55 protein-coding genes and 1 pseudogene (1 of these 56 running past the window's edge) are annotated in these 57,671 nt (G+C 47.8%); 28 read left to right on the top strand and 28 right to left on the bottom strand.

Features of this window, described 5'->3' with window-relative positions:
• The 14 genes and pseudogenes from MKX64_RS14265 to MKX64_RS14200 form a co-directional block, all read right to left on the bottom strand.
• Nucleotides 1–57 carry the beginning of a response regulator gene (locus MKX64_RS14265; RefSeq protein WP_095264616.1) on the bottom strand. 594 nt of this gene lie to the left of the window's left edge, so the window shows 57 of its 651 coding nt (coding positions 1–57); its start codon is at nt 55–57; its stop codon lies off the left edge, out of view.
• Entirely contained in the window at nt 35–1,114 is a 1,080-nt protein-coding gene (locus MKX64_RS14260) for a sensor histidine kinase (RefSeq protein WP_095264615.1), read from the bottom strand. The genes MKX64_RS14265 and MKX64_RS14260 overlap by 23 nt, the downstream gene beginning before the upstream one ends.
• A 43-nt stretch (nt 1,115–1,157) precedes the next feature.
• Entirely contained in the window at nt 1,158–1,802 is a 645-nt protein-coding gene (gene liaF, locus MKX64_RS14255; RefSeq protein WP_095398172.1) for a cell wall-active antibiotics response protein LiaF, read from the bottom strand.
• A gap of 170 nt (nt 1,803–1,972) precedes the next feature.
• Complete coding sequence (locus tag MKX64_RS14250) at nt 1,973–2,662, bottom strand: PspA/IM30 family protein (protein WP_095264613.1); 690 nt, start codon at nt 2,660–2,662, stop codon at nt 1,973–1,975.
• A 2-nt stretch (nt 2,663–2,664) separates the two neighbouring features.
• Nucleotides 2,665–3,174 carry a PspC domain-containing protein gene (locus MKX64_RS14245; RefSeq protein WP_095398173.1) on the bottom strand — a complete coding sequence of 170 codons (510 nt, stop codon included), beginning with the start codon at nt 3,172–3,174 and terminating at the stop codon, nt 2,665–2,667.
• Between the two features lie 2 nt (nt 3,175–3,176).
• The gene (locus MKX64_RS14240) at nt 3,177–3,854 is read right to left on the bottom strand and encodes a PspA/IM30 family protein (RefSeq protein ID WP_095264611.1); all 678 of its coding nucleotides are present in this window, start codon (nt 3,852–3,854) and stop codon (nt 3,177–3,179) included.
• Between the two features lie 73 nt (nt 3,855–3,927).
• Entirely contained in the window at nt 3,928–4,227 is a 300-nt protein-coding gene (locus tag MKX64_RS14235) for a LiaF transmembrane domain-containing protein (protein WP_095264610.1), read from the bottom strand.
• Between the two features lie 271 nt (nt 4,228–4,498).
• Nucleotides 4,499–5,788: an ABC transporter substrate-binding protein gene (locus MKX64_RS14230; protein ID WP_095398174.1), complete on the bottom strand. Its 1,290-nt coding sequence runs from the start codon at nt 5,786–5,788 to the stop codon at nt 4,499–4,501.
• A gap of 39 nt (nt 5,789–5,827) precedes the next feature.
• Nucleotides 5,828–6,994: an efflux RND transporter periplasmic adaptor subunit gene (locus tag MKX64_RS14225; protein ID WP_155618015.1), complete on the bottom strand. Its 1,167-nt coding sequence runs from the start codon at nt 6,992–6,994 to the stop codon at nt 5,828–5,830.
• 38 nt (nt 6,995–7,032) lie between these two features.
• The gene (locus tag MKX64_RS14220; RefSeq protein ID WP_095264754.1) at nt 7,033–7,863 is read right to left on the bottom strand and encodes a carbohydrate ABC transporter permease; all 831 of its coding nucleotides are present in this window, start codon (nt 7,861–7,863) and stop codon (nt 7,033–7,035) included.
• 59 nt (nt 7,864–7,922) lie between these two features.
• A complete protein-coding gene (locus tag MKX64_RS14215) occupies nt 7,923–8,831 on the bottom strand; it encodes a carbohydrate ABC transporter permease (RefSeq protein ID WP_155618014.1) in 909 nt (302 codons plus the stop codon).
• A gap of 101 nt (nt 8,832–8,932) precedes the next feature.
• On the bottom strand, nt 8,933–10,039 hold the full coding sequence (locus MKX64_RS14210; protein WP_095398176.1) for a sensor histidine kinase: 1,107 nt from the start codon (nt 10,037–10,039) through the stop codon (nt 8,933–8,935).
• Nucleotides 10,029–10,727, bottom strand: coding sequence for a response regulator transcription factor (locus tag MKX64_RS14205; RefSeq protein WP_155618073.1), 699 nt, complete (start codon nt 10,725–10,727; stop codon nt 10,029–10,031). The genes MKX64_RS14210 and MKX64_RS14205 overlap by 11 nt, the downstream gene beginning before the upstream one ends.
• A 238-nt stretch (nt 10,728–10,965) precedes the next feature.
• A pseudogene (locus MKX64_RS14200) lies at nt 10,966–11,838 on the bottom strand (M15 family metallopeptidase); the annotation flags it as partial.
• A 404-nt stretch (nt 11,839–12,242) separates the two neighbouring features.
• On the opposite strand from MKX64_RS14200, the gene MKX64_RS14195 reads away from it, so the two are divergent.
• The 8 genes from MKX64_RS14195 (at nt 12,243) to MKX64_RS14160 (ending at nt 19,950) form a co-directional block, all read left to right on the top strand.
• Complete coding sequence (locus tag MKX64_RS14195) at nt 12,243–12,980, top strand: HAD family hydrolase (protein ID WP_341036364.1); 738 nt, start codon at nt 12,243–12,245, stop codon at nt 12,978–12,980.
• Nucleotides 12,961–13,830 carry a MurR/RpiR family transcriptional regulator gene (locus MKX64_RS14190; RefSeq protein ID WP_095398178.1) on the top strand — a complete coding sequence of 290 codons (870 nt, stop codon included), beginning with the start codon at nt 12,961–12,963 and terminating at the stop codon, nt 13,828–13,830. The genes MKX64_RS14195 and MKX64_RS14190 overlap by 20 nt, the downstream gene beginning before the upstream one ends.
• Nucleotides 13,831–13,871: 41 nt before the next feature.
• Entirely contained in the window at nt 13,872–15,455 is a 1,584-nt protein-coding gene (locus tag MKX64_RS14185; RefSeq protein WP_095398179.1) for an ABC transporter substrate-binding protein, read from the top strand.
• Nucleotides 15,456–15,467: 12 nt separating this feature from the next.
• Complete coding sequence (locus MKX64_RS14180; protein ID WP_176475530.1) at nt 15,468–16,430, top strand: ABC transporter permease; 963 nt, start codon at nt 15,468–15,470, stop codon at nt 16,428–16,430.
• Complete coding sequence (locus MKX64_RS14175; RefSeq protein WP_095264602.1) at nt 16,427–17,224, top strand: ABC transporter permease; 798 nt, start codon at nt 16,427–16,429, stop codon at nt 17,222–17,224. The genes MKX64_RS14180 and MKX64_RS14175 overlap by 4 nt, the downstream gene beginning before the upstream one ends.
• Nucleotides 17,224–18,294 (top strand): ABC transporter ATP-binding protein, encoded by a 1,071-nt coding sequence (locus tag MKX64_RS14170; protein WP_095264601.1) that lies wholly within the window; start codon nt 17,224–17,226, stop codon nt 18,292–18,294. The genes MKX64_RS14175 and MKX64_RS14170 overlap by 1 nt, the downstream gene beginning before the upstream one ends.
• A complete protein-coding gene (locus tag MKX64_RS14165) occupies nt 18,269–19,060 on the top strand; it encodes an ABC transporter ATP-binding protein (RefSeq protein WP_095398180.1) in 792 nt (263 codons plus the stop codon). The genes MKX64_RS14170 and MKX64_RS14165 overlap by 26 nt, the downstream gene beginning before the upstream one ends.
• Nucleotides 19,061–19,215: 155 nt before the next feature.
• Nucleotides 19,216–19,950 carry an MBL fold metallo-hydrolase gene (locus MKX64_RS14160; RefSeq protein ID WP_095398181.1) on the top strand — a complete coding sequence of 245 codons (735 nt, stop codon included), beginning with the start codon at nt 19,216–19,218 and terminating at the stop codon, nt 19,948–19,950.
• Nucleotides 19,951–20,091: 141 nt separating this feature from the next.
• Here the strand turns inward: MKX64_RS14160 and MKX64_RS14155 are convergent, their stop codons facing one another.
• Entirely contained in the window at nt 20,092–20,892 is an 801-nt protein-coding gene (locus MKX64_RS14155) for an SDR family NAD(P)-dependent oxidoreductase (RefSeq protein WP_095398182.1), read from the bottom strand.
• Nucleotides 20,893–21,134: 242 nt separating this feature from the next.
• Here MKX64_RS14155 and MKX64_RS14150 point away from each other — a divergent pair, with 242 nt between their 5' ends.
• Both MKX64_RS14150 and MKX64_RS14145 read left to right on the top strand, forming a co-directional pair.
• The gene (locus tag MKX64_RS14150; RefSeq protein WP_341036357.1) at nt 21,135–21,986 is read left to right on the top strand and encodes a helix-turn-helix transcriptional regulator; all 852 of its coding nucleotides are present in this window, start codon (nt 21,135–21,137) and stop codon (nt 21,984–21,986) included.
• Nucleotides 21,987–22,082: 96 nt separating this feature from the next.
• Complete coding sequence (locus MKX64_RS14145) at nt 22,083–22,955, top strand: SDR family oxidoreductase (protein WP_095398184.1); 873 nt, start codon at nt 22,083–22,085, stop codon at nt 22,953–22,955.
• Nucleotides 22,956–23,195: 240 nt separating this feature from the next.
• On the opposite strand, the gene MKX64_RS14140 is transcribed toward MKX64_RS14145, so the two are convergent.
• From MKX64_RS14140 to MKX64_RS14130, 3 genes are all read right to left on the bottom strand, one after another.
• Nucleotides 23,196–24,119 carry an alpha/beta hydrolase gene (locus MKX64_RS14140; protein ID WP_095398185.1) on the bottom strand — a complete coding sequence of 308 codons (924 nt, stop codon included), beginning with the start codon at nt 24,117–24,119 and terminating at the stop codon, nt 23,196–23,198.
• Between the two features lie 578 nt (nt 24,120–24,697).
• Nucleotides 24,698–25,882, bottom strand: coding sequence for an MFS transporter (locus MKX64_RS14135; protein ID WP_095264582.1), 1,185 nt, complete (start codon nt 25,880–25,882; stop codon nt 24,698–24,700).
• A gap of 129 nt (nt 25,883–26,011) precedes the next feature.
• A complete protein-coding gene (locus MKX64_RS14130; RefSeq protein ID WP_095264581.1) occupies nt 26,012–26,314 on the bottom strand; it encodes an ArsR/SmtB family transcription factor in 303 nt (100 codons plus the stop codon).
• 587 nt (nt 26,315–26,901) lie between these two features.
• Here MKX64_RS14130 and MKX64_RS14125 point away from each other — a divergent pair.
• The 5 genes from MKX64_RS14125 to MKX64_RS14100 are packed head-to-tail and all read left to right on the top strand — an operon-like array spanning nt 26,902 to nt 35,770.
• Nucleotides 26,902–27,693: a ParA family protein gene (locus tag MKX64_RS14125; RefSeq protein ID WP_341036353.1), complete on the top strand. Its 792-nt coding sequence runs from the start codon at nt 26,902–26,904 to the stop codon at nt 27,691–27,693.
• Nucleotides 27,683–28,732: a ParB N-terminal domain-containing protein gene (locus MKX64_RS14120; protein ID WP_341036351.1), complete on the top strand. Its 1,050-nt coding sequence runs from the start codon at nt 27,683–27,685 to the stop codon at nt 28,730–28,732. Before MKX64_RS14125 ends, MKX64_RS14120 begins: the two co-directional genes overlap by 11 nt.
• Complete coding sequence (locus MKX64_RS14115) at nt 28,716–29,162, top strand: DUF6075 family protein (RefSeq protein WP_176475531.1); 447 nt, start codon at nt 28,716–28,718, stop codon at nt 29,160–29,162. Before MKX64_RS14120 ends, MKX64_RS14115 begins: the two co-directional genes overlap by 17 nt.
• Before the next feature lie 33 nt (nt 29,163–29,195).
• Nucleotides 29,196–33,689, top strand: coding sequence for a hypothetical protein (locus MKX64_RS14105; protein ID WP_445670837.1), 4,494 nt, complete (start codon nt 29,196–29,198; stop codon nt 33,687–33,689).
• Nucleotides 33,653–35,770, top strand: coding sequence for a helicase-related protein (locus MKX64_RS14100; protein WP_341036345.1), 2,118 nt, complete (start codon nt 33,653–33,655; stop codon nt 35,768–35,770). The genes MKX64_RS14105 and MKX64_RS14100 overlap by 37 nt, the downstream gene beginning before the upstream one ends.
• 54 nt (nt 35,771–35,824) lie before the next feature.
• Here the strand turns inward: MKX64_RS14100 and MKX64_RS14095 are convergent, their stop codons facing one another.
• Entirely contained in the window at nt 35,825–36,778 is a 954-nt protein-coding gene (locus MKX64_RS14095) for an Rpn family recombination-promoting nuclease/putative transposase (RefSeq protein WP_341036343.1), read from the bottom strand.
• Between the two features lie 188 nt (nt 36,779–36,966).
• Between MKX64_RS14095 and MKX64_RS14090 the strand changes: the two genes are divergently transcribed.
• Nucleotides 36,967–37,947: a DUF3991 and TOPRIM domain-containing protein gene (locus MKX64_RS14090; protein WP_176475532.1), complete on the top strand. Its 981-nt coding sequence runs from the start codon at nt 36,967–36,969 to the stop codon at nt 37,945–37,947.
• A gap of 97 nt (nt 37,948–38,044) precedes the next feature.
• Here MKX64_RS14090 and MKX64_RS14085 read toward each other — a convergent pair whose 3' ends face one another.
• On the bottom strand, nt 38,045–38,749 hold the full coding sequence (locus tag MKX64_RS14085) for a hypothetical protein (RefSeq protein WP_141235831.1): 705 nt from the start codon (nt 38,747–38,749) through the stop codon (nt 38,045–38,047).
• A gap of 276 nt (nt 38,750–39,025) precedes the next feature.
• On the opposite strand from MKX64_RS14085, the gene MKX64_RS14080 reads away from it, so the two are divergent.
• From MKX64_RS14080 to MKX64_RS14060, 5 genes are all read left to right on the top strand, one after another.
• The gene (locus MKX64_RS14080) at nt 39,026–39,706 is read left to right on the top strand and encodes a hypothetical protein (RefSeq protein WP_095398195.1); all 681 of its coding nucleotides are present in this window, start codon (nt 39,026–39,028) and stop codon (nt 39,704–39,706) included.
• 3 nt (nt 39,707–39,709) lie between these two features.
• Entirely contained in the window at nt 39,710–40,531 is an 822-nt protein-coding gene (locus MKX64_RS14075; protein WP_341036340.1) for a C39 family peptidase, read from the top strand.
• Nucleotides 40,532–40,549: 18 nt separating this feature from the next.
• Nucleotides 40,550–41,059, top strand: a complete 510-nt coding sequence (locus MKX64_RS14070) for a hypothetical protein (protein ID WP_341036338.1) — start codon at nt 40,550–40,552, stop codon at nt 41,057–41,059.
• A 47-nt stretch (nt 41,060–41,106) separates the two neighbouring features.
• Nucleotides 41,107–42,360, top strand: a complete 1,254-nt coding sequence (locus MKX64_RS14065) for a VirB4 family type IV secretion system protein (protein ID WP_341036336.1) — start codon at nt 41,107–41,109, stop codon at nt 42,358–42,360.
• 95 nt (nt 42,361–42,455) lie between these two features.
• Nucleotides 42,456–43,451, top strand: coding sequence for a hypothetical protein (locus MKX64_RS14060; RefSeq protein WP_255223019.1), 996 nt, complete (start codon nt 42,456–42,458; stop codon nt 43,449–43,451).
• A gap of 129 nt (nt 43,452–43,580) precedes the next feature.
• Here MKX64_RS14060 and MKX64_RS14055 read toward each other — a convergent pair whose 3' ends face one another.
• Both MKX64_RS14055 and MKX64_RS14050 read right to left on the bottom strand, forming a co-directional pair.
• The gene (locus MKX64_RS14055; RefSeq protein WP_095398197.1) at nt 43,581–44,498 is read right to left on the bottom strand and encodes a helix-turn-helix domain-containing protein; all 918 of its coding nucleotides are present in this window, start codon (nt 44,496–44,498) and stop codon (nt 43,581–43,583) included.
• 344 nt (nt 44,499–44,842) lie between these two features.
• Nucleotides 44,843–45,880, bottom strand: coding sequence for an alpha/beta hydrolase (locus tag MKX64_RS14050; protein WP_341036333.1), 1,038 nt, complete (start codon nt 45,878–45,880; stop codon nt 44,843–44,845).
• Nucleotides 45,881–46,011: 131 nt separating this feature from the next.
• On the opposite strand from MKX64_RS14050, the gene MKX64_RS14045 reads away from it, so the two are divergent.
• The 4 genes from MKX64_RS14045 to MKX64_RS14030 all read left to right on the top strand — a co-directional run bounded on the left by MKX64_RS14045 (nt 46,012) and on the right by MKX64_RS14030 (nt 48,323).
• The gene (locus MKX64_RS14045; RefSeq protein WP_341036331.1) at nt 46,012–46,563 is read left to right on the top strand and encodes a helix-turn-helix domain-containing protein; all 552 of its coding nucleotides are present in this window, start codon (nt 46,012–46,014) and stop codon (nt 46,561–46,563) included.
• Nucleotides 46,564–46,565: 2 nt separating this feature from the next.
• Nucleotides 46,566–46,922: a PH domain-containing protein gene (locus tag MKX64_RS14040; RefSeq protein WP_341036329.1), complete on the top strand. Its 357-nt coding sequence runs from the start codon at nt 46,566–46,568 to the stop codon at nt 46,920–46,922.
• Nucleotides 46,923–46,962: 40 nt separating this feature from the next.
• Nucleotides 46,963–47,490 (top strand): hypothetical protein, encoded by a 528-nt coding sequence (locus MKX64_RS14035; protein ID WP_155618010.1) that lies wholly within the window; start codon nt 46,963–46,965, stop codon nt 47,488–47,490.
• A gap of 122 nt (nt 47,491–47,612) precedes the next feature.
• A complete protein-coding gene (locus tag MKX64_RS14030; RefSeq protein ID WP_095398202.1) occupies nt 47,613–48,323 on the top strand; it encodes a DNA alkylation repair protein in 711 nt (236 codons plus the stop codon).
• 119 nt (nt 48,324–48,442) lie between these two features.
• On the opposite strand, the gene MKX64_RS14025 is transcribed toward MKX64_RS14030, so the two are convergent.
• The 5 genes from MKX64_RS14025 to MKX64_RS14005 all read right to left on the bottom strand — a co-directional run bounded on the left by MKX64_RS14025 (nt 48,443) and on the right by MKX64_RS14005 (nt 53,566).
• Nucleotides 48,443–49,588, bottom strand: a complete 1,146-nt coding sequence (locus tag MKX64_RS14025) for an ABC transporter permease (RefSeq protein ID WP_095398203.1) — start codon at nt 49,586–49,588, stop codon at nt 48,443–48,445.
• Nucleotide 49,589: 1 nt separating this feature from the next.
• A complete protein-coding gene (locus MKX64_RS14020) occupies nt 49,590–50,720 on the bottom strand; it encodes an ABC transporter permease (protein ID WP_244865018.1) in 1,131 nt (376 codons plus the stop codon).
• Between the two features lie 24 nt (nt 50,721–50,744).
• On the bottom strand, nt 50,745–51,680 hold the full coding sequence (locus tag MKX64_RS14015; protein WP_095398205.1) for an ABC transporter ATP-binding protein: 936 nt from the start codon (nt 51,678–51,680) through the stop codon (nt 50,745–50,747).
• A gap of 68 nt (nt 51,681–51,748) precedes the next feature.
• Nucleotides 51,749–52,891 (bottom strand): sensor histidine kinase, encoded by a 1,143-nt coding sequence (locus tag MKX64_RS14010; RefSeq protein WP_095398206.1) that lies wholly within the window; start codon nt 52,889–52,891, stop codon nt 51,749–51,751.
• Nucleotides 52,892–53,566 carry a response regulator transcription factor gene (locus MKX64_RS14005; protein WP_095398227.1) on the bottom strand — a complete coding sequence of 225 codons (675 nt, stop codon included), beginning with the start codon at nt 53,564–53,566 and terminating at the stop codon, nt 52,892–52,894. It abuts the gene before it with no gap.
• Between the two features lie 532 nt (nt 53,567–54,098).
• Between MKX64_RS14005 and MKX64_RS14000 the strand changes: the two genes are divergently transcribed.
• From MKX64_RS14000 to MKX64_RS13990, 3 genes are all read left to right on the top strand, one after another.
• Nucleotides 54,099–55,010: an SDR family oxidoreductase gene (locus MKX64_RS14000; RefSeq protein WP_341036322.1), complete on the top strand. Its 912-nt coding sequence runs from the start codon at nt 54,099–54,101 to the stop codon at nt 55,008–55,010.
• 266 nt (nt 55,011–55,276) lie between these two features.
• Complete coding sequence (gene serS / locus MKX64_RS13995) at nt 55,277–56,554, top strand: serine--tRNA ligase (RefSeq protein ID WP_341036320.1); 1,278 nt, start codon at nt 55,277–55,279, stop codon at nt 56,552–56,554.
• Between the two features lie 75 nt (nt 56,555–56,629).
• A complete protein-coding gene (locus tag MKX64_RS13990; protein WP_155618008.1) occupies nt 56,630–57,034 on the top strand; it encodes a DUF2268 domain-containing putative Zn-dependent protease in 405 nt (134 codons plus the stop codon).
• A gap of 275 nt (nt 57,035–57,309) precedes the next feature.
• Here MKX64_RS13990 and MKX64_RS13985 read toward each other — a convergent pair whose 3' ends face one another.
• Nucleotides 57,310–57,627 (bottom strand): Fur family transcriptional regulator, encoded by a 318-nt coding sequence (locus tag MKX64_RS13985; protein ID WP_095398209.1) that lies wholly within the window; start codon nt 57,625–57,627, stop codon nt 57,310–57,312.
• Between the last annotated feature and the right edge of the window lie 44 nt (nt 57,628–57,671).

The raw sequence follows: 57,671 nt of genomic DNA, 5'->3' as shown, positions 1-57,671 counted from the left end.
GCGAACCATCTCATGATCATCCACAAGGAGGACCTTAATCGGTGTCTCCACTTCCATTTGTTTCACCCCGTTTACGTTCTTCGTTCATTAGTGGTACTGTAATTTCAATTCGTGTCCCTTTGCCAGGCGCCGTGATGATCTGCATCGAGCCTCCCAGCTCCGCCACCCTTTCCTGCATCGTTGAAAGGCCGTAGGACGTTTGCTTCTTCTCATCCATTTCGAACCCGACTCCGTCATCCCGCAGCATGACACGAACCGTATTGTTCTTGCGGTGGATGCGAATGTCCATCTTCTCCGCTTTGGCATGCCGAAGCGTGTTGGACATCGCCTCCTGGACTATCCGGAACAGATGGTTCTCGATCCCTTTGACCAGCTGAATGCCTTCATCCATCTCAAATGTAATCTCCATCGGCACCTTGATCCGCAGCTCCTTGATCAGCTCCCGCAGCCCTTGTTCAAGCGCCTTGCCTTCCAGGTACACGGGACGCAGATGAAGCAGCAGCGCTCGCATCTCCGACTGGGCCACAGCGGCCATCTCCTCAATCAATGCCACCTGTCTCTGGGCTTTGTCAAAATCCTTCTCCAGCGTCCGTCCAACAGCCGTTGCGGTCATCGAAATCGCAAACAGCTGTTGAGACACCGCATCATGGAGCTCGCGCGCCAGCCGCTGACGCTCTTCCACGATAGCCGAAATCCGCGCCTGCTCGGCAAGCTGCGCATTGTTCGTGGACAGCCGCTGCAGCGTAGACACCTGATCCTCCCATCGCTTGCTGATCCGGACCAGCTGCTCCCCGAGGCGGCCGACCTCGTCTTCCCCAATATCAGGCATGACATCGGTCAGACTCCCCTTCTCCCAGCTTACCAGAGTTTCTCTCACGAGGTCGAGTCTTTGCTTCACCCGATAGCCTTGAAAAAAACCGTACACCGCTCCCAGCCCGAGCGGCAGCAGCACCAGCGTAATCACCGCTTCGATCCGTCTTCCCCACGATTCAAACGGCTGAAGATATCCATATGTATAGAGCAAATACAGCACCACCAGCATAACGCCAAGACCCAGAAGGGTTCCTTCTCGCATGCTTCGGGTAACCATATTTGCTTTTTTATCCGATTTCACCGGGCAACCCTCCTGATTCTCTCCGCTATGGCGCGCCTTCATTCTATACCTGGCGAATGGTCAAATCTCCGCCCAGGTACGACACCATAAATTTCACTTTATATTCGGACGCTTCATAATTAGGCGACTTCCAGCGTACCCGGTTCATCAGACCCGTTTCCTTCCGTCCGTCAAAATCAATCGAACCGAACAAAATAAAACCCTCGATCTCCACGCCATAATAGTCTGGGATGACAAGATCAATATCGCCAAGCATCCCGTAGAACATCATGACGGTGTGCCGCTCCTCGGGCAAGGCAAGCGTCAGATCAACGTCGGCTTCGCCGAGCACATGCCATATGCTATGGCTCCGCATCACCCACGGGGCCCGGTCCCAATCAAAATTGGACATGAAGTTCTGTTTCTGAATATAACCATCCGTCGTATGCGCCTTGCTGGACTTCCGATAAAATATCCCGAGCGATACAAGACCGATCCCAATGATAAGCATCAGGTGCTCAAGCATCACCATAATGGCCCCGACCGCAAGCAGAATATATCCCTTCTTCACCTGACCGTCCCGAATTTGCAGCACGCCAGCAAAGATTAATAAAAGGGCGACAATCGTAAAGAAACCAAACCATTGGCCAAACAGCATGATGAAGCCCAGGAAGATTAATCCAACGGCAATCCAGCGGTTTCTATCCATGTCGCACCTCCTCAAGGATCATGATGATAAGCTTGCAAAAGCCATAAAGCGGGCCTTGGGCCCACCGTATGGCTTTGCTTGGAACATCCTTAGCATATCCCATTGCTATAGCATATCACATGAATCTAGATTTTCGAATAAGATCGGCACTTGTAAGGGTGAAATAATGCTTACTCCGGTTTGGAGCTGTCATTCATTTTGTTCTTCAGTGCCTGAAGCTGTTCTTCAACTTTCAGCTGCTTTTCAGCATCTACAGGGCTAGTGTAGGAGGAAGCGCCTGTTGGGCGGTACGGAGCCCGAAGCACATCCGCCTCGGCTTCCATCTCCATAATCTTCTCTTCCATACGGTGGAAGCCCATCGAAGCGCTGCCGCTTTCGATTGTGTGCAGACTGCTGATCTGGGACATCTGCTTCTTCGCTTTGGCCATTTGGGCACGAGCGACAAGCTCATTGCGCTTGTTGCGCATTTTATAGAACTCATCCTTCATTTGATGCAGCTGGTCCACCAGCTCTTTGGCTTGGCTTTCGGCCTGCATGTGCAGCTCCACATACTCGGTTACTTTTTGATCGAAGTATATTTTCTCTTCCAGCAGCTTGCGCGCCACTTCCTCCTGACCGTTCTTCAGTGCCAGCTCAGCCTGGGCTTCGCGCTGCCCTGCCATTTTTACCGCTTCGTCCACACGATGCTTCATCCGGCGCTCATTCGCCATTTGCTTCGCAACCGTAACCTCAGCCTCGTGAATTTCTGCCTCCATGTCGCGCAGATACTGATTCAGCATTACAATCGGATCTTCTACTTTATCCAGCAGATCATTTACGGACGCCTTCGTCATGTCTTTAATTCTTTTAAATACTCCCATTGTTATTTATCTCCCTTCTCATAGTTCGAAAGTTTTTTCTTAAGTTCCTCAATTTCCTTCTGCAAAGCCTTCTTCTCGATATCTTTCATCATGGCGTCCAGATCGGAGTCATCCGACTGGGCTCTGCCGCCTCTCGCGTCGTAACTGTCATCGTAGCGGGCATCACGTTCAGGACGATCATATCTCGGACCGTATCCGCCGCGGTTGCCCCGAGGACGGTCGCGATCATAACTGTCACGATAGTCTCTGTAGCGGTCGCCGCGCGCCCCGTCATTATAGCGGTACCCGCCGTCATAACCGCCAGGACCACCATATGGGTCGCGGTAGTACGGTTCCTTCGGAACGACCAGCGATGCAATCAGGTAGATCAGTAACGTTGTACCGCCTGTGAAGAAGATACTGATGACGAATATGAAACGTAGTAGTGTTGATTCTACACCGAAGTAATCGGACAGCCCGCCGATCAACCCGGTGAACATTTTATCTCGGGTGGAACGGTACAATCTGCTCATGCTTACTCCTTTCCGCTGTTATCCAGCTTTTGCTTCAACCGGGCAAGCTCCTTCTCAAGCGTCGAGGAGACAGAGTGAGCTGCCTGATCCAAATATTCCGATCCCATCCGGCGCACATCCCGCAGGCTCTTGGCTTCAAGCTCCCAATCGGTAATGCGGTCCTCCAGCCGATTGAACATCTTCGGCACATCGTGCCCGCCGCCATACGCTCCAGTACGTTCGTTCATCTTCTGCTGGAGTCGAAGCGTCTCCATCCGGGCTACATAATATTGACGTTTGCTGTACACCGTCTGGTACTCCATCCGAAGCTCGCCGAGCTGTTCCTCAATCTCTCTCAAGGATTCCAGACTTGCGTCCAGGAGGCCCTGATACTGCTCGATTTTCTCTTCATAGATGAGCTTCTCTTGCAGCGCCAGCTTAGCCAGGTGCTCCTCGCCCGCCTTCAGTGCAAGCAGCGCTTGCTCCTCCCGCTTGTACTTCATCGTCTCCGCTTGATCCACCTGCTGCTTCAGCTGACGGGCATGTGTCTCGCACTGGCGAACCAGCTTTTCGGCTTCGGTAATGTCTTCTCTTGTCGTGTGCAGGAACTGGTCAATCAAGCGAACCGGGTCCTGACTCTGCTCTAGCTTTTCGTTCAATGTTGCTACCGTTATGTCTCGAATACGGCGAAAAACGCTCATATTGGATTGGCCCTCCTCTTCTTACAAATTACTCCGCGCTTTCGCAGCTGGAGGCTGTCGTTATGTCATGCGTTCAGTAACGCGTTCTTCCGTTTCTCAATCTCGAAATTCCGTAGAGGATCAAAAGTATACCGAATATCGGGCCGATCACCCAGGAAAGTTTACCCATCAGCCAGATCACACCGATGATCAGGATGATCCATCCAATAAAATTGTTGCCGCGGCGGATGCCGTAATACCCGAGTGCGATCATCATCACCGGTACCAGAAGACTGAACAGCCATCCAAGCAGCGGACCGAATACGCCGAGAAGAATCAACACTCCAATTCCTATCAAAAGTATGCTCAGCCCGTTCCCTTTCGTTTGCCTCATATGTTCACCACCTTCCGAATTCATTATCGTGTTTCACCTTATGACTCTATTTTAGGTAAATCCGCATTGAATCAAAACGGACCGGGGACGGTTTTTGATCCTAGACCTAAGGCGGGGATGGCTTTGGACCCCAGACCAAGCATTTAATTAGCCCTGTGACGTTACCCCCTGGAGCAACTGAACGAGTAACGACAACTAGCCTGCTGAATCATCAGCAAGCTAGTTGTCGTTCACAAGCACGCGATTATCTACGAAACAATCAAACGGCTTTTTACTCGTTTAAATAAATTGTCACTTTGTTCTGGATCAGCTTTGCTACTTCTTCAGCCGTTTTGTTTCCGCTAAAATAGGCCATCGATTCTTCTCCTACGATAGAAATCACCCGACCATCCGCTTCCGAGTAATTATCCGCTGCATCAATGAACTCCTTGAACCTTACAAATTCATCATCCGATACTTTAGGTGTTTTCCCGTCGGGTGTCTTATACGTTCCGCTTTTCACTTGTTCCTGAATGTCATTAAGCTGTTTCTCGTTCACGGATTTCAGCAGTGAAAACCCTTGCCGTTCTTGAAGAGACTGCCCTTCTTCGGATAGCATGAATGAAATAAACTTCCAGGCCTCTTCCTTCACTTGCGAGTTGGCTTGAATGGCGAACTGGGATGAGAGAACAATTCTTGTTCCGCCGGTTTGTTCCGGTTTTTGCAGTAACCTCGGATTGGGGAAGTATGCATGCAGATCATTGATAAAATCTGCTGGTGATCCCAAAACCGTCGAATAGAACATTTGCTTGCCTACATCCGCCGATTCGGAAGTCATGACCTTATGATCATACATCTCTTTAATTTGTTTCATCGCATCCAGGAATAACGGTGAGTCGAATATGGCCGTCTTCCCTTCGGTATCCACAAACTCGGCATACCTGTCCACCATCAATTCTTGCATGCGGAAATCAGGCGCTTCATTCGCCATGGCATACCGACGTTCTGCACCGTTCGCCCCCAGCTCCTTCGATATCTCCTCAAACTCCTTCCAAGTCCAATGCTTATCGTCGATACTTGTCATCTCAAGAATATCTCCATCACCTACAAACGCTCGCAGTCTAAATCCGAAAGGCATGGCGTACAGACCATCATCTGACTTAATGGCATCCATAATGTTTATTTGCCACTCGCTTTTGTTTAGCGTTTCGTCCTGCTCTATGAAACCATCCATATTCAGGAGAAGGTTCTTATTCACATAATCTTTAACAGGCAAACCGTTTGTTTCAAAAATATCCGGACCCTTGCCCGATAGTATTTCTGTACTTGTTGCCTTCTGGTATTGCTCATAATCTTCTATAACCTTAATTTGCAAATCGATGTCCGGATACTTCTCCTCGAACTTTTTTTCTGCTGTCTCGTATAGGGGGCTGGCCTGCTGCACAGATAAAGTAACGACGGTCTTTCCCTCCTGATTCACGGGGCGCTCCGGGCTTTCCGCTTGTTCGCCGCCTCCGGAACTGCATGCTGTCATCAGCACAATTAACATTATGGTAGTGATTATATATAGCCGCTTCTTCATCGAATGAATTCCTCCTGTCATTTTCGGATCGTTACTGCCTTATTGCAGGCGAACTCGGTTTCCATCCTGCAAAGGCTCACTGCTTTCCAGTATCACAAGATCGCCCTCATAGAGACGATCGGATTGAATCACCGTTAGATTGTCATTCCTTTCAGTAGACTGAACATGCACTTTGCGGGCAACAAACTCATTTCCCAATGGACCTCTCTGCTCGTCGATTGTATATATAAACAGCCCGTCACGATCCCGATGAATGGCCTCGCCCGAAACGACCAGTCCTTCCAGGCGGGAGCGTTTCTCGATGTTGATCCATGCTTGCTCACCCCCTTTCAGTTCAGGATCGATGACCTTGATCCGAAGCAGCGTCCGAGGAACCGTTCGGGTCAAGTCCGCTACTTCTCCGAACTCGGATGTGCTCTCTATTCTCGGCTCAGCGTCCTTCATCTCGGTAATCGTACCCTCGATGATGCGGCGCTGTTGTTCCTGAACGGTGTGTATTTCAACCTCTGCCTTCGCTCCGACCATGATTCCCAATTGATTCAACAGCGCGGAGTCGGCGGGAATATCCAACCTATAGCCCTGACTGTTATTAGTGATCACAACATCCGCTTCTCCCGATGATGCCATTCCTTCGATGGCATTCAATTGTGTTACGATGCCGTCGAACGGTGCGGTCAGTTCTTGTCCGCTTCTCAAATCGTCTCTCAGCTGGTTGATTTTTCGTTCCTGCATTTCCAGATCAAGCTTAAGCGATTCAATTGCCCGTTCTGTGCTGCGAATGCCAAGCTCATCCTCTTCCCATGTCGATTGAATGAACTGATCATGTAGATTTTCCAGCTCTATATTCATCTTCTTCAAGTTGACGATTTCATTATCTAATTCTCGTTGGGCGGCTTTGCTGTCGTACTCAATAAGCCTTTGTCCCTTCTTCACGAGGTCTCCTTCATTGACCACAATCTTTCGAACGCTCCAGCCGGCGGGATTCGTTAAACGCTCTTCGGTGATCGGCTGCAACATGCCACTGCCCTCGACCGTAAACATAAGACTCCCGTTTGCCAGCGCCTCCGTTCTCACTTTCGGCAAAGTCAAGGATTGGAGTGTGTTGCTGAAAAACGTAAGGAATACGAGCACTCCCATAAAGATCATGGACACGATTTGAATCATTCGTTTGCGATTTCGATCATCCTGCCTGTTTACGAACTCCATATCCGCTCGTTCTCCTCCTAATCACTTTCTCATTTAAATCAGCCCTTGATGCCGGACAATTGAACACCTTTAATGAAATAGGTTTCCGCATACAAAAATAACAGCACCATCGGAGTCATGTAGAGCACGGACGCGGCGAAGGCAATCCCCGGTTCATCATTGATTCTCGATAAATACACGGATAGCGGCTGTCTGAATGGATCGTCCAAAAAAATGAGAGGCTGCTCCACCATGTTCCAATAATCGACAAATAAGAGAACAACAAGCGAGGCCAAACCCGATTTCACCATGGGGACGATGATGGTGAAGAAAATCCGCAAATGGCCTGCTCCGTCAATCTTCGCCGCTTCGATGTAGGCATACGGAATATGCAGCATGAATTGCCGCAGCATAAATACACCGAAAGCTGAGAAAATGCCGGGCCATATAATGGCACTGGCACTATGCAACAATCCCAACTTGTCCGCCATAATGTAGTTCGGTACGAGTGTCACCTGAAACGGCATGAGCATCGTTATGACATAGACAAGAAACCACTGGTCCCGACCGGGGAACCTCAGTTTGGAGAATGCATAAGCGGCAAGCGCCGCTACCAGGATTTGTCCTGCAATGATCGGTACCACTAAAAATACCGAATTCCAGAACATCTTCAGATATCTCGGGCTGCCTATCAGGACTTTCCCATACTGCTCCATGGTTACTTGGTCCGGCAGCAATTTTAGATTCGCAAAAGCATTTTTATCCCTTGATGCCGGTTCATTCATCTGCCCGATGGGCCCATAATTTATTGCGATCTCCTGTGCTGTCATGAACGAATTGATGAACGTAATTACAATCGGAAATAAGAATAGAACCGCAACTGTGACCATGAGGACCGTAAGTCCGATTTTTTTGCAATACCTAAAAACAATGTTCAATGACTCCACCTCTATTCCATGAACTGCCGATATCGGCGTTCAAGCGCAAACAATCCCATGACGATCAGAAGAATACAACTGGCCATGATCGTCGCGGCGGCAGTCAGCTTCTGAATATCCAATGACGTGAACATGTTGTTCATATAATGCTGCATCATGTAGATACTGTCATGCGGATAATCACCCGCGATCAAATACGTTTCCCGAAATACTTTGAACGAGTTCATGATCGACAGGATAACAACAAAGAACATCGTCGGTGTGAGATAGACAAGGGTTATGCTGCGGAACTGTCGCAAACGCCCCGCTCCTTCCATTTGGGCGGTTTCATAGTAATCCTTCGGTATTAGCTGCAACCCTGCCAAAAATAAAATGACGTTATAGCCGATGTTCTTCCATAAATACACAACAATGATGACGTACCGGGCTGCCTCGGTCTTCATCCAGTCCACGCGGTGCATTCCGAAGCCACTCATCCATGCGTTCACAGATCCGTTCCAATCAAACAGCATCTGCCAGATGAACACAATCGAGGCGACGGGAACGACAAGCGGCAGAACATAGGCGGTCCGCAACCATTTTCGCAGATATAGGTTCGAATTCAGCATCCATGCCAGACCTAACGATAGTACGAGATTAAGCGGAACACTCACCGCGCTGAAATAAAGCGTATTGAATGCCGCCTTACGGAAGGAGCCGCTGGCAAACAATTCGCGGTAATTGTCCCATCCCGTAAAATGGCGATCTAACGAGCTGTCCGCAAAGGAATAGAACACTCCCATAACAAACGGAATCAGGTAGAACAGTGCGAATCCGACCGCGCTCGGTGCAAGAAATAACCATGCAACTGGTGCATCCTTGCGCATCCAGTTCATGATCTTCGTGACAGCGCCAACAAGCGCAAAAACCCACTTATTCATTCTCAGTTTCCTCCATCTATCCATATCTCTAGAATGGCGAAGACTGTTTAAAGAATAAGTGGGGTAAAAATAAAGTTTTTATTAAATGATGGATATTCTAGTTAACCAGATTCTGAAGGTAAGAATTGCGGGAGATGGACTTCAAAGAGCGTACGAATGGAGTCGCTTTGAGCCGAGATCGCGCCTTGATGCTGCTCTACAATATTCTTCACAATGAACAGGCCGATGCCTGAGCTGCCCTCCCGTTGCGTCCGCGCTTTATCGCCCGTGTAAAACATATCGAAGATATACGGAAGCTCTTCCGGGGGAATGCTGTGACCATAATTGATCACCTGGACTACTGCATTTTCCGAATCCGGACGGCATTGAATATCGATATATCGGCCGTCTTTGCCATAGCGGATCGCGTTCGTCAGAAGATTCTCAAATACGCGCGCCAACAACTCTCCGTCTCCCCAAATCATCACATGCGGAGCCACATGCAATCGGGTAGTCAAGCTGTTTTTTTCTAATGCAGGGTATAGCTCTTCATTTAATTGGATGAGCAGCTCGCTAAGATCGATGGGTTGTTTGTCCATCTTCAGCTTGCCGTAATTCATGCGGGCGATTTCAAACAGCTCGTCCACTAACTTCTCCAGCCGTTGCGACTTGGAAAAAGCAATGCCCGTATAGTGCTTGATTTGTTCCGGTGTCAGCTTTTCTCCCTGAAGAATGAAGTCCAGGTAGCCCAAAACGGAAGTAAGTGGCGTGCGCAAATCATGTGCCAAATTCAACACCAATTGTTCTTTGCTGTTCTCCGCAAAGTCCCCCCTCTCCAGCGCTTGCTGCAACTTTTCACTTGCCAGATTAATATCACGTGCAATGTCTTCGAACTCGTCATTAGAACGAATGTTTATTTTACTGTTGAAATCGCCGTTGGCCAACAGGTTGATCCCTCGTGATATCTCCTGAAAATAAAGCGAATACCGTTTCGTAAGGAGAAAGAAGAAATAAAATGAGAGGGGTATAAAAATAATCAAAAAAACGTTGAGGTCCCCGACTTCTCTCATGAAGTAACGGAATTTCGTCAACGGATCTTCAAACCTCGTTGTGTGATAATAGAACTGGAGAACCTTATAAATCAGAAAGGTGATCGTACCGGAGCAAAGTAAGCTTAAGACAAATAGCTGAATCATTTTAAACCGGAAACTTCGGATCTTATTCGCCATTGAACGTATATCCCACTCCCCAGACCGTCTTGATCCATTGGTTTTTATGCCTGTCTTCCTTGAGCTTCTTCCGCAATGTTCGTATATGCACCATAACTGTGTTACCGCCTTCGTAATAGGTCTCTCCCCATACATGTTCAAAAATATTTTCAGAGCTGAAGACCTTCTTGGGGTGGCTCGCCAACAGGTACAATATATCAAACTCTTTAGGGGTCAGTTCAATGGGAGTATTATACAGGAAAACCGTTCGTTGTTCGGGATTGATGACCAGGCCACGCGCTTCCAAAACGGATGTGTTGGATGAAGCCGATGGATTAAACTGCGTCGCGCGTCGCAATTGCGCATTTACGCGGGCGACCAGTTCCATCGGGTTGAACGGTTTGGTCACATAATCGTCCGCTCCTCTGACGAGTCCTGTAATTTTATCGAGATCGGTCGCTTTAGCGCTTAAAAAAATAATAGGCAAATGGTGGTGCTCCCGGATCAATTCCGTCGCTTCGTAGCCATCCAGATTGGGCATCATAATATCGAGAATCGCCAAATGGACCGACTGCGTCCGAATGACCTGAACAGCCTCTAGCCCGTCAGACACTTTGATGCAGCGATAGCCCTCTTTAATTAAATGCAGTTCAATCAAGTCCGCAATTTCCCGCTCGTCGTCCGCTATTAAAATGGTGCTCGGTTTCATCATCCACCTCAGGCAAATAAAGATAATAATTTCTATATTGTATCAGATTTCCCACGACACAGGCGTATCCGGTTTCTCACCCGTCCTCTGGAGCCGCACTCGACGGCTTCTGAACTTGCGGCTTCTCGTCCGCCGGAACCGTATCGGCCGGATTTTCAACCGCCGGAACGGTGTCCGCTGGAGATTCATCTGTGGAAGCATCCTTGTTCAGGTCCTCGTTTGTTGAGGCATCGTCCTCACCGGAATATACCGTCACAATTAATCCGTCTATATTGTTGCCTGAAATCTCATAGTGAAGATTCACCGGCACCCGGATCGTTGTATCCTCGATGATAGGATAGTAATCAATTGTATATTTTTGGCGGTTTACAGTGATCGTCATGGACTTCTGTTCTCTCAAATAATCCAAGTATTCCTCCAGCACAAAATGGTTCTCATACATAATAGCGCTGTGTGGCAAACCGACATAGCGAAAGTGCCACGGTTCAAACTGTATACCCGTGATGGCTGTTTTGTCCTCCGGGTAACGCAAAACAAAACCGTATCTCCAGGCGTTGTCCATCAACCACTTGCCTTCGGCGGCGTATTCCATCTTCCCTTCCGTTGACCCAATATCCAGCGCCAATCCGAGATTGTGCTCGCTGTAGCCTCCTGGCAGCGCGTAGTCAGGGCCCATTTCCTCGTATAGCTCGGTTTGTTTCTTCTTGTCCCGATAGCCGCTGGTAATCATAAACCGGTTAACGTCGTCTTTTTGTGCCGCCTTAGTCATTGTTGAAAATTTTTGTACCAAGAAGGGCGTCAACCGGATCGAATTATCCAGCAGTACGAAGCCGTTTATCAGCTCCGGATGTTTAGACAAATTCACTGCATCGGACGCTTCAGCCACCGGTGACACAGGATGATCCTTATTGACCAATACCAAATTTCCTTTGTAGACCTGATCCTTTGTTACCTGAATTGAATGCATGTTCGTTCTATCGTTCCCATCCTGCACTTGGTGGTTTTCTTCCGACAATTTCTCGTTATCGGTTTTCTCCTTATACTGAATAACGCCATAGCTTAGAATTAATAGTATTACAAGCGCAACAACCCCATACAGCCGTTTCTTCATACTCCGTTATCTCCTTACCCTTCATTCACTTTAGAATAAGGAACAATATTTAAAAAGAAATGGGGGTAAATATAAATTTTTTCTTAAAACGAGATGAGCAACCCACCGAGCCGCTCATATTCATCAGCACCGCCCTCGGGAATGACTCAGCTGGAATTTCGCTCACGAAGCTTCATAGATGAACTGTCGTACTTCGCTTGATAATCCGTCGTAAACAAGAAACCCGCCTCGACTGATTCTTTACAAAAGCTTATTCCCCTATTAACTCTCCCCTTACATATGGCCGGTACAATGGTTTTGTAATGAAATATTTCAAATGATCCATTTCTGAAATTCTCATTACAACAAGTTGTTTGATTAGAAAAAGCTTGGCCGAGCTTTCTATCCACCAAAGGAGTGAGCATGTGAATTGGAGCAACAAAACCATCATCGCTTTTGACCTGGGTTACACGTTGGTTACCAATGATCGAGTAAAGCATTATCACCAATATTTGAAGGAAAAGAACATCGATATGAACGTCAGTGAAGTGGAACAAGCTTTCCATCTCATTGACAAGAAGTTTATGCGAGAGTATCCGAAAGTGATCTCTACCGGCTGGAATGCGTATTTCCCTTGGTTCCTCGGGCTTGTCAATTTCCACTTAAAGCTGACTTTCGACCTGGTGGAGCAATGTGAATTCATCAAGCAAGCGGCGGTCAAGCAAGGCCCGCCATTCTGGAAGCCGTTCCCGTGGACGTTCGAGGTGTTGGCAGCATTGCAGGCAAGATCGTATCAGCTCGCTCTGCTGTCCAATTGGGATCACAGCGCGCGTCCCATCCTTGGGAATCTGGGGCTGACGGATTATTTTGAAACGATCATTATCTCTGACGAATTCGGCTGCGAGAAACCGGACGTGGAAATATTCCGCGAACTGCTGCGGCAGACCGGCAGTCCACCGGAGAACATCTTATATGTAGGCGACAATTATTACGATGACGCTGTCGGCGCGCTGCAGGCCGGGATTGATACGGTCATTCTGAACCCTTACGAGCGGATCGGGATCGAAGAAACAGATCATCCGCATGTGGTGAACAGCATCCGTGACCTGCTGACACTTTTGCCAGCCCGGGAGGAAGAAGGACATGTCCACCAGCATCGGTAATCTTTCTGCGGACAACCATGTCAAAGCCAGAATTGATCGGCAGTTTGAGAACATGAGCCCGGCTCTGCAAAAGGCGGCAGCGTGGCTGCGCAAAAACACGTACAAGGCCGTGTTCATGTCGATCAAGGACATCGCGCTTGCGGCGGAAGTGAGTGACGCGACAGTACACCGGCTCTGCTCGGTATTAGGCTACTCCGGCTTTAATGAACTGAAGAAGGACCTCAAGGCGGATGAACTCTCGCTTCGAACGCTCAGAAGATTGGAGAAGAATCTTGAGGCACCTCCCTCTTCCTTCATGCAAAAAGCCATCGAGATCGAGCTGCAGAACCTTCAGCAGACCTTCACACCCGAGCTGGAGTCATCGCTTCACGAAGCAGCCGATATGCTGATCAGCGCGCGCAGAGTCTATGTTGTCGGGTGGCGCATGACATTATCCGTCGCTCATTCACTGTACTACCAGCTCCATCTTGTGTTTGGCAATGCGGTGCTCATTCCATCGGCAACGGAGATCACCGAGCATCTGGCATTTATCGGGGAAGACGATGTGCTGCTGGCCATGCATTTCCCCCGCTATTCACGCATCATTACCCAAACTGTCGACGAAGCCAAGGAACTTGGAGCCCGCTGCATTATAATGACCGATTCGCCGCTGGCCCCCTCATTCTCCCGAAGCGATGCGGCCCTGGTCGCCGCAACCGACTCGCCCGGATTTCTGGATTCATATGTAACACCGCTGCTCATCAGCCAATTGCTCATTCAGCTTATCGCGTTGAAACAGCCGGACCAGATCAAGGCCCAGCTGCGCAAACAGGAGCAATTGTTCGAAGATTTCGGTATGTTCCGCCCATAAGGAAAAAGCCAAACGAACGTAATCACAAGGAGGATATGGACATGAAACGTAATCTGAGGATGATGCTGTTCATCACTTTGTTAACCTTGGCTGGATTGATTACAGCCTGCGGCACTGGCGACACCAACAACAACGCATCGGGTGGCAATAACCCCGTCACGAGCAACAATGGCGCTTCTTCCGATTCCTCGAACAATGATAACAGCAGCAGCGGAAGTCAAAGCGGAGGCAGTCTCGTCTATGCGATGGCCAACGATGTGGACGGGCTTGACCCGCAGCGCACCGTATCCGCCTCCACTTTCCTCGTCACGCATAATTTGTTCGAAACGCTGATCTCCGTCACGCCGGAAGGCGAACTCGTTCCCCAGCTCGCCACTTCCTGGGAGCCGTCCGAAGACGAGCTGGAATGGACGTTTCAGCTGCGGGACGACGCGCAGTTCCATAATGGACATGTCATGAACGCAGAAGACGTCATTCGCTCGTTTGAACGTCTGAGAGCGGCGGACAGCCCAAGAGCAGGCGAATATGCCAACATTGCGGACATTCGTGCCAATGGCGATCATGAACTTGTATTCACGCTGGCGAGCGCTGACGCCACGTTCCTGTCGCAATTAGCCAATCCTTGGTCTGCGATCGTGCTCGAGCAAGACGGCGATGTGATCGGAACCGGGCCGTTCAAGCTTGTACGTTACGAACCTCAGCAATATATTGATCTTGTCAAAAATGAATCCTATTACGAGGAAGGCAAACCGTACCTGGATGAAGCACGGCTCATGATCATCCCTAACGCAACAACGCTGCTCGCCAATTTACAGTCGGGCACAGTGCATATCGGCGGCATCACCGGAGCGCAGCTGCCACAGGTCGAACAGCTGAGCCATCTTAAAACCCAAGGCGCTGCAAACAACAGTGTACAGCTCATGGCGATGAACAATGACCGCGAGCCGCTGAATGATGTGCGCGTCCGGCAAGCGATTGCCCTCGCCGTGAACAAGCAGGATGTCATCGATGGGGCAACATGGGGCTTTGGCACACCGCTTGGCAGTCATCTGCCGCCGCTAAGCAGCTATTTCGTGGACACGCTGGATGTTCTTCCTTATAACGTGGATCAGGCCAAAGAACTGCTGGCCGAAGCCGGTTACGTTGATGGGCTCAAACTAACGCTTTCTCTGCCGGAAGGTTACGACACGCATATCAATGCCGGTCAGATTATCGCTGACCAATTGTCCCGCGTTGGCATCGAACTGGAGATTGAAATTGTGGAATGGGGAACGTGGCTTGAAGATATTTATGCAGGACGCAACTATGATCTGACCGTCATCAGTCATACGGGCCGCCTTGATCCGCATGCGTTCCTGAGCCGCTACCTGTCCGACTCGAGTGAGAACTACTTCAATTATGTGAACGAAGAAGTTGATCAGGCCCTTCTCGAAGCTGCTGTCACTTCCGATGTTCAGAAGCGTGAGGAGCTGTACTCGTTCATCCAACAAACGCTCGCGGAAGAAGTGCCCGCACTCTACCTGCAATCGATGGAAGGCATCACCGCTCTGCATGAATCGGTGCAGCAGTACGAATCCTTCCCGATCGGCATCATCAACTTAAAAGACGTATATCTTGACCAGTAAAGGATGTCATCCATGAGCTATCTAGCACAGCGTCTGTTAATTGCAATACTGCTTGTCTTTCTTGTATCATTCGCTTCCTTTGCTGTTCTGATGCTCTTGCCTGGTGATCCTGTACGGCTCATGCTCGGTACCGAAGCTCCTCCTCATCTTGTCGAGGAGCTTCGTGCCCAGTACGGGCTGGACCGCCCTTGGCTGCTCCAGTATGCCGATTGGCTTGCCGGCGCCGTAAGCGGCAATCTGGGCGAATCGTTCATCTATAAGATGCCTGTCACGCAAATTATCGTAGACCGGCTGCCTATGACCTTGTCCTTGACGATCTTCGCCTCACTCATGGCGCTTCTGATCGCCCTTCCGCTGGGCATATGGGCTGCCGTTAAACGCGGCAGCTGGGTAGACGGGTTCATCCAGGCAGTTGTACAGATATGGATCGCCATTCCTAACTTTTGGCTTGGCATCTTGTTATTGCTCGGTTTCACAGTCATGATTCCCTTGTTCCCGCCGGGCAACTTCGTTCCCATATCCGAAGGGCTTGGAGCGCATCTTCATTCGCTGTTCTTGCCCGCGCTAACACTGGCGATCGCAGAAGCAGCCGTATTGATCCGGATGTTCCGCGCTTCCCTCGTGGAGGTTCTCAATAAAGACTTCATGACCTTCGCTCACACCAAGGGGCTGCCGACCCGGAAGAAATATATCCGCTATGCGCTGCGCAATAGCTTGATCGGACCGATAACCGTCATCGGGCTGCAGGTGATGAGCCTCATCAGCGGTGTCATCATTATCGAACAAATATTCAATCTGCCCGGACTCGGACGTTTGCTGCTCATCGCGGTTCAGCAGCGCGACTTGTTTTTGTTGCAAGGATTGGTGATCTTCATTACCGTTACCGTCATTCTTGTCAACTTGTGCGTGGATCTTCTGTACACGAGGATCGACCCGCGCATTCAATTACACGCTACAAAAAGGAGAACAACATGAAAACACTCATTACAGGAACCGTGATGCTGAGTGTCATTGTCATCATGCTGCTCATCTCCTGGATTGACCTTCCGAGCGACCCGAATGCGATGAACATCGCGAACCGGTTCGCCCCGCCAAGCGGCGAGCATTGGCTCGGCACCGACCAATACGGACGAGACATCCTCAGCCGGCTTCTGCTGGCCTCGCAAAGCGCTTTGACAGTATCTCTCGGCGGAGTGGGCAGCGGAATGCTGATCGGCTGCATACTGGGAGCTGTTGCCGGCTACATGAAAGGGCTGATTGGCAGTGTCATCATGAGAGCGATGGATGTTCTGTTTGCCTTTCCGAACCTGCTGCTTGCCTTGATGCTGGTTACCGTGCTCGGCACGGGCCAAGTCAACGTCCTGCTCGCGATTGCCGTGTTCAGCGTCCCGTCCTTTGCCCGGCTCATGTACGGTTTTGTGCTTGAAGCCCAGTCGTACGGTTATATCAAAGCCGCGAGATCATACAATGCAGGCCATGCTGTAATTCTGTTCCGCCATCTGATTCCGGCAGCGCTCCCGCGAATTGGCGTTCAGATGTCCCTGGCACTTGGCTCTGGTATTTTGACCGAGACAGCTCTCTCCTTCCTCGGACTCGGTGTCCAGCCGCCGCATCCAAGCTGGGGAGGCATGCTGAATGAAGCGCAAAGCTTCATGTACCTGGCTCCTGCATATCCGCTTATTCCGGGCTTTGTCATCTTCCTGGCGGTCGCCGGATTTAACCTTCTCGGAGACGGAATTGCGGCACGCCATAAGGAGGCGGTATCATAATGTTGGAAATTCAAGATCTTAGTCTTGAGCTGTATGTCGATAAGACGTGGAAGCCGGCACTTCGTCCGTTAACCTTTCGCCTGGAGCCGGGAGAGATTACTGGCATTATCGGCGAATCGGGATCCGGCAAATCACTGCTTGCCAAAGCGCTGATGAACATCCTGCCAGCCAGAGCACGCGTCGCTTCAGGCTCTATCCGCCTACACGGCACAGAGCTGCTGTCGCTGCCCCGGCATCGCTTTCGCAGTGTATACGGGCGGCAATTGGCTTATATATTCCAGAATCCGGCCGGTGCGCTCAATCCGTTAATGCGCATCGGGGATCAGCTGCTGGATGCTCTGCTGGCGCATGAAGAGGTGCCCAGAAAAGAAGCGGTCCGGCGGGCATTGAAGGCGCTGGAAGAGGTAGGGATCAGCGACCCGGAACGGGTATTTCGAGCATATCCGCATGAGATCAGTGGCGGTATGAAGCAGCGGGCAGTTATTGCTTGCGCAGTCATCCATGAACCGGACCTGCTGATTGCCGACGAGGCAACCACCGCGCTGGACGCTACCATTCGTAAGCAAATACTGGATCTGTTCCTGGTGCTCAGCAAGAAAAAACGCATGTCGATTCTATACATCAGCCACGATATCGCCGCTGTACAATATGTAGCGGATAAGATCATGGTGCTGTACGGAGGCATGCTGCTTGAAACGGGCGCGCGCGGTGATGTGCTTGATCGTCCGCTCCATCCTTACACCGCCGATCTGCTCCAAGCCGTTCCTTATCATGTCAAGCCTGGCACGAAGCTGGCCGGCATACCCGGGAATGTGCCTCCCATTACCGCCAAACCGCCCGGATGCATATATGCTCCGCGCTGCGGTTATGCAACCGAGCGCTGCAAGGAGGATCTCCCGCCGATGGTGGTAGCCGAAGATCCAAGCACAGCAGCTGATAAGATTCCGCATACCCATGCATGCTTCCATCCGCTGCTCCGGGACAGTCTGGGCAAAGAAACTCATCTGAACACAAATCCATCTTCTCCGGAAGGGAGAGAACGCTATGTCCAGCAACCCGCCGCTCATTGAAGTAAAGGGGCTGAGTAAATCGTTCGCATTGCCAAGACCCGTATTGTGGAAGCCGGCGCAAGCACTGCAAGTGCTGCGGGATATCCATCTTACGATCCAGGAAGGCGAGATTGTTGGGCTCGTTGGTGAAAGCGGAAGCGGTAAATCGACGCTGGGAGAGTGTATCGGCGGTCTGCAAACTGCGCCGCCTGGCACGATCAAGTTCCGCGGGACATCGCTCGAACAGCTGCAAGGTGCTGGCCTCAAGGAATATCAGCGCAGCGTACAGTATGTGTTCCAGGATCCTGTTGAAACGCTCAATCCAAGGTATACCGTCGAGCAGATCATTGCCGAACCGATCCGCGCTGCCGGCTTGATCAAACAGCCGAAAGATATCCGCGAAGCCGTGGAGCAGCTATTGCAAGACGTGGGATTAGACGCCGCCTACATGAAGTCGCGCCCAGGCCAGCTTAGCGGCGGACAATGCCAGCGAGTCGCTATCGCCCGCGCGCTGTCCACAAAGCCTGCGCTGCTCATATGCGATGAAGCCGTATCCGCTTTGGATTTGTCCGTACAGGCCACCATTCTTAACCTGCTTGGTGAACTGCGGCGCAAGTATCGTATCAGCCAGCTGTTTATCTCTCATGATTTACATGTCGTCAAATATCTGGCGGACCGTGTCGCCGTCATCCATCAGGGCACCATCGTTGAGTCCGGCCATACCGAGCATGTCTTTAAACACCCGGAACATGCCTACACGCAATCATTGATCTCAAGCGCACTATAGTAAGGTGCAGCGGTTTGATAGCCTGAATATGATTCAATGGTCGATCGGCCGCCGTCCCGCAGCGAAACACCCATGCCGGGAACTGCGCGGTGCGATAAACCGTAGACGCATCGATGCAGGAGTGCAAATTTTATATTTTCTTGGAGGAACGAATAATGAAACTTACCGTTATTGGACACTGGGGCGCCTTTCCACCGGCGAACGGTGCAACCTCATCCTATCTGCTGGAAGAAGGAGACTTCTCTCTCCTTATCGACTGCGGAAGCGGCTGCTTATCCAGCCTGCAGAACTACATCCCGCTACAACGGTTGGACGCATTGATCGTTTCCCATTACCATCACGATCATAAAGCCGATATTGGCTGCTTACAATATGGCATGCTGATTCAGTCCCAACTGGGACATCGCACCGGTACTTTCCCCATCTATGGCCACAGCCAGGATGCTGATGAATTCTCGTCTCTCACCTTCCGGGGATATACGGAAGGCCATGCCATCAGTCCGGAACATCACACGGTTATCGGGCCTTGGGAGGTATCTTTCTGTCCGACTACGCATCCTGCCTATTGCTTGGCGATGCGTTTCACCATCGGGAATAAATCCCTGGTTTACACGGCGGATACCCACTGGACCGATGATCTTGTGGATTTTGCCCGCCATTGTGATCTTCTGCTATGTGAAGCCTCTGTACTGGATGACAATGTCGCTCAAAGCTCCGGCCATATGACTCCGGAAATGGCAGGTCAACTGGCCGCACAGTCCGGCGCTGCTTCGCTGGTCCTCACCCACCTGCCTCAGTACGCACCCGGTGAAGTGTTGGTAGAACGAGCTCGCCAAGTGTACTCCGGCAGCATTCAACTTGCCTCCAGCGGTCTTCAACTGGAGCTATAACCAAGCGTAATCAAGTCATAACGATGAATACTCCGCCCCTTCTCTTCCCTTGAGGAACTAAAGGGGCGTTTGTGCTTGAATAGAAAGTTCTTCGGGTTGTAAATGACACCTGATCTTCTGTCTGGTCAATCTCTTTACTCGCTATCCGTGCCTTTTGGGCCTTGACATGCGTTCCATGATCAAGGCTACCCTGCGCCTGCTCAAAAATCGAATCATTTGAGCCATAAAGTAATTGTTACGACCATCAATGATGTAACTTCGTCCCTGGTCAATCCCGCGAAATCCGGCCTGTACAACCTTCTCCGGGGTCGAGAGCTTTTGGCCCGCCCCCATTTCCTCACTGCCGACCGCATCGAAAAACCCCGTCTCGGTTGCACCTGGACACAGTGCGAGCACGCGAACGCCTCTCCCGCGCGTTTCCGCCCATAGTGCCTCAGAGAAGGACAATACAAATGCTTTGGTAGCCCCATAAACGGCCGAATAAGCACAAGGCATGAACGCCGCCATCGATGCCACGTTAACGATGACTCCGTCCTTTCGCCTCAGCATATCGGGCAGCAACCGATGCGTAAGATCGACTAACGCAGCCGTGTTCAGCATGATCTCCTCCTGCTCGCGCTCCGGGTCTATTTCTTCGAAACGGCCATAGGTGCCAACGCCTGCGTTGTTGATGAGAATATCCACGGACAAGCCCAGTTCGGAAATTTGTTCGGCCAGTTGGCGCGGGGCGTTCGCTTTGGACAAATCGCAAGCGAGTGCATAAGCCTGTACGCCATACTGGCGGTTGATTTCCCTAGCCATTAACTCCAGTTTGTCCTTGGAGCGCGCTACCAGAACGACATGACAGCCTTGTGCCGCCAGTTCGTTGGCATACGCTTTTCCAATTCCGGATGAAGCACCGGTGACTACTGCTAGCTTGTTTCGATAAGTATACCTGTTCAAGAAAAAAACCTCCTATTTAGCACGTCTCTGACATAAACTATCTTCATCGTACTGCGATAGGCATGGGTTAACCACATCATGTTTATACTATTAGCGGGATTAATAGCCTCAGTACTCGTTATGGTTCTCTTTTGTAGAAACGGCATTCAGCAGACTATAATATGTACAGAATGCTTATCGTCTATTGGGTTAATAGCGATATCTATCTTCCATATGATTAAATAGAGGTGACCCACTTGAAAATGAATAATTCCTCATCCGCATTAGGCGACTTCCTTAAATCTCGCAGAGAACGGTTGCAACCTTCAGAGGTCGGGATTCAGCCGCTGCCCGGACGAAGACGCACGCCGGGACTTCGAAGAGAAGAAGTCTCTTATCTTGCCAATATAAGCGTGACTTACTATGCCTGGCTGGAGCAAGGCAAGGAGGTTAATCCTTCGCCGGAAGTGCTGCTAAGTATCAGCAAAGCGCTTCAGCTTGACGAAGACGAGCAGAAGCATCTATTCGATCTGGGCAATGTAGATGTGGCGAGCGTCGGCGTCACAGTGCCAAATAACGGAGGGCCGGATACGGGAGTTCTGCAGAAAATCGTAAATCAACTGCATTATCCTTCTTTTATCACAGACGAAGGTACGGATGTTATCGTCTGGAATCGGGCGGCTGAACTGATCGTAGCCGATTTCGGCAGTCTGCCGGACAACGAACGGAATATGATGGACATTATGTTTTTAAAGCCTGATTACCGCAACAGACTGGTGAATTGGGAAGGCGCTGCCCGTTACGCTGTGGCCGTTCTGCGGGCAAGCTTCGATCTTTACAAGAACAACCCGTTATATATGGAAAGGTTTGAACGCTTGAAGCGGGAAAGCATGGAGTTCGTACATTTCTGGGAGCTATATGAAATCAAACAAAAACGCGTAGCCACTGCTTTATTCCGCGTTCCTGACGCGCAGGAGATGGAGTTCGAGCTCCATTCCGCGGCTGTAATCGATAATGACCCGGGACTGCACTGGTGTTTCTTTGTTCCGGTGCCCGGTTCAGGCACGGAGGAGAGATTATTGCGTTTACTCGAGCAGGGCAGGCAGCTACCGTAGACTGTTACTCCTATTAATAGAATAGACGTGCTGTGGCTAGCACCCTCCAGTTGTTTGTATGATTCAGTAGAAGACAACGATTGGAGGGTATTTATCATGCAAACATGGTTCATTACAGGAGCGTCAGGAGGCTTGGCTTCAAGTATAACTCGCCGGTTGCTGGATAGAGGGGACCGTGTAGCGGCAACGGTACGTAAGCCAGGGGTGCTGGATGATCTGCAGGCACAGTATGGCTCTAGGCTATGGCAGGCTAATTTAGATCTGACAAACTCTCAGCAAATTGCTGAAGTTGTGGAACGTGCATTTTCAGAACTGGGCACGATCGATGTGTTTGTCAATAATGCAGCCTATGGCTTGTATGGGGCAGTGGAAGAAGCAAGCGACAAGCAAATTGAACACCAGTTTATGACCAATGTGCTTGGCTCCCTGCGTGCAGCACGTGCAGCCCTGCCCTTTTTCCGCAAGCAGGGTGGCGGTCACATCGTACAGATTTCGAGTATGGCGGGGCATTATTCGATTCCGGGTATGGGACTGTATTGCTCTTCGAAATGGGCGGTCGAAGGAGCCTTTGAAGCGCTAGCTAAGGAAGTGGCTCCGTTCAATATTAAGACCACGATGGTGGAGCCCGGCGGAATCCGAACGAATTTCATTATAAGCAACGCCGTATTCGGCGAGCGGATGGACGAATACCGGGACACGGAGGCGGGCCAATTCGTTAGCCTGATGAAGGGAGAACTGCCTGGTATAGATATGAGCATGTTCAATCAAATGGTTGTCGGCGACCCGGATAAAATGGCGCAGCAGATTATCCGACGTGTCGACCAGGGAGAGGGTCCGATACGTATGGCGTTGGGCAGTGACGCCTATGAGAAGATCCGGGAAGCCCTGCTGGACAGACTGGCCGCTCTGGAAGCACAGAAAGAGCTGGCTTACTCCACTGATTCAGATGATGTGGTAAAACAAGTTTAAAGGACACCAAAGAATTCGACATCCACGGCAACTGATATATGCTCCTCTGAAGTAGCCGGTTTATTTATTTAACCTGCTTACTTCAAGGGGAGCATTTTTAAAACTTGCCGTTACTTATGATATAGTTCTCCGTTTCACCTATAGAACAAAATGAAAAGACATCCGCGCGGATGTTTTGATTCATGCTGAATGAGACTTCTGATTGCCCTCCTATACTAAAGGTTACAAAAGTTATTTACTTTAATTAAATTCCATTTTAACAAAGTCAATAAGCTTGGACTTTAAGGCATCACCGTGCTCTCCTCTATGGTACATATCTGTTCCGTGATAGCCACTCTCATCCACAATTAGTTCTTTATCCGTTGCTCCGGATGCTTGATATAATTTACGCACTTCTTGTTCAATTGAGCCTCCATAATCGCCAGGTGAAAAAACAAACATGGACGGTGCTTTAATCTTCTCAACGCTCGGAATGGAATCAAGGGGCCCGCATTGTGCAGGAGAAGAAAGAATAATCAGCCCCTCAATAGGCAACGCCTGACGAACGCCTGCAATGATTGCTGTACTACCGCCACATGATGCTCCCGCCAAAAACACTCTTTTTGCACCCAATCGTTCGAGTTCACTTAAGGCAGCATCTGCATCACGATCTATATTCTGATTATCCTCCGGAAAATTCTGTGAGGCACCATGATTACGATATTCAGGAATAACAACCAGATACCCACTGTCAGCCAGTTCAGTTCCCATGTCAAGAAAAGAGCAAATGTTATAACCTTGCTCGTGTGCAAGCAGGACTCCTTTATCTCCGCTGCCAAGCACAAGTGCAGACAGATACACCCCATCACTGGTTGTTAATGTAGTTGCTTTATTACGCAGCTCATCCGGAACACAACTATTCACAAGATGCCCGTTAGAAGACTTCACTGAACGATCCGGCCAGGCAGGATCATATTCAACCGGTGGGTTTGGGGGTATGTTCTTCTTTTCGGCAACTGGTGTTTCAGGTACAGCATTTTCTACAGGTTTCGTATGTTGAGGTTGATCAGATAGAGCTTGATTTTCATTTGAAGATATCGGCATTGATGTGGTGCATCCTGTAATCGTTACTAATAAAATGAGCAATACAAATACCATTTTTGTTCCTTTAGAAAATACGTTCATTGATTTTTTACACCTCCAACTATTACTGAAATTATAAGTGATTATTGAGCTCACCTACAAATCGGAAGACAGATGCACTAAGTAATATAAGGAGTGGCAGTTGATCTCGGAAGGAACCTCCTCCCAGGTCTGCCCCTATCTTTAAGAAGGACGAACGTCATATTGGATGTCATCCAGATTAGGCGGTATTTTCATTTCTGAGAAAGAAGGTACTTTACGCTCCGTTTCGTTCCGCAGCTGCAGACCGGCGATGCAGGGATAATGAAATAATAGCCGGCATGAGTCCAGTGGTAACAGAAGCTCCGCCAAGAGAACCAACGGATGCAAGCGAGATGCTTTCTATAACGATGCCTCCGATTACGGCCCCCCCCCATAGCCATGTCCAACTGCACAATGCCGTGAGCGTGAGGCAACTGAATCATATCGAGGGAGCTTAACAACCTGACTTGGTCTATGAATCGAATGTCCTCGTGTCGTTTAGTTGTCATGCATCATCTCCCGAAGCCAGGAGATGATGCATTTTAGTCATTTGCAGACAGGTGCAATTTCAATTCATTTAATGGACACCTGTTTGGACTTTATCTCAGGGCGTTTTCGACCTTGTCTGCCGGCACCATTCGCACCTTCAAGAACGATACCACCACGATCGCAATAGCGACTCCAACCATCCCGACCCATGTAATTGATGACAGAGACACCCGGCCGACCATGACGCCTCCGATTGCTGCTCCCGCAGCCATAGACAACTGCATCATGGATTGGTTCAGGCTCAGCATGATTCCAGAATAATTCGGTTCAATCCGAACCAGATTGACTTGTTGCGTTGGACCGGAGGTCCATGCCGCAAACGACCACAAGATCAGGAGGATGACAATCGGCAGCCACGAGTGCGTATAGGTAACGGCTAGAGAGAGAAGCAGCAGCGCTATGACGTGCAAGAGCATTCCCCCTGACAGTGTCGGGAATACCCCCCATTTATCCGTACTGAAACCGCCAAATTTGGATCCGAGCAGGCTGGCGATACCGAAAGCCAACAGCACTCCGCTCAGCATCCCTTCTTTCAATCCGGCAATGTCAAGTAGATACGGCGAAATGTACGTGTAGGCGATCGAGTATCCGCCGAGCCAGAAAAAAGTAATCGCAAGCCCTAGCGCTACGTTTCCGTTTTTCAAGAAGGCAAGTTGCTTGGATAACGGCATCGGTTTATCCCCTTGAACTCGAGGGATGATGGCGTACAGAACGAACATAGCCACCAGACCGGCCAGTGCCAATATACCAAAAACCGCTTTCCATCCGAGTTGTGCTGCAACGATACGACCAAGAGGCACGCCGATAATCAAGGAAGCCGTAAAGCCCATCACCACAGTAGCAATCGCGCTGGCTTGTTTGCCTGGTGCGGCAATTTTCGCGGCGATGTCCAAAGCGGTTACTACAACCATTCCCGCGCCTAAAGCCATGATGACGCGAGCTGCAAGAAACGATGCATAGCCCGGCAACACAAATGATAGTACATTCCCAATTACGAAGATACCTAGCGCCAAAACAAGCAGTTTATGTCTTTCCACTTTAGCAGTCAAAGCCATAAGGATCGGGGTGCCAATGGCGTATACAAAGGAAAAAATCGTGACTAACTGCCCCGCAGAAGTAACGGAAATCCCCATTGAATCCGAGATCTTATCCAAGATGCCGGAAATAACATACTCGGATGTACCCACCAAAAAAGTAACTAAAGCCAATAAATAGATCTTCCACGTGTTAAACAAAGCATTCACTTCTCCTTCTTTGTTGTTTTAATAGTTACCGATATGAGTTTTTATAATATATTTATATATCGCGATATGTAGATATGTTAGTCCAAAAAAACTGAATACGTTTGAGGTATTCAGTCATGATTAGAGTTTTTGATTCAAGAAAGCAGCCAACTCGCTTATCTTTTCTTCGTCTCGTTTGTAGTACGTATATTTACCAATTCGTTCGGTTCGAATCAGTCCGGCCCGTTGCAGTATGGACAAGTACTGCGAAGCGGTTGACTGTGTCATATTCAACTTATCCGTAACCTGACTAACGCACACCCCGATTGTCCTCATATCCACTCCTTCATGGGGCACAAAATGTTTTTCGGGCTCTTTGAGCCACTGTAAAATCTGCAGCCTCGATTCGTTGGACAACGCCTTGAACACTTCAATTGGATCCATATTTCATATTATATCGATACTTTCCGATATGTCAATATAATCGTTACTGATATTCCCGAACAACAAAGTCGAGCCGCTCCTTAACGTCTGCGTTCTTTTCTCGCCGAACGGCACGGTCGTTCAAAACATTGTAAGTGAGGTGCAAAAATAGCAAAAGCAACTCACTATACAAATCGTGAAAGGGCACTAAGATTGGGCTAGCTGTAATACTATGAACCAGGTCGTAAAAATATAAAAAAGCCCATTAGAATCATCTAATGAGCTTTCTTCTTGTTAGTAATACCGGTGAGAGGACTCGAACCTCCACGGGTCTCCCCACTCGATTTTGAGTCGCACATGCTATTCGGAATATAGCAGAACCTAAGTCAAAGAAGAGGAATCTAAAACCCGCGAAAATCCTTGTAGAATCAAGGTTTTTCGCGGGTTTTTTCGTTAAATTCAAGCGCCGCAAGGCCTCCCGACAACGTCCCAAAATGAAGCCATTTTGGGACGTTGGGGAGAACTCGGAGAGAACGACAACAGAACCAGCCCGCTCCCTACCATTGACAAATTAACATGAAGCAATTGCTTCAGGGAGGATAAATGAAATGACCAAAACAACGGTGATCACCATCGCCAATCAGAAAGGTGGTACAGGTAAAACCACTACCGCCTATAATCTGGCTTACGTCTTATCTAATGAAGGAAAAAAAGTGCTGCTGGTCGATTTTGACCCGCAAGGCAATCTGACCATGTGCTTTGGGATTGAGCAGCCAGATAAACTCCAGTTTTCGATGTTCAATGTGATGAATGCTATGATGACGGACGAGCCGCTGCCATCGCCCGAAGAGTACATTCATTCGCATGGCAACATCGACCTGATTCCTAGCAACATTGAATTATCCGTTGCTGAAATTAACCTGCGCGATGAGATGGGTGGCGAAAAAACACTAGCCTCTCTGCTGGAACCCATGAAACCCAAGTACGACTATATTATTATCGATACCAACCCCTCGCTTGGCTTGCTGACCATCAATGCACTTGCGGCAAGCGATAGCGTATTGATTCCAGTGAATCCACAGCTATGGTCTGCAACAGGTTTAACCCAATTGCTCAAGATCATCGTAAAGGTAAAGAAGCGAATCAATCCGCGAATCAGTATTGAAGGCATCTTGATGACCATGTGCGATACCCACACCAACCTGTATAAGGAAGCATTTCGTCTAGTGAAAGTGTATTATCGTGAAACCTTCCGTGTGTTCAATATCCAAATTCCTCATTCCGTCAAGGTCGGGGAAGCCAACTTTTACAGCCAGAGCATTATTGAATTTCATCCGAAATCGAAGGTCGCAGTAGCTTATCAGGATTTAGCCAAGGAGTTGATGGCGAGTGGCAACTAAACGCCCCGTTCCCAAGCTGGCCAGCATCGACGAATTGCTGCTTCTATCAGAACAACCACAGGAAACCTCCGACCCAAAAGGAGGTGTGCAAACTATTCCGATAAATAAAATAAGATTTTTCAAAGATCATCCGTTTCGCTTATATGAGGGCGAACGGCTGACGGATATGGCGAACAGCATTGAGAGCAACGGTATCCTCGTGCCGGTCATCATCCGCAGAATCGAGACGGATGAGAATAGCTGTGACTTCGAGATGCTTGCTGGACATAACCGGATGAATGCAGCACTGCTCGTCGGTCTGGAGCATTTGCCCGCCATCGTAAAGGAAAATCTCACAGATGAAGAAGCACTCATGTATGTAGTGGAGACGAACGTGCTTCAGCGCTCATTTAGCGAAATGCTTCCATCTGAAAAATCCAAGGTGCTGTCTCTTCGTTACTCCGATATGTTCTCCCAAGGGAAGCGCAACGACATTATCGACGAACTTAAAAAGCTGGAAAACCCGCAGTATGACAAGGAAAGCTCAACTTCTGCCCTAATAGGGCACAAGTTAAATAGTAGAGAAATTGTAGCCGCTGAATACGGATTATCTAAAAATACGGTTGCCCGATTATTGCGAATTGACCATTTAATAGTTGAGTTAAAAAGACGTGTTGATGATGGGGAAATTGGCATCTATCCGGCAGTCAGCCTCTCGTATATACCGGAGACCGAGCAAAGCTTCGTTGAAGAAGTTCTCACTCGAAACGAGTATAAAGTGGACATGAAGAAAGCCGATTTGTTGCGTTCTTATTCCGGCAAGCTTACCACCGAGCAAGCTGCAAAAATCTTATCCGGCGAAGCCACTCGCAAGCCGCGCAGCAAGTCCCCTACTCCCTTTAAGCTCAAGCATAAAGTCTATGCCAAATATTTTTCGCCTGGTGCCAAAGCATGCGAGGTAGAGGAGATTATCGACAAAGCGCTGGACATGTATTTCTCTCATCAACGTCAGCAACCCAATCAAGAACCGAAGGAGGATGACCATGATTACAAAGTTTAAAGACCTTGAACATCATCAATTTTATGAAGGCATGATTCGCATGACGCACAGCCATACCGACCCGTATCGCCAAGCGCTGTTTTATCTGCTGGGCCTGACGGAACAAACCCGTTCCCATGTTCGTGACCTGTACGATTTCGATGAAAACAGCATACGCCTGGAAGGCTTGAATAAAGGCTGGCAAACCAGTTCCAGCATCAAATTAACCCGCTTGGCGTTCAATTTGTACAACGGCTATGCCGGGGATGATGATCGAGACGCCGCCCGAAACTACAGCCCGTACTTTTTGTTCGATACCCATCTCTTACCATACTTCTTTGAAGCTGCCAAATTGCGCTATTCCGAATATGCCAACTTGCACGCCTATGATTATATGGAGGTTCCTACTGTCGTAGCGGACAACCGCGTGGATTACGACTTGGAGCATTAATCATGTTGCAATCCAATGGAAAGGAGGCCCATCATGCGTCGAGTCGAACGATTGCGGAATCTATACGAGTCGGCCATTGCAGAACTGACCCAAAGCGAAGAAGCCTGGAAAAGCTATTTGCGCTTTGCTTCTTCCATTTATAAATACTCCTTTGATAACACGTTGCTGATCTATAGCCAAAATCTTGAAGCCACCATGCTGGCTCCTTTGCCTGTCTGGAACCAAATCGGTCGTCGCGTGAAACACGGTGCAAAAAGCATCGCCGTCTGCGATTTCCGACAAGACCAACCTTCGCTCGTTCATTTATTTGATGTCACACAAACGACAGGCCGACAGCTTCACGCGCTTTGGAGTCTGGAGTCCATTGATCCAAATGAACTTGCCGGACGATTGACTTCTTATGATACGACCCATTTGAGCGAAGCCATCACCAGCTTGTCAAGGGAAGCTGCTATATCAACTATGGACGAGTTGTTCCAAGATATTGAACTGGATATTCAGGAACATTGGCTTGGTTCCATTCCTTGGCGCGGGCTGGAACAACACATGCAGGATTTGGTTCAAGACAGTATCCGTTTCCTCGTTCATTGCCGCTGCAAGCTGCCGGAACCGGAAGATGTGGACTTCTCCACCATTGTCCATTTCGATTCGCTGCCGCTTGCCGCCCGATTAGGGCATCAAGTGACGACAATAGCCCACGCCATGTTGAAAGACATCGCCCGTCACATCAAAATCCTCCATAACGAAAGGAGTTACTCTCATGAGCAACAGCAAGCCCAACTTGAATTATCGCCAGATCGACGGCCTGCTCTATCCCAATCTGCAAATCTCGAACGAACCGACAGCGGACGAGCAGCCGCTGGGCCGTTACGGACGGATGGCGCTGAATTACCTCCGCAACCATCACCCGCAGCGCTTTCTAATTCTTCAAATGCAAGGCGACCTGATGAAGAAAATGAGCGAAGTCGAACAAGAGGCCCTGAGCAAGATGGAATCCCTGACCGAACAGCTTCTCCGGCTCCGCCCGCTGCCACAGACCGACGATACACTGGAGAGGACGCACCATTTGAATCAGATCAGAGAGACCGCCGAGGAACTGATCTTGAACGACATCATATTCAAACCGAGATAACTTCATCCGAATCATCCCAGGAGCCGCTGGACAGCGGTTCTTTTTTTTCGCCTGAAACCGAGGATGACTTTGCCGAAAGCCGTTCTGCGGACGAGATGCTGGAAGTTCTGCTGCAAAGCGGCAAAGGGGGAGTCAATTTTAAAGCAAAAGTGTATCAATTCGTGACCGACAATCATCCTGTCAAAGCAACCGATCTTGCAGCCAGGCTTAAAACAATATTCGGTATTGGCGGTGCGTTAGGCGGATTTGATCATGGCTTACGCGGATACAACTCCAACAACAAAGGCATGGAACTGGAATGGATAGATGGCTTAGGCAGGCACGAAGCCACATTGACTTGGAACAAAGTCGCTGCCAAAGCTCTGCAACTGATTCAGGAAGGAAGATATAGCGAAAGCCTCCCTCCCTTTCCACCGAAAGAGCCGGAATGGACGTTATTCAGTTATACGGAGCAACTCGTAGAAAACGAGCAAGAGGAGCGGCGGGTTAGAAATGACTCGCCATTCACCACGACACAAACCGAATTGGAACCCGCTTCATCTACGCCAGCGCCGCTTTCTCCTTCTCACGGCTCGGTTTCTGTCGCCACCGCTCCAGACATTGCTGTTCCCGCCGCAACCAACTACCGTTTCGAGCCGTCCCGCTCTCCTTACGTCTCTGGCCCAAAAAGCAAATACAAGCGCAACGTGGAAGCTATTCGGCTGCTCAAGCAATTGGAGACGGAGCAGCGCCAAGCGACACCAGAGGAGCAACATGTATTGGCCGGTTATGTCGGCTGGGGCGGCTTGGCCAATGCGTTCCATCCAACCGCATCGGGTTGGGAACAGGAATATGCGGAGTTAAAGCAATTGTTGGATGAAGGAGAGTACGCCGCAGCACGAAATTCCACGATTACTGCTTTTTATACGGAACAAACGCTGATCCGCCCCATTCACGACACATTGAAGCGCTTTGGATTGGCGGAAGGCGCAGGACGCAAGCTATTGGAGCCATCGATGGGTTCAGGCAACTTCTTTTCCGTTCTGCCGCCGGAATGGGAAAAAGCAGAGCTGCATGGCGTGGAGCTTGATTCTTTAACCGGACGAATCGCCCTCCAGCTTTACCCGAGTGCCAACATCCGTCTGCAAGGCTTCGAGACAGTGGACTGGGAGAGCACTCGCTTCGACGCCATATTCAGCAACGTGCCTTTTCACAATGTTCGTGTTTTTGACAAACGTTACACGAACAATTATCTCATCCACGATTACTTTTTCATCAAATCACTGGACTTGCTAAAACCCGGCGGCATCTTGGCCTTCATCGTCAGCAAGGGCACACTGGATAAACAAGATGCCAGTGTACGCAAGCTATTAGCTCAACAGGCTGAAATGATCGGCGCAGTCCGTCTTCCGAACACGGCCTTCCAATCGCTTGCCGGGGCAACCGTTACAACGGATATCGTCTTCCTGCAAAAACGTGCCGCGCCCATCCACTTCTCCAATGAAGAATGGCCCGAGTGGGTCGAAATTGGAAAGACAACAGACGATGTTCCCATTAATCGCTATTATTTACCTCATCCCGAAATGGTGCTTGGTCGTATGGTATGGGATCGCGGCATGTATGGCGCGGAGCAAACCACCGCTTGTGTCCCGCTGGAAGGGCAAGATTTTCTCCCTGATTTGGAACAGGCGCTTCATTCCTTGCAAGCAACCATCCCGCCTCCGGCTGCTTCATTCCCCTCTTTTCGATCATCGGAACACATGGATACCGTCGAACCAGAACGCCGCGGGGCACCCGTTGATGCTAAAAATTTCACGTATATCATCGAAGAAAACCGAATTTACTACTGCGAGAACGGTGAATTGCTTCTCCAGGATATCCAAGGCAAAAAAGCGGAGCGAATTAAAGGCTTATGCGAGATCCGAACCGCGCTGCTTGATGTCATTCACATTCAATCGCGGGAAGACGGATATGATGAAACCGAACTGACCACAGCACAACGGCGGCTTAATCAAGTGTATGACCGCTTTGTCAACTCGTATGGTGCGATTAACGAACGGGCCAACACCAGCGCATTTGCCGATGATGACCAACTGCCGCTTCTGCGTTCCATTGAAGATTTTACTCCCGAGAAAACATGGGTAAAAGCGGCAATTTTCTCTCGCCCGACCATTCGGCCGAATCGTCTTCCCGATCATACCGAATCTGTGCTTGAAGCGTTGCAAATTTGCCTCAACCAGCGACTGCGCATCGACTTGCCCTATATCGCTCATCTGTGCCATAAAACGACGGACGATGTTCGTGACGAACTGGGCGAACGCATCTATCTGAATCCGCAAACGTATACCGGTGATCTTGATGAAGGCTGGGAACTTGATGAAGAATATTTGTCCGGCAACGTGAAAGACAAGCTGGCCTATGCCACGTTGAAAGCGCAGGAACATCCTGACCTGTTTTCCCGAAATGTAGAAGCGCTGAGCCGTGTCCAACCCGCCCCTCTCCTACCCGGCGATATTGATTTCCGCATCGGAAGCCCCTGGATTCCGGTGCGGGTTTACCGAGCGTTTATGTATGAAACCTTCGGTACATCCAAGGTGTTGCAAGACAGCCAAACCGTAGATGTGGATTATCTGGAGTATACCAATACGTGGCGCGTGTCGGGCAAATCGCTGGAACGCTCCTCCATCCAAGTCAATCAGAGTTACGGCACAAGCCGCGCCAATGCGTATGAAATTTTTGAAAACAGCCTAAATCTGCAAAGCGTTACCGTTCGCGATCCCGTCACCTATTTGGATGCAAACGGCAACGAGCAAGTCAAATATGTCGTGAATGCCAAGGAAACCATGATCGCCCGTGCCAAACAGCAACAAATGCGGGAAGCCTTCGCGTCCTGGCTGTTTCGGGACAAAGACCGCGCCGATACGTTGCTGAAGATTTACAACGACAAGTTTAATACCATCCGTCCCCGTCACTATGACGGTGATCATCTGGTGTTCCCCGGTATGAACGAGGAAATGGCGCTGCGCAAACATCAGAAGGATGTTGCCGCTCGCATCCTCTATTCCGGCACTGCTCTGATGGCACACGAAGTCGGAGCTGGCAAAACGGCGGCCATGATCGCCGCCGGCATGGTCCTAAAGCGCGTTGGCGCGGTTCAAAAACCGATGTATTGCGTTCCCAACCACCTCACCGAGCAGTGGGGCCATGAGTTTTTGCGCTTCTTTCCAAGTGCCAATATCCTGGTCACCACCAAAAAGGATTTTGCACTGGCTAACCGCCAACGTTTCGTCTCTCGCATCGCGATGGGGGAGTACGATGCGATTTCATTGGGCATAGCCAATTCGAGAAAATCCCCATCTCCCGCGAACGGCAGGAACGCTTGCTGGAGGATGAGATCCGCAATGTCGCCCACATGATTGACCAGATCAAAAAGGAAAAGGGAGACAATTGGAGCATCAAACAGATGGTCGTCTTTGAGAATAATCTGAAATCCCGGCTTGCGCGACTGGTCAATGAAAAGAAGAAAGATGACCTGCTTACCTTTGAGCAACTTGGCGTCGATATGCTGTTTGTCGATGAAGCTCACGCCTATAAGAATTGCTTTACATTTACGAAAATGCGGAATGTTGCCGGAATCGGCAAAGCCAGCAGTCAGCGAGCGACGGACATGATGCTCAAATGCCAGTACTTGCAGGAAATGAATCAAGGCCGTGGCATTGTATTTGCCACAGGAACACCGATCAGCAACAGCATGTCTGAACTGTTTGTGATGCAACGTTATCTGCAACCCCAGCTTCTGCAAAAGCTTGGACTGAACTTCTTTGACAACTGGGCCGCAACCTTCGGAGAAGTGGTTACCTCTTTGGAAATTACGCCGGAAGGCAGCGGCTATCGGATGAAGTCCCGCTTCGCCAAGTTTCACAATTTGCCTGAACTGATGAACATGTTTCGGCTGGTGGCAGATATTCAAACCGCCGATATGCTCAATCTCCCGACTCCTCAGTTGAAAGACGGCCAAGCTACCGTTGTCGTCAGTGAGTGCTCACCTTTCCAGCAACAGATTATGGACGAGTTTGTGGTTCGTGCCGAGAAAATCCGCAACAATGACGTGGATGCGTCCGAAGACAACATGCTTAAACTCACGCATGAAGCCAAACTTATGTCGATTGATCCCCGCTTGTTGGACGAAGATGCTCCCGCCGATCCGCTTTCCAAACTGAATCGCTGCATCGGCCATGTTTTTGACATCTGGCAGCAAACGCAAGCGGATCGACTCACGCAAATGATTTTTTGTGACAGCGGTACGCCCAAGCCTGGACAGTTTAACGTTTATAATGAAGTCAAGACACAATTGATGCTGCGCGGCGTGCCAGAGCAGGAAATTGCTTTTATTCATGACGCCAAGACCGATGTACAACGAGAACAGCTTTTTGAAAGTGTGCGAAGTGGAGCCGTTCGTGTTCTGCTTGGAAGCACAGTGAAATTAGGAACGGGAACCAATGTGCAGGACCGGCTGATTGCCGCGCACCATCTGGATTGTCCTTGGCGGCCAGCCGACATTACGCAAAGGGACGGGCGTATTTTGCGCCAAGGCAACCGCAACGAAACCGTTCAAATTTTCCGCTACGTAACCAAGGGTACCTTTGATGCGTATCTCTGGCAAATTCAAGAGCAGAAGCTGCGCTACATTTCCCAAGTGATGACGGGTAAAAGCATTTCCCGCTCCTGTGAGGACTCTGATGAAACGGTGCTGACCGCAGCCGAAGTGAAAGCTGTAGCCACGGGGAATCCGATGTTGGCTGAAAAGATGCATGTGGACAACGAGGTTGCCCGCTTGAAGCTGCTAAAAGCCAACTGGCAAAATGAACGCATCATGTTAGAAAACAGAATCAAGCAGCAGCCGCAACGGATTGAAAACATGCAACAAGAGATGCAGGATTTACAGGCGGACATTCAATTATCCCGCACAACCATGAACCACCCATTTGCCATCGAGCTGGATGGGAAAACATTTACGGAACGCCCAAAGGCAGGCGAAATGCTTCTTCTTCTTTTCAAGATGACAGCCTTGCAGCCCGATGAATCCCTACGAATTGGGGCTTTTCGAGGGTTTGACCTCAACTTTACTCGGCAATCGCTGTATAACATGTATTTGGAGATAAAGGGAACCAAAAGCTACGCCGTCGATTTAGGAGATTCCGAGCTGGGCAACCTTTCCCGAATTGAGCATGCCATCGATAAAATCCCTGCCTTGTTAACAAAAGCGGAGCAAAAATACAACGATGTTCATGATCAGTTCATCGCTGCCCAGAACGAAATCGATAAACCGTTTGAATTCGATCAAAAGTTACAGCAGATGGTAGCGCGGCAATCTGAAATCAATTCGGCACTGGAGTTTGAGGAATTGCGAGGACAGGAAATCGTAATGGATGCAGGAGAAGAACGTTCTGAGCTTGAGCACCAGGAACGTGCAGAGGAAATGGTGATGGAGGATTAGCTAATCATAACCAGCAAAAAAAGACCGCTCGAAGATGAACGGTCGTCATTTTACTCAATGCGATTTTTCCCGTAATTGATCGATTTTGTCAGGAGAGAAGCCAGTAGCGGCAGCGATGACCGCGGCGTCCACCCCCAAGTCAATCATACGTTTGGCCACTTCTTCTTTCCCTTCGATTTTGCCTTCGTATCTTTCTTCTTTTCTTATCTTTTTTAACGTTTGTTCCAAACCCATAATAGCTGCGCCTCCCTTCACGTTTTTCACAAGTTCTTCAATATACGATTCGCCTTCAGGCAACTGTTGTTTCAAAACATTCGACATCCAGGCCACAAACTTCTGCTGGCTGTCTTCCGGCAATTGTTGAATCGTATGCATCAGCTTGCCGAGTCGTTCCAATAATTGTGCCTGATCTTCCGTTTGATCGAGCAAAAAAACTGAACCAATCGTATTGGACAAGGACAGCAATTCTTCTTCGGTATATCGAGCCACATCAATGAGTAAATATTCAAAATCCAGCAATTCAGAACCAAACATCTGTTCATGGTTCAGCAACTTTCGGAACTGCCGCTCAGCGCCCCATCTCTTCTTTCCATTATACAACACAATCGGCACAATGGGCGGTAGACGAAACGTTTTTCGATTGGCCCCAGCTTGTTTGTCGTCATTCAACAAGTATCGCCAAATCTCCACCTGATAAAGCAACAGACGATAAGGCATCCGAAAATCTACGCTGGACTGCATTTCCAAAAGCAAATAAAATACAACGTCCTGACCATTCAAGTTCACCCGATAAACCAAATCAGCTTCCTGACGCTTGAAGTCCTGAAGGACAAAGGAATGCGGAATCTCCTGTACGTTGGTTTCATCGATATTCTGCACCCATCCTTTATGAACAAAAGAACGGAGCAATTCTACAAATAGCTTCTTGCTGGAAAGCAGAAAGCGATACGACGTATCATGACGCTGGTGTATTGTTTCCTCACGGTCATCGGCATTCAATCGTATCACCCCAATCGGTTTCTTTCCTTTATTATATCGTTGATCTTATGGAATAACAACGAAACAGAGACGACAGAACAAGGCAAAGCTTTTATCTTGTACCCAAGCAAAGGATTCCGGCTAACCGCGTCGCGTTAATCGCATTTGCCTCTCAAACGAATCCTTTTTCGTTTCGCATGGATATGGAGGGAACGACGATGAAAAAAGGAATGCCCTTTAGCAAGGAACAAATTTCCAGAGCAAATCGTGTCAATCTCATCGACTTTGCCAAGTCAAACGGCTATATCCTCGAAAATGGAGGCCGCCGCGCCTTACATGCAAAGCAAAGCGGCGGCCTCTACTTCTTTAAAGACAACAACAAATACTATCATTTCTCGACCGATACCCACGGTGGGCCTATCGATTTTGTCATGCAGTTCTGGAATATGGAGTTTAAAAAAGCTGTGGCTTATCTCTTGGAAAGCGAGTTGCCACAATACCAACCGACATCTCAACCTGTTAAAGAGCAAGGCCAACTTGTACTTCCTGAAAAAGCGCCTAACTTCAGGCGGGTCGCTTGGTATCTCATTCATGTTCGAGGCATTGATCCAGAAATTGTGTCTTGTCTGATGCATGAGAAAAAGTTATATCAAGACAAATCCGGAAATTGTGTTTTTGTCGGATACGATCATGAAGGAATGGTCAAATATTGTTCCCTGCGCGGCACAAGATTGGAGCACCCTTTCAAGCAGGATCGACCTTATTCAGATAAAAGCTATCCGTTTCATATCGTTGGGAACAGTCATAAGGTTTATGTATGTGAAAGTCCTATTGATGCCATGAGCCACGCGACTTTAGCCAAATTAGCCAGTCAGGATTGGAAGACTGATCACCGAATTTCGCTAGGATGCCTATCCGATCAGGCTTTGAAACGCTTTCTACACTACTATCCAAACATTGCAGAAATTGTTTTTTTCCTTGATAATGACAAGGACGCCACATTCCAAAACGGCAGCCCTGCCCCTAATTGGGGACAAGAGGCCGCCTTAAATTTTGTAAAGAAATATCTTGATTTGGGTTATACTTCCGTTATAGCAACACCCGTTACTGAGGATTTGAATGGAGACTTGCTAGCTTATCATAATATAATTCATAATAAAGAAAGATGTGGAACCCTAGATTACGGTATTGAGTTATAAATAATGAATTTAGAGGCTCATATCATTATAATTTTATAGAAAAGCAGTTTCTTTAATGTTGTCAATGTACTCTCACTTTTTTGAGCTCTGTCTTTTATTAACTTTTGACTTCCACAAGTTCGGCGTCTAATAGTTTAATAATAGTTTCCGCTTCTTTTTCGAAGTCAAAATCTGGTTGACCTTGGCGAGCATAGTACGAAGAAAATCTGCCAAGAATATCTTTTACTATTGAATCTTGTATTCTAAGTTCTGGAGGATAGAACTCAACGTTTAATTCTTCAGGTGAATAATTAATTACTTTTCGAAAATTAATGTATCCACCTTCAAAAATACTGTTCTTCGGGAGCCAATGATAGTATTCTCTACCGTTATTTTTTATAGCTGGTAATAAGGCTTTTTTTCTTTTGGCTGCACCTGTAGAGCCTATAGCTTCGAGACTAACAATTTTATAATCATCAATTTCACAAAGCATTACTCTATCAGTTTTCATCTTTCCATTATGTACAGCCAAATCACATGGAGGGGATAGAACTACATAGTAAAGATCATCCTTTTTATTTTTCAAAATACATCCTGTTCTAACTCTAGTTGTAAGCGGAGGAGCAATATAAACTTCTTCTGTGCTATACAAAGGTGTGTTATCTTCAAGTAGTTCATGAATGTGCGCAATTGCATAACGTAACAATATAGTTTCTGTGTCATTGCCTTCTTCCTTCAATTTTTTCCATGTATCTATTTTAGGATAGAGGTTTTTCCAAAACACCCGCTTCATTGTTTCTTCAAGTATTCCTTTTCCACCCATTACTTTAAATAGTCCAGTATTCGATATATCTATTATGGATTGAACGCCAACCTCTGGTTAAAGCCGAATGTCTTCTCCACCTACCAAAGTCGGGTACACTTCACGCCCATCTGGTACCCCGGTGGTTCCTATACCCCGATTACGCGTGTATTGGATGCTTGGACACCAGACGGGATGCTCACGTTACAACTTCAAAGTTCAATCACAATATCTGATAACTTGTTCTCCGATTGGCATATCGCTCCACTAAAATAATGAAAGGATGGTGCTGCTTCCATGCTGCTGCCGATCCTCATCCTGCTCTTCTGCCTCATAGGCGGAGGAGCAGTTCTATTTTTCCTCCGAACCAGCAAGCGACGATCGCAAGCGACGAGTGATGCGGCTGATCAAACGGCGCAACAATTCGTCAACGTTCAAGATATTCAAGGACATTTCCTGTTTACATTGGACGGCTGGGTACTGTCTTACCTTCGCCTCTTTCCAATCAGCCTTGACCTGTTAAGCCTCGCAGAAAAGCGGCTTCTTATCCGAAAGCTAACCGCCGAGCTTTCTTCTATTCGATTCCCCTTTAAATTTCTGGCTGTCAGCCGACCGGTCGATATTTCCCCCTTAATTACCGATCTTTCCTCCTTGCTCCCCTCCGCCGATGCTACACAAAAAGAACTGCTGCGACAAGAATTGATGGAGATGAACACGTTGTCTCTATCCGGTGAAGTGGTTGAGCGGCAATTTTATTTGACGCTCTGGCAACGACAAGAACAGGGCGATGAACGCAACTTATTGGACAAGGCTAAACGACTTGTCCAGCATTTTGAAGATGCCGGAGTGCAGGCTCAACTTCTTAAGCAGCAAGAGATTGTTCGACTATGCAATTTGGTGAACAATCCGGCTTACAGTCACCTCGATCAAGATGACCCAGAGGAAGCCATCCCATTTTTATTTTTCAGGGAGGGATAACGCATGGACCCATCAACGGCTAAGTTACTAGCGCAACTTGCCGCCAAATTGGCTGCTGACGAAGAAGCGCGCAAACGTCTCCTCCTTCTAATCGCCGTTCCTATTGTCGCGCTTTTGCTTCTCATCGCCATGATTTTACAACTGTTAACTTCACCGATTGAATCCCTCAAAATCTGGCTCACTCCCAATGAAGCTCCAATTGTTGAAGATTTACGCTCCGATTACGGATACACGCAATTGTTGCAAGCAGATGAAGAGGGTTACAAGGAAAGCAATGGCCAGCAATACGAAGGTGTCGTATTCCAGGACGGCGGCCGAGAAGTCGTGTACTTTAACCAACTAGATATCCGATGGGCAGACAAGCCTTACGGCCCAAACGATACGATTGGTGTTGCAGGTTGTGGCCCGACTTCTCTTTCCATTGTGGTCTCCACGCTAACCGGTCAAACGGTTGATCCGGTCACCATGTCCAAGTGGGCCTATGACAATGGCTATTTGGCAGAAGGCACCGGCAGCTACCACAGCTTGATTCCAGACGGAGCCAAACATTTTGGGTTACAGGTAACTGGTGCGACCGTTAAGGATAAGCAGACCATCGTCGATGCTCTGGGTGCCGGTAAGCTCGTTATCGCCATTATGGCCAAAGGGCATTTCACTTCATCCGGCCATTTCATTGTTCTGCGCGGCGTTACGGAAGATGGGCACATTTTAGTCGCTGACCCGGCTAGCAAGAAAAGGAGCGAGCAGTCTTGGGATTTCAATATCATCCTAACTGAAGCCCGACAAAACGCTGGGGCGGGCGGACCGTTTTGGATCATTTCATGAAAGGAGTTGGCACTTCTTATGTCACGCAATGCTAACGTATCCTCTAATGCATCTCTGTTGAACGCCATTACACCAATGGGCCTTGGTTTTTCACGTGCGGGCCTTACCGTCGGAGAAGAGGCAGCTAAAATGTATGGCGTCATCCAATACCCGCAAAAAGTGGACATTGGCTGGCTCTCCCCTCTCACCAATCTGCCTGCTACGATGGTCGCCATCGGTTTTCAGCCGATTGACAACAGCGCCTTAATCAATGCTATTTCCAAGTCCATTACCCAAAACCGCAGTCTGGCCGACAGCGCCAAAGACCCGCTTACCCGCCAGCGGGCAGAAAAAGCGGCAGCGGACGGCGAGCAAATCATGCTGCAAATTGACCAAAACGGCGAAACGGTAGGACTCATGAACATGGTCGTCATGCCGTTTGCCCATGAAGAAACGCTATTCAACCGAGCTTGTCGCCGCGTTGAAAACACATTCAGCATGATGCGCTGTAAAATTCGCACGCTTGCTCATCTTCAGAAAGAAAGCTAACCCATTTGTCGCCTTTATATCCTGCTCAGGAGCCAATCGAAAATGTATTGAACAAAATCATGCCGATGAGTACCTTCGTGGGTGGTTTTCCGTTTGCCAGCAGTGGCTTCAATGATGGAACCGGCTATTACCTAGCCAAGGACGCCAGCGGCGGACTGATTATTGTTGATCTATGGCGGCGCGGCGGGGATCGAACGAATTCCAACATCGTGGTGATGGGCATAGCCGGTGTGGGCAAATCGACGGCGGTTAAACATATTGCGCTTAGCGAGTACATGAAAGGAACCAAAATCATTTTCGTGGACCCCGAATCCGAGTACAAAGAGCTAACTCTGCGCTTAAACGGCGATTGGATCAATGCCGGCGGCGGCGCAGGCGGAAAGATCAATCCGTTGCAAATTCGCCCAGCTCCTCGTGACGATGATGACGAGGAGCATCCGCTCTATAAGGATGAAGGAAACGGCATGTCGGATATGGCCTTGCATCTCAAAAATTTGGAGATATTTTTTAATCTTTACATCCCTGACCTTACAATGATGCAAAAAGCCGTTCTCAAGCAATGTTTAATCGAGCTATATCATCAATTTCAAATCACATGGACCACCGACATCACTAAACTGAATTCCGTGGACTTTCCAACGTTTTCTGATCTCCACAACCTTATCTCTGCCAAGGAACAAGCGACACAGGATGACATCTATAAAGAATTATCCCTGCTGTTGCACGATATTGCACACGGCGGGGATTCTTTTTTATGGAATAGCCACAGCACCATTCAAACCCGCAGCCGCTGCATTTGTCTGGATACGCATTCGCTTCAAAATACGTCCGATAACATCAAGAGAACGCAATACTTCAATTTGCTATCCTGGTGCTGGGAGCAGATGTCGCAGGATCGGAATGAACGGGTACTGCTAATCTGTGATGAATCCTATCTCATGATCGACCCGAACGTTCCGCAAAGTCTAGTTTTTCTTCGGAACGTCGAGAAGCGAGCACGGAAATATGAAGCGAGTTTGGCCATTATCTCTCACAGCGTCGTGGATTTTCTGGCTCCTGAAGTGAAGATGTACGGTCAAGCGCTGCTCGATATTCCTTGCATCAAAATCCTGATGGGAACCGATGGACAAAACCTCAAAGAAACTCGGGAACTGTACAACTTAACTGAAGCTGAAGAGGAGCTTCTCGCCAGTAAAAAGCGCGAACACGCTCTGCTTATGATCGGCTCCAAACGAATGCACGTTCACTTCGAGATTCCCGAGTACAAGTTTGCTTATATGGGAGCCGCAGGAGGACGATGAATGATGAATAAAAAGAAGCAACTCATCGAGCTTTTCATTTATATTGTCATCGTAATTGTAGGATCAATCCTATTGTTTATGAAAGAAGGATGACCATGATTCTGTATCTGACCAGCAATACGAATGTGAATTTACTGGATCAATTAGAGACGGAGCAAGAATTGCCGGTAAAAAAGCTGACCGGACAATTCTCGCTTCTATCCTTTGTGGTGAAAGACATGCGGCATTTTAGTCACGTTCGATACGTAACGATTGATCGGAAAGCCGTAATGGAATCTGATGAGGAAATGCTTCAAGCTCTGTTATCGTTTCAAACGATGTATGAAATTCGAATCATTGTCATTGCCGAAGGGCTGCCGGAGAGTAGCCCTTTTCTTCAACAACTGATCCGGGCTGGAATCACGAATGTAGTAACTTCAAAAAGTATTGAGACGATGTTATTAGAAATACAAGATTGTTTTTCGGAGCAAGGGATGCAGCGTTATACTCATTCTGTTTCCTTTGAACCAGTAGAGGCAACGTCGGAAACAAATCAACCTGATGAAGAGAAATATATTTTTGACTGTAAGAACATTCGAATTGCCATAGCTGGTAGCGATCGACGGGTAGGCGTTACGACAACGGCAATGAATTTAGTTTTTTGGATTCAAGCCCATGGAGGGAATGCCTGTTATTTAGAAGCCAATACGAGCAAGCATTTGGCTCACATTATCCATCTGTTCGAGCCGGAGAAATCGGGGAACTCTTATGTAATTGAGGGGGCTAATTTTTATTTAACCCCTGAGTTTGATCGCGATTATAACTTTATTGTGACGGATTGTGGAGTTTTGGGTGATCCTAGGGTACAAGAATCCTTTATACAAGCAGATATTCGTATACTTTGCGGCTCGGCTATGCCTTACGAATTGCCGATGTTTTATCGGGCTATAGAGCGATGCAAAGACCTGCCTGTACATGTAATAGGATTATTTGTACCTGAAAGTTTACACTCCTACTTGCTTCAAATGATAAGAAACGACATTCTTTTCGGAGATAACTCTCACGACCTATTTGATTCTGTAGTAAACAGTCGGATATATAGACTATTTTGAAAGAATATACGTTGCGTTATTCAAAATCAGATTGATACAAATATGAGTATTAGTATTTTCAAAAAAGCATGCTTGGAAAGTTCCTTGAATCGTGGAGGAAGATGTCAGAATGGACTGCCATCTTCCTTTTCAATCTTTACTACTTTTCCATGCAGTATAAGCGATTGTAAAAACGGCGGCAACCAGAAACACCAACCACCCAGGATGCCAAGCATTCCAAATAAAACCGATCGCCAGAAAAACAACAGCTGCCAAGGGCCAAATTACCGCATGAATCCAGCCATGTTTGCTCGATTCCTCATCTTTCTCATATTCCTTTACATATTCTTCATTGTTGGTAACCAATCGTTCGCCCTCCAATGCCGACCCTGCAATAATGAACAAGTACACAGCAGATGCCCATGCCAGCGGCATTAGCACTAAGAGGGGATCTCTATCAGCCTGACCAGTGTCGTTAGTCAAAAAAGGGATCCCAAAACTTAATATAATGATCACAATTCCGGTGACGATTAATATTCCATACCTTTTACGATTGACCAAGTTTTTCTGTCTAAAATCTTTAATAAACGAATCATCAAAAACTAATGGTTGTGTTTCAAGTTCCTTGTACGCTTTTACGCTAAAGCCTTGCCACACCAAGATAGCCACTCCAACAGCAACGACCATCATAAACAACACATAGCTAAACGCTTCTTGAAAATACATAGGCAATAAGATTGAGGCTATAAGAATAGCCACTCCGGCGGCGATTTTTTTGGCACCCTGCTTCTTACTTAAAAGATAGGCTTCCACAACTTCCTGACTGGCATAATAGCCTTCCTCAGTCGTTCCGTGTTCTCCAATGGACTGATCTTCATCCTTTAACAGGTAATCGAGCGAAACCTGGAATAGCCTGCTCATTTTCACCAGTTTTTCTGTTTCCGGAAATCCTTGACCGTTCTCCCATTTACTAATTGCTTGTCTGGAGACTTGTAGCTTTTCAGCAAATTCCTCTTGGGACCATCCTTTTTGTGCCCTCAGCTTTTTTAGTTTTTGATAAAATTCCATTCTCTTCACCTCACTCTTATCGTAAACCGACAGCCACTATTTATCTATCTATCAGAGGTTGCAACCTTGCCATTTTCCGGTTGCACCTTCGCTTTTTTTGCGTAGCATCGCGATTTTACTCGTTGCAAACACTCGTTAAGCGAGTTTTTGCAGGTGAGATAGCTAGATAGTAATTCTGTAATCAAACCCATGCAGTTACTAATCCGGGTTGTTGCCTCTCCATTCGAATTCCTCCATCCATTTCCACGCAGGTGCGTTCTACGAAAGGCAGAGCTCGCCTGTCAGTCGGTCAGTCGAATAGCCAGACAAACACAGCCCCTCTTGTTAACCGCGAGTTGCTCCTTTCATTTTTGAAGCAAAGCTTTTGTCAGATTCGAAATTTCCTCGATGATAAGTCCAGGTTCATGGTGATGCACATAGTGGCCCGCGCTATCTAATATTATTTGTTTGCTGTTTGTAGACCATTCCGCCAACGCTTCCTGAGACTCCGACCACCCCTGGATCGCTTGCTGATTGATTCCCGATGTGAACCAAATTAGCGGAAGATCCCCAAGATGACCGGCCTCGATTACTTTTTTAGCATTAGACTGCAGATGCAGCATTTCGTCAATGACTGTGTCATTCGAAAAATTTTTCAAGAACATCGCAAGCTGCAATTTCTTGAGCGACTCAGGAATATGTTGCCCATATCCTTCTTCTGGCTGAAGCAAGGTATCGGTAACGGAATCAATATGGGATAGCATACGCAGCACGCCGGTGTTTTTCAACGTTTGCATGATCTTTTGAGCTGCTTTCGAAGGTGTCTCATAGGTCTCGTAAAATGTTGGATTGCCAGCATCAAGCAGAACAATACCCGCAACTTCTTCCGGATGTATCTGGGCAAAGCGAATAGTTTCCAGAGATGCAATGGAATGTGCGACAAAAAGATAAGGGCCCTTCTCCCCGCTCTCATGCAATAAGGTGTGCAATTCTTGCGTAATGATATCAATATCCCTTGGAACCGATGTTTGATCACTCCAGCCATAACCAAAGCGATCATAAACTACCACCCTGGACTGCTCTGAGAGTTTCTCATGCAACGGGTAGAAATCCACATATGGATTTTCCGTGCCATGTCCCGAAGCCAACACAATGGTCATATCTCCTTCACCTTGTGCGTACACATGCATCTGTTTCTCTTCAACCTCAACCATTGTGCCCAATGGCGGATATCGGGTGGCTTCCGCCTGCTTGCTTCGATCTTGGTAAATGGAACCCGCGACTCCTGACACTACAAGCACCAACACGATAATCAGCACTACTTTCGGCCATCGCTTCTTAAACAACTTTGATTTTTGTTCTGATGCCATACTCAACCCTACTTTCATTTGTTGTTCGTTCATCCCGTTCCAACGAGCTTCATTTGCAATCTTGTCTCAATCATGCTATTATCATTATATAAAATAATAATAGATAGTCAAGCAATCCTTATCGTTGCACTTTCAGCAACCTATACAAATACGAGGTGATACTTGTGAAAAAAACCGATTTACTGCTTCATCCTGTACGGATGCGAATCATTCAACAGCTGCTTACGGGAAAACCTCAAACCATTATGCAATTGGTGGAAGCACTTGGGGATGTGCCGCAAGCAACCTTATACCGCCATATGAAGCTGATGCTGGAATCCAACTTGATTGAAGTTGTCCAAGTCAACAAAATACATGGACAAGAAGAACGCGTCTATGCTGCCGTACAAGAAAATTTGTCCATTTCAGAAAGTGAAGCATACTCCGCTTCTCAAGAGGACCATCTGCGGTACTTCTCCGTCTTCCATACCAATCTGCTGCAACAGGCAACCGCTTATCTGAGCAAAACACCGGTTAAGCAGTACGCGGCAGACGGATTCGGCTACTGGAATGCACCGCTCCATATGACGGATGAAGAGTTTGCATCTTTTGTTGCAAGCATCAATGAATTGCTGGATAAGGTTGCCGCGTATAAGCCATCTCCAGAACGTAAAGCACGTCTTTTTGCTTCGATGATGATTCCGCAACCTCAAAAACCAACAAGTAAAGGAGAATAACGATGAATACTCAGTTTTTATTTAACTCTACTGAAGTCGTCTTATCGTTTTCCGGGTTAACAGCCATTACAAGTTTCAAGCGCAAATTGATAATTCCTTATTCCACGATTATGTCCGTGCAGACAGGGCCATTCCAAGAGCGCGTCACGGCATTGCCAACTGGAGGGGTATCTCTGCCCTTTTATCGGACTGGACGCTTTCTCCATAACGGAAAACGCACCTTTATGGCCTACTCGAAACGACATTCAGTCGTCATTCTCGAATTAGCTCCTTCGTCTTTATACCAGCGTATCGTTGTGGAAACCGAACAGCCTGAACAAATCAAGCAGCAGTTAACGGCCCGCTGTCAGCATTTATAATCTGCCTATTCTGAAACATAACTTAACGATTTTCGATAATATGACACGTATGCAAGTCCGCGTCGACGACCCGTTTGCATCCGTCTATCTGAAGTATGTCAATGAAGAAGAAATTTATGAACTGATCCGTAATTTGACAAAAGATTATAGCTACTATATACTCTTCCTCATTGAAATTGCAAATGGAGGGGATTTTTTGATCAAGGCTGGAAAATGGCTATTCTTTCTCGTCGGTATAATCGTTTTAGTGTCATGTGCATCATATTTGGAAGCTGAACCTGAAGAAAAAGAATTTGAATTTGACGGAACTACATTAAACGTGATACAGAATAGTATTCCAACCGATCTTTTTGCCGAAGAACGTGAAAATGTGAAGGTAGTGAGAAAACTACACGTTAAAAACGGCTCGGTTGACGCAGACTGGAGCTTGGTCGACAATACGTTGAACTTGAAAGCCACTTGTTTTGGTCTAGCAAATTGTGATGCACGATTCGAGGTCTACGTTCCTCTTGATGTGGAGGTTCTCCGCAATGGAAAGCCGACGCAGCTTACCGGAAAAGCTGAATGATCTACAATGTGAATATCAGTCGTGCTTGAGGATTTCTTAAAGATTGTAGCAATCTACAAGAAATATAGGAATCGTCAATATGGCATACTATTATCCTGTCAATGGAAAGGAGTTTTGAAAATATGACCAATCCTACCGCTGAACGTTTTATACAAGAGTTGCAGCAACATCAAAATGAAGCGGAAATCGAAAAAATGAAAAAGTTTTTTAAAGGTTCCGATGAAAACACAAAGTGCTTAGGTCTCAACATGCGCACGGTATTCCAAATTGCTAAGCAATTTACGGATATGCCTTTAACCGAAGTCGAACAGCTTCTGGAAAGCGATTATTATGAAGTGAGAATGGGCGCCGTGAGCATTATGGATTTTCAGGCCAAGTCCAAGAAAATCTCCGACGATCAAAGACAGGCACTGTACGAACTGTATATAAGGAGACATGATCGAATCAACAACTGGGACTTTGTTGATCGTGCCGCGCCATCTGTAGTCGGAAACTATTTGCTGGATAAACCGAAGGATAAACTGTACGAAATGGCACACTCCTCTGATATTTGGGAACGAAGAACAGCTATGGTAAGTACGTATAGCTTTATCAAACAAGGAAACACCGAGGACACCTTTGCCATCGCTGAAATACTGGTAAACGATCCGGAAGAATTAATTAACAAGGCAGTTGGCAGTTTTATTCGTGAAGCCGGCAAAAAAGACGAAGAAAAGCTGAAGTCTTTCCTGAATAAGCACGCTCGCACCATGCCCAGAACCACCTTAAGGTATGCAATCGAGAAGTTTGATAAAAGTACAAGAGACTACTACTTAAATTTAAAGAAGAGTTAGCGTTATAATAAAGTAGATCATTAAAGGCAGCCCTTCTTGTCCAAAAGGGCTGCCTGGTTTTATTATGTCGCCCATGAATGCACATTTTTAGCCGATGAGCGCATGACAGAACAGAAAGCTCAGTAAAATGTTTTTAATTCCCGACTTCTGCTAAACTTATATGCGGCAATCAGAAAGAACATCAATGCGAAGGCCAGCAAAATAACAAGATTCAACAAGACGTCACTGAGCATACTGCCCTCCTGCAGTTGACCAATCGTTTCAAGCAGCCAATATTGCGGCAAAAATTCTGCGATACTTTGCATGTAAGTCGGCATGACCTCTACCGGGAACATGCATCCGGCCAAAAGACTAGTCGGAATAATGATCAAGGTCTGCCAGGCGTTGGCCTTCATCGAATTGTCCGCAAGTGCAACGATCATGAGAGACAAGCTGACCGCTACCAGGGCAAAAAACATCAAAACGATAAACAGCAGCCAAGCCGATATGCCCGGGCTCATTTGAAAAAAGACCATCATAACTAGCAATGTAACTCCAATTTGGAGCATCATGACCAGCATGTTTACAATCATATTGGATGCTGTATACATATTGCCCGTCACAGGCGCGCACAACAGTCGCTGATAAGTTCGGTTTTCTTTTTCCTTGATCATTATTCCAGATAAACTGACCGCGGAAAACATCATCAAAATAAGCAGATAACCAATCGACTGTTTAGACATGCTGTTTGATACGGATTGATCTTCAATTTGAACAGTAGACAACTGAAAATCACTTTCGTTATATTGTTCGTACAGCACCCTGAAATCCTCCTCGCCTTGCGCCACGTCACCTATAGCCGCAATTCTGGCGATCCACATGTTGAAATACGACTTGACATATGACGTGACCGCTTGTCCTTGGATCGATACGATTCGAACGTTCTGAGGATTTCCGCTGCTCAAAGTCGAGGCAAATCCGTCTGGAAAAATGAATACGGCATCCAGTTCTCCCGCCACAAGGCGTTCGTTCATTTCCGACTCGCTGATGATTTCTGTAGATACATTATCCAAATTGTCTACGAAAGAGATCGCATCTTTCGTAAGACTTTGCTCGCCATCTTGATTGACGATCCCAATGTACAATGCACTGGTAGACGAATTTGCAAACATTAGAGAGGCAAGTACAATACCGATGACGGGCAACAGCAAATAAACAACCCAATTTCGATAATTTTTAAATGTCGTTATCAAGGTTTTTCGTACAAGCCAAATCGTTTGTTTCAATTTACAGCCCCTCCCGCCTGCGCAGTAAATATGTCGTCGCAATTAATAACAATGCGGCGCCGCAAATATTAAACAGCATAGCCTGAGTGGCGGCAGAACTCGCTTCTGTGTATATGGCTTGGAAGATACCTTGATTCGTCCAGCCAAGCGGAGACATATTCGCCAACACCCCCAGAAAGCCACCAGCATCTTGAATGGCAAAATAAGCGCCGCCGAAAAAAGCTTCCAGCTGAACGATGATCATAAGCACCACTCCAGATGCGCTGCCTTGAAGCAAATAACCCATCCCGATGCCGAGCGAGAGAGCAAACACAATTTGCGAGAACAAGACAGCAAATACCAAAGCAAGTCGCTCGCCCCAATAGGCTTCGAACATCATCGAGCTAAAAAAAACAATAAGGATAACAAACATGGCGTTCAAGAAAAACGTTCCGGCAATTTTACCGATAAAAATTTGCAGTCTTGTAACAGGTGCTGCCAGCAACCGCAGCGCTGTATTTCGCTTCCGTTCGCTCTCCATTAGCTGCCCGGCCGTCAAAGCACTAAAAAGGATGATTAATGTTGTCATGGTGATCGCATAATAGTCCATTGCACCCGGCTGCCTGTCGGCATGTATGGAAACCTCCTCTACATGATTGATTACATTGTCTATGCTTTGCGCCGCTGTATCGTCCACTCTTTCCCTTCCTGTGATCACGGTTTCGAGATTGTATCCCATAGCAAATGCGGTAAGCATTCCTTTAACCATACTATTTTCAAGTTCGCTGCGATCGTTGCCATAGTATTCTATCCCGTCGCCAGAAATCGTCACATACCCCGTGTAGCGACCGTTCTGTACATCCTGTACGGCTGCTTCATAGCCCCTCCCCGCTTGTTCAAAAAAGAACCCGGACTGCTCCGCTACTCGAACAAACGACTCCCAAGATTCCTGAAGCATACTATCACCGGTTTCAAGCTGAGTAAGCAACCTTATTTCATTAATCTCAGCACTACTGTTAAAGGCATTGCTGAGCACCGTCCCCAAAATGAACATAAGCAAAAGGGGAGTCGCCAGCATAAATACCAACATTTTCGGATCACGAAACGTCTTCAGCTCTTTCAGTGCGATTCGTAAAACGTTCAACGGCTGCACCTCCTTAACTTCCAGTTTTCATGTTTATTCACGCAAACTTCGGCCTGTCAGCGTCAGAAAGACCGTTTCCAGACTAGGCCGCATCGTCTTTATAGAAACAATTTTCACATTTTCACTGATCAACATGCGAATAATGTCATTCATGTTGTTCACTTCCGCAGCCGTACTTATAATGACTTTGTCATCTGTCATATGGGCGGTATTCACGCCCACAATGCCTTGCAATTTTTCTGCGCGAAAGTGTTCCGCAGATCGAACCTCGATTTCAATTTGAGTTTGCTCTGCAATAATGCTCTTGAGCTGTTCTTTGGTCCCTTCCACGATGATTTTCCCATGATCGATAATGGCGATGTGTGAACAAATTTCCTCTACTTCATCCATGTAGTGGCTTGTATAAATAATCGTGCAGCCCGCTTCATTCAACTTTTTGACGGATTGCAAAATATAGTTTCTCGTTTGTGGGTCGATCCCCGCAGTCGGTTCATCCATGATGATCAATTGAGGCTGATGGGCGATGGCACAAGCAATATTCAGTCTCCTCTTCATACCCCCTGAAAATTTTTCCGGATAAACATGCTGTTTGTCCGTGAGTCCGACAAAGTCCAGCGCCTTTGCCACACTCTTCTTCAATTTATCTCCTCTTAATCCATACAACCCGGCAAAAAAAGCTACATTGTCATAGGCGCTCATGTTCTCATATATAGCCAGTTCTTGAGGTACAACGCCAATGTTCGCCTTGGCAAATTTACGGTGCTTGGCGATATCCTTTCCAAGTAGCTTGATCTTCCCATCCGTAACGGTCAGCAGCGAGACGATCATATGAATCGTTGTGCTTTTTCCGGCTCCGTTCGGACCAAGAAAGCCGAAAATTTCTCCCTCCTTTACGGAAAGGGAAATATGGTCTACGGCGATAAAATCACCGAACTTTTTCGTTAATTTCTCAATCTCAAGCACATTCATCTGAGCATCCTCCCCTCCATGATAGGGTTATCATATAAAAAAGGATGCACCTGTACCAGTGCACAAGTTCATCCTTCCCCATGAGATTCTTCACATTTTTTATAAGGGATCAGCGTTGTTACCGAAAAGCCGCCTGAACCGTCGACAATAACCGTCCCTCCGATGGTGGAAGCCCTCTCTTCCATCCCGATGATACCCATTCCTTTGATTACTTGCCTTTCTCCATTGCCGTTATCGGAGACCATACATTTAATCATCGTATTCAACACCTGAATATGGACTGTCACGACGCTGGCCTGTGCATATTTCATCGTATTTGTTAACGATTCCATCATGTTCTCCTCGAAGATCTTCCAGTGAATCGGGGCAATCCTATCGAGATTGCCTTCATGCGTCAAGAATATTCGAATCGGTTGCGTTGCGGAAAATTGCTCGGTAAGCCGTTTCATGCGGCGCAATCCAAGCTGTTCCGTCAGCGGCTTCATATTTTTGAGCACGAGACGAATGCGCTCAATGCCTTCTTTGGAGATATGGATGGCATTCTGCAGCAATTCGGCCGTTTTTGCAGGATCGTTATCCATCAGCCGCTTTGCTGCCTCCATTTGAATCAAGGCTCCTGTCATGGAGTGGCCGATTTGATCATGAACCTCCTGCGACAGTCGGTTGCGTTCCTCCAGTTTATAAGCATGCTCCGCTTGCCTCATAAATTCTTCATTTTGCGCCAACCGCACCGTTAGCTGATGTATATCGTTTCTCATCCGGTCCGTTTCATCAGATAAATACTGCACCTTGCTTTCGTAAATGTTTAGCATCGTCAAAAACACAAACCCCAGTGCGGCAAACAATCCGTAGTCCAGCAGCCATTCATTGGGCAGGACGACAAGCGGGATGAACACAATAGCCGCTCTGAGCCAATGATTTCGAAACAGCTGTGCGGCCAACTCATACAAATTAACAGGAATAAGCACAACCAAAAGCGGATACAGAGCATAATGGAAAACAACCAGAACAGCGATGGAGCATGCTATCATGACGAGCTTCAGGTATCTTCCGATCAAATGAAAGGAAATATTCAAGCTTACATAGATCAGGATAAACAACTTCATCCATGGTGATACAACAGCACCGGACATAAAGTATGAAACGACCGCATAGAGCAGCATCATGACTTTGAGGCTGATGATCCACAATTCCAACTGGTTATGCTTCATCTACTTACCTTCCCCGGTCAAATAATAAATCGCGATTTGGGTACGATGCGCGAAGCCGGTCTTGCCCAATATCGAAGTAACGTGGTTGGCAACCGTCCCTTCAGATATAAACAGCTTTTCTGCAATTTCTCTGTTAGTCAAACCTTTCGCGATCAAAGCCATAATCTTCAGTTCTCTCTCGGTGAACGGGCTAGTGTCAAAGCTGTATCCCGCATTTTTCGCCCCATCTTCATATCTCGGACTAAGGCTAAATCCGGATCTCATCTTATCCAAAACCGTATCTTGCAACACATGGTGGCCGTTGTACACTGTTCTTATCGCATCGCGTATTTTTTCAGGATCGTTATTTTTCAGCAAATATCCGCTGGCACCGTATTTTAATGCATCCTCAATGAAGGTGTCGTCATCAAAAGTGGTCAATATTAAACACTTAGCAGAAGTGCGTTCCCTGATAAGCTTAGTTGCTTCCAGCCCATTCATGTTAGGCATACGCACATCAAGCAAAGCGACATCTACAGTATATTGCTCACAATACTTGACGGCTTCCTGTCCATCCATAACCGTCGCAAGAACCTCAAACTCCTCAAACGTGGATAAAATGATTTTCATCCCCTCACGTATAAGGGAGTTGTCATCCGCGACAATAACTTTTATTTTCAATAAGTCCACCCCCATTCCGATGATTAACAATAGGATAACACCCTAACTAGAACATCGCATAGTGGTAGGCGAAATAGAGGGGAAGTTCTTTATGAGCAACAGTTGTTACTGTCAGTCAACTTCAAGATCCACCTCCCATTGCATCCTGCGGCGAAAATCCAAAGTAATGTGTTATGTATGGATGCAAAAAAACATTTATATATGTCAATAGATGTCGTATTAGGCTTCTATAATGTGAATAAGAAGAAAGGAGACCTGAATTTTGAGCTGATCCGTAATTGGACAAAATACTATAGCTACTATATACATTTTTCATTGAAATTGCCAGGGTTGACATCAACCTCTCTCTGAGCCGATGTTTGATCCCTCCACTACAAAATCGAACAACTGAAGTTGGAACGGCTTCTGGGAAGTGATTGTTTTGGGATGCCCATACCACTTTAAGATACGCAATCGAAGAAGTTTGATAAAAGCACAAGAGACTACTGCTTAAATTTAAAAAAGAATTAGCCTTAATGTTTAAATTGAGCGAGAGAGGTAGAAAGTGATGAAGCCTTTATCAGGAAAAGTAGCTTTGGTTGCTGGAGGAACCCGGGGAGCGGGCAGAGGCATCGCCATTGAATTGGGAGCAGCAGGTGCAACCGTCTACGTGACAGGCCGTACAACACGGACGAGGCGCTCTGAATACAACCGACCGGAAACGATTGAAGAAACCGCTGAACTCGTTGATCTGGCCGGCGGCACCGGAATTGCGGTGCAAGTCGATCACCTCGATCCCGTTCAGGTTCAGGCTTTAATCGCAAGAATTGAACGCGAGCAAGGTCAACTGGACATTTTGGTTAACGATATTTGGGGCGGCGAATATATGGTGGAGTGGAATGTCCCCGTGTGGGAACATTCATTGGAAAACGGGTTGCGTATGCTCCATCTGGCCATAGACACCCATATCATTACAAGTCATTACTCGCTGCCGCTACTCATCCGCAAGCCGGGCGGGCTCGTTGTGGAAGTCACGGACGGCACGAAAGCCTATAATGAAACAAACTACCGGTTGTCGTTATTTTACGATTTGGCGAAGAACTCCGTCATCCGAATGGCCAAGTCTTTGGCGCATGAACTCGCCCCTTACCAAGGGACTGCCCTCTCCGTATCGCCAGGCTGGCTGCGCTCCGAAATCATGCTGGAGGAATACGGCGTAACCGAAGCAAACTGGAAAGATGCGCTCGTTCGCGAACCGCATTTCATCATTTCCGAAACGCCACGCTTCATTGGTCGCGGGATTGCAGCATTGGCTAATGATTCACAAGCCGTTCGCTGGAGTGGGCAATCGACATCAAGCGGTGAGCTTGCCAACGAATACGGGATAACGGATCTCGACGGCTCACGGCCGGATGCTTGGCGTTACATCGTCGAAGTTCAGGATGCAGGCAAGCCGGCAGATGCTAAGGGGTACCGGTAAATCTCAGCCCTTGATTACATTGAGCAGTCTAAGATATACTATAAAAATAATGACATCAGGCCGATGATGAGAATCCAACTCGGAGGCGTTTTCGTCAAGGGGAAAAGTTCCCCCTAAGTTAACCGGGTCCGCCCGTTACCGTGGAACTGAGTGGATTGAGCAGTTTATGCTGTTCGATCAATTTGGGTGGCACCGCGAGAACAGCGCTCTTCGTCCCAATCGGACGAGAGCGCTTTTTATATTCTCATTAAAAGGAGTTCGTTGCCATGTTGGACATCAAATGGATTAGGCAAAATCAAGCGGAAGTGCAAACTGTCGCGGATCAAAAAGGGATTTCCCTCTCGATCTCTCAATTGGTCGCATACGATGACAGAAGGCGGAGCCTGCTCCAGCAGCTGGAGCAGCTGCGGCAGGATCGCAACCGGCTAAGCCAGGAGATCAGCGGGTTGATGCGGAGCAATGAGCGTGAGAAGGCTGACCGCAACAAACAGCAGGTGAAGGAAATCAATCAACGCTTAAGTACCGTGGAAGAGGAACATAAAGAAGTCGAAACCCATTACAGACAGCTCATGCTCCATGTACCTAATGTGGTGTCGCCGGATACGCCTGCGGGCAGCTCCGATCATGACAATGTAGAGGTAAGAGGGGCAGGTGAACCGACAAGGTTTGATTTCGAGCCCAAAGATCATGTCGCGCTTGGCGAGCTCCATCAGATGATCGATATCCCCCGCGGCGTTAAGATCGCCGGCAGCCGCAATTACTATCTTACAGGCATGGGAGCGCTCTTGCACCGGGCGGTCCAGCAGTTGGCCCTCGATGTGCTCATCCAAAGAGGGTTCACGCTGCTTGAGGTGCCGCTCATGGTCCGGACAGAGGCATTGGTCAATACCGCACACTTCCCGCTAAGCCAAAGTCAGACGTTCAGGATGGCAGAAGAGGATAAATGGCTGGTGGGTACATCGGAGGTGCCGCTTGTGTCGTATTACGACCATGAAATCGTGGATGTCACCGAGCCCATCCGACTCGCTGCCATCTCAACCTGCTTCCGCAATGAGGTAGGATCGGCAGGAAAAGACGTTCATGGCTTGTACCGGTTGCATCAGTTCTCAAAGGTTGAGCAAGTCATTTTGTGTGAAGCCAGTTTGGATACATCGGAACAGCTATTGCAAGAGATCACAGCCAATGCGGAAGAGATCCTGTCGTTGCTTGAGCTGCCTTATCGCGTCATGGCTGTATGCACAGGCGACATGTCTCAAAAAACCTACAAACAATGGGACATCGAAACCTGGATGCCAAGCCGCCAAGCGTACGGTGAGACTCACTCCGCCTCCAATCTGCTGGATTTTCAAGCCCGTCGTTCGAACATTCGATACCGGAATGCGGACGGAAAGACGCAATTTTGCTACACCTTGAACAATACTGCCATCGCTTCGCCCCGTATATTGATCCCACTGCTGGAGAATCATCAGCAGGAAGACGGATCCATCCGGATTCCGGAAGCGTTGCGGAGATACATGCAAGGGCTGGAATTTCTGAAGCCCTGATAATCTAAGGCAGCCCTTCTGTCCACAGAGGGGCTGTAGGTTTTATGATCACTAGAAGTGCGCTTTGATAGGAGGTTGGGAAGCGGACACATCGAGCGAGGGAGTTTGCCCGATGAAAATCTCGATATACTGCCGTCAATCGTGGCCCATGAATTCCACCATACCGTCTTGTTTGCGAACGGCAAGTGGGATTTTATGGATATTACTGTTGCCAAATATTTGGCGGTGAAGGGGCTTGCCGAGAGATTTGCTGAGAACCTGTACGGCTTTGAATCGCGGCGACCCTGGGTGAATAGATTAGCTTGCGATGAGTTGGAGCAAGCGCGGCGTGTGATTAGGAAAGCGCTTGACGTTAAGGGGTTCGGTGAAGTACGCAAGTATATGTTCGGAGACCAGGCGAGCTACGAGGGTGCCGAACGTACGGGCATCCCTCCTATAGCGGATATGCCATTGGGTACCGTGCTGTTCAGGCCTTCCTAAAGAAGACAGGGGATTTCCGTTGAAGAGGCTGCACTATTGAGCGGAGAAGAAATCATGAAGAATTCAGGATACTTCCAAAATGTTTAATGTTCCCTTCGTAGTAGAACAACGAATATTGTTCGGTGCAGAATGCGAGAAGCGGCGTTGAAGACCAAATCTGATTGCAGCACCGAAAAGGAGGATAGCTTGTATGTTCACAAGCCACCCTCTTCCTTTTCATAGACCAATCTTCTTGTCGGCATGAAGTCTCTCTAATACTTTTCCCAATCTACTAGTTATAAGGAATGGATATCCCCATTCATTTCAAATGGGCAAAGACAGTATCTAGCTGTTCGGTCATTAAATATCTTGCGTAGTAAACGTACTTTAACACACAGTTCCAGGGTACGATACACCGTTGCCATTCCTAGCTTGGGAAGCTTTCTCTTAGCCGCTAAAAATACCTCTTCCGCCGTTAAAAGCCCTACACCTTTTACTACAAATATATTTATTATTGCAGCGCGCTGCTTTGTCCATCTTATACCGCACTGCTCCATTCTTGCTTTCAACTGATCCATATATTGATCTGGCACGGGAGCCATATTCATCATCATGGAAACCCTCCCTATCACCCGATGCTGCCTTCCATTTCAAACTT

Source organism: Paenibacillus sp. FSL M8-0334 (assembly GCF_038000405.1).
Taxonomy (GTDB): domain Bacteria; phylum Bacillota; class Bacilli; order Paenibacillales; family Paenibacillaceae; genus Paenibacillus_AQ; species Paenibacillus_AQ campinasensis.
This window is presented reverse-complemented; position numbering and strand designations above follow the sequence as displayed.

Excerpts from the sequence above, each read along its gene's own strand:
- MKX64_RS14125 (WP_341036353.1), top strand. The coding sequence starts at position 26,902 with ATGACCAAAACAACGGTGATCACCATCGCCAATCAGAAAGGTGGTACA.
- MKX64_RS14105 (WP_445670837.1), top strand. The coding sequence starts at position 29,196 with ATGCGTCGAGTCGAACGATTGCGGAATCTATACGAGTCGGCCATTGCA.
- MKX64_RS14115 (WP_176475531.1), top strand. The coding sequence starts at position 28,716 with ATGATTACAAAGTTTAAAGACCTTGAACATCATCAATTTTATGAAGGC.
- MKX64_RS14130 (WP_095264581.1), bottom strand. The coding sequence starts at position 26,314 with ATGGATCCAATTGAAGTGTTCAAGGCGTTGTCCAACGAATCGAGGCTG.
- MKX64_RS14005 (WP_095398227.1), bottom strand. The coding sequence starts at position 53,566 with ATGGGGGTGGACTTATTGAAAATAAAAGTTATTGTCGCGGATGACAAC.
- MKX64_RS14010 (WP_095398206.1), bottom strand. The coding sequence starts at position 52,891 with ATGAAGCATAACCAGTTGGAATTGTGGATCATCAGCCTCAAAGTCATG.
- MKX64_RS14245 (WP_095398173.1), bottom strand. The coding sequence starts at position 3,174 with ATGAGCAGATTGTACCGTTCCACCCGAGATAAAATGTTCACCGGGTTG.
- MKX64_RS14140 (WP_095398185.1), bottom strand. The coding sequence starts at position 24,119 with ATGAACGTATTTTCTAAAGGAACAAAAATGGTATTTGTATTGCTCATT.
- MKX64_RS14040 (WP_341036329.1), top strand. The coding sequence starts at position 46,566 with ATGAATACTCAGTTTTTATTTAACTCTACTGAAGTCGTCTTATCGTTT.
- MKX64_RS14235 (WP_095264610.1), bottom strand. The coding sequence starts at position 4,227 with ATGAGGCAAACGAAAGGGAACGGGCTGAGCATACTTTTGATAGGAATT.
- MKX64_RS14015 (WP_095398205.1), bottom strand. The coding sequence starts at position 51,680 with ATGAATGTGCTTGAGATTGAGAAATTAACGAAAAAGTTCGGTGATTTT.
- MKX64_RS14230 (WP_095398174.1), bottom strand. The coding sequence starts at position 5,788 with ATGAAGAAGCGGCTATATATAATCACTACCATAATGTTAATTGTGCTG.
- MKX64_RS14225 (WP_155618015.1), bottom strand. The coding sequence starts at position 6,994 with ATGGAGTTCGTAAACAGGCAGGATGATCGAAATCGCAAACGAATGATT.
- MKX64_RS14085 (WP_141235831.1), bottom strand. The coding sequence starts at position 38,749 with ATGGGTGGAAAAGGAATACTTGAAGAAACAATGAAGCGGGTGTTTTGG.
- MKX64_RS14165 (WP_095398180.1), top strand. The coding sequence starts at position 18,269 with ATGTCCAGCAACCCGCCGCTCATTGAAGTAAAGGGGCTGAGTAAATCG.
- MKX64_RS14205 (WP_155618073.1), bottom strand. The coding sequence starts at position 10,727 with ATGAAACCGAGCACCATTTTAATAGCGGACGACGAGCGGGAAATTGCG.
- MKX64_RS14175 (WP_095264602.1), top strand. The coding sequence starts at position 16,427 with ATGAAAACACTCATTACAGGAACCGTGATGCTGAGTGTCATTGTCATC.
- MKX64_RS14210 (WP_095398176.1), bottom strand. The coding sequence starts at position 10,039 with ATGGCGAATAAGATCCGAAGTTTCCGGTTTAAAATGATTCAGCTATTT.
- MKX64_RS14070 (WP_341036338.1), top strand. The coding sequence starts at position 40,550 with ATGTCACGCAATGCTAACGTATCCTCTAATGCATCTCTGTTGAACGCC.
- MKX64_RS14160 (WP_095398181.1), top strand. The coding sequence starts at position 19,216 with ATGAAACTTACCGTTATTGGACACTGGGGCGCCTTTCCACCGGCGAAC.
- MKX64_RS14030 (WP_095398202.1), top strand. The coding sequence starts at position 47,613 with ATGACCAATCCTACCGCTGAACGTTTTATACAAGAGTTGCAGCAACAT.
- MKX64_RS14170 (WP_095264601.1), top strand. The coding sequence starts at position 17,224 with ATGTTGGAAATTCAAGATCTTAGTCTTGAGCTGTATGTCGATAAGACG.
- MKX64_RS14185 (WP_095398179.1), top strand. The coding sequence starts at position 13,872 with ATGAAACGTAATCTGAGGATGATGCTGTTCATCACTTTGTTAACCTTG.
- MKX64_RS14050 (WP_341036333.1), bottom strand. The coding sequence starts at position 45,880 with ATGAACGAACAACAAATGAAAGTAGGGTTGAGTATGGCATCAGAACAA.
- MKX64_RS14190 (WP_095398178.1), top strand. The coding sequence starts at position 12,961 with ATGTCCACCAGCATCGGTAATCTTTCTGCGGACAACCATGTCAAAGCC.
- MKX64_RS14145 (WP_095398184.1), top strand. The coding sequence starts at position 22,083 with ATGCAAACATGGTTCATTACAGGAGCGTCAGGAGGCTTGGCTTCAAGT.
- MKX64_RS14240 (WP_095264611.1), bottom strand. The coding sequence starts at position 3,854 with ATGAGCGTTTTTCGCCGTATTCGAGACATAACGGTAGCAACATTGAAC.
- MKX64_RS13985 (WP_095398209.1), bottom strand. The coding sequence starts at position 57,627 with ATGATGATGAATATGGCTCCCGTGCCAGATCAATATATGGATCAGTTG.
- MKX64_RS14080 (WP_095398195.1), top strand. The coding sequence starts at position 39,026 with ATGCTGCTGCCGATCCTCATCCTGCTCTTCTGCCTCATAGGCGGAGGA.
- MKX64_RS14075 (WP_341036340.1), top strand. The coding sequence starts at position 39,710 with ATGGACCCATCAACGGCTAAGTTACTAGCGCAACTTGCCGCCAAATTG.
- MKX64_RS14060 (WP_255223019.1), top strand. The coding sequence starts at position 42,456 with ATGATTCTGTATCTGACCAGCAATACGAATGTGAATTTACTGGATCAA.
- MKX64_RS14180 (WP_176475530.1), top strand. The coding sequence starts at position 15,468 with ATGAGCTATCTAGCACAGCGTCTGTTAATTGCAATACTGCTTGTCTTT.
- MKX64_RS14215 (WP_155618014.1), bottom strand. The coding sequence starts at position 8,831 with ATGAATAAGTGGGTTTTTGCGCTTGTTGGCGCTGTCACGAAGATCATG.
- serS (WP_341036320.1), top strand. The coding sequence starts at position 55,277 with ATGTTGGACATCAAATGGATTAGGCAAAATCAAGCGGAAGTGCAAACT.
- MKX64_RS14055 (WP_095398197.1), bottom strand. The coding sequence starts at position 44,498 with ATGGAATTTTATCAAAAACTAAAAAAGCTGAGGGCACAAAAAGGATGG.
- MKX64_RS14220 (WP_095264754.1), bottom strand. The coding sequence starts at position 7,863 with ATGGTCACAGTTGCGGTTCTATTCTTATTTCCGATTGTAATTACGTTC.
- MKX64_RS14035 (WP_155618010.1), top strand. The coding sequence starts at position 46,963 with ATGACACGTATGCAAGTCCGCGTCGACGACCCGTTTGCATCCGTCTAT.
- MKX64_RS14090 (WP_176475532.1), top strand. The coding sequence starts at position 36,967 with ATGAAAAAAGGAATGCCCTTTAGCAAGGAACAAATTTCCAGAGCAAAT.
- liaF (WP_095398172.1), bottom strand. The coding sequence starts at position 1,802 with ATGGATAGAAACCGCTGGATTGCCGTTGGATTAATCTTCCTGGGCTTC.
- MKX64_RS14250 (WP_095264613.1), bottom strand. The coding sequence starts at position 2,662 with ATGGGAGTATTTAAAAGAATTAAAGACATGACGAAGGCGTCCGTAAAT.
- MKX64_RS14150 (WP_341036357.1), top strand. The coding sequence starts at position 21,135 with ATGAATAATTCCTCATCCGCATTAGGCGACTTCCTTAAATCTCGCAGA.
- MKX64_RS14000 (WP_341036322.1), top strand. The coding sequence starts at position 54,099 with ATGAAGCCTTTATCAGGAAAAGTAGCTTTGGTTGCTGGAGGAACCCGG.